Below are 57,671 nucleotides of genomic sequence, written 5' to 3' on the forward strand. Positions count from 1 at the left end.
TGATTTTTTACACAGCCAAAATCTTTCACGAACTCCTTCGTTTTAGGTAGGCTTATTCCTGTCGCGTCGCAAGCTGCAACTATATAACCTTTATGCGTTTTGCAATTCGTTACATTTTTGTAGTAGCTGTTTACTAATATTTCGTTTAATGATTCAAACACTTGCGGATTTAATTTCTCCCGCGCTAAGGAAAACGCTTGTTTCGTCACAGCTTTCTTTCCTAAATTCTTAAAATATCTATATAACTCGACCGCTAAGCTTTTGTTTAATAAGTTTATCATGGCTATAAGCAACCTCGGTAGGGTTAGTTGACGATTCCGAGTAAAAGCACTCGGTTTCATTCGCGCGATTTCCAGAATCTTTCTGGAATATATCCAAGCTTCTAATTCGCCTATGACTGTTATTCTTTCTTGCCCATGTCTTCTTGTCGTACTAAATTCTTTAATCTTTAGTCTTTTTTCTTAAATTGACAGCATTGTCCTATGGGTCGCTCTATTTCTTTGCTACGCAAAGAGCCAACGGTTTAACTCAATCTCACTCCCTAAGGGTCGTTCGATAATGCTCCGCTGCCTTATGACTAACTCGCTTCCTATGGGGCGCTCTATTTCTTTGCTACGCAAAGAGCCAACGGCAACGCTCCGCTGCCTTATGACTAACTCGCTTCCTATGGGGCGCTCTATTTCTTTGCTACGCAAAGAGCCAACGGCAACGCTCCGCTGCCTTATGACTAACTCGCTTCCTATGGGGCGCTCGTTATGTTCTTTTTAGTAAATGGGCGGTGATCGTTTGTCCGATTAAATTTAAAATCTGAACGCTCAAAAAACTGATCATCAGAATCTCTTTTTCCAAATCGAGAACTTGGAAAGAATTTCTCCACCAACGAAACACGATAAACGCGAAAAGCAAAATCACAAACAAAATCATTCTTGCGGAATACCAAAAAAGAAGATCTTCAGACAAAAGGTTCAATTTAGAATACAAGCCCAATTCCGGAATTTTACGAGCGGCGAGAAACAAACCGATCGCCCAAATCGTTTGTCCAAGTGTCGCTACCAGAAGAGAAACGGTAAGAGAATGAATCCCGAAGATATGAAAAGGACCGATCGCAATGATCCCCGTAAAGTAACCGAAAATCGTAATCGCCCAGCCGATCCAAAAAAACGTAAAACCTGTATAATAAAAAAGCTGTTGGGAATGAATGAGAATTTGCAAAAGATGTCTCATTCCGTCCCTCCAAGTTCTTAAATGAGGAATCCTGCCCGCTACGTCCGGACGCAAACTAATCGGAACGTGAGAAAGTTTGATTCCGCTTCGAAGCGCTTTCACAAGCATCTCGGAAGCGAATTCCATTCCGGTACTTTCGATCTCCCATTCTAGATATTTTTTCTTCAAAAAACAACGAAAACCGGAATTTGCGTCTTTGACACGGTTTCCTTTTTTTGAATATAATAAATTGATAATCCAGTTGATCACTGGTGTTCCCAAATAACGATGTAAAAAAGGCATCGCTCCCCGATGTATCGTCCCGTCCAATCGGGAACCGATCACGAACTCCGCGCCTTTTTCCATCTCCGCAAGAAGCGCGGGAGATTCCAAGAAATCGTAAGTATCGTCCGCGTCGGCAAATAATACGATTTCTCCGCCTGCGTTTATGATCCCGAAATTCAACGCGGCTCCGTATCCTCTTTCTTTACAATGAACGACCTTAGCGCCGAACTTCTTTGCGATCGATACGGATTTATCCTCGCTTCCGTTGTCGGACACGAGAATTTCCACGTTGTATTGTTTTAATTCTTTCTTGAGTCGAACGAGTTTTTCCAAAACGAGTGGAAGTGTTTTTTCCTCGTTCAAACAGGGAATTACGTAGGTGATGTTTTTTTTCTTCATGGTTTAAAATTCCGGAAATTATTTTTTACGGATGGTAATGACTCTCATTCCGTAAAACAACTGATCCTTTCGATCGAATGTTTTTTTCGTAAATAACGAATCCACTTCCTTTGAATTTAATTTCTCCCAAGAAGTTTCCAAAATCACGAGATATTTTCTCGCAGGATCGTGAATAAAAAGATCCGCCTCTTTTTTGGCGTAGATCTTGGGCGTCACACCCGTAATCTTTGCCGTCTTTAAAAAGTATTCCATATTATAGGTATGAGAAGAACAAAGAAGTGTGAACTCTTGAGGACGATCCTGAATCGTAGAGATGATGTACCGAGAACTTTCTCTCCACTGCTCCTTATACGGTTTATAGTAATGACGCGTAAAATAATAAAGCGACACAAGAGATATCAAAATCAGAATCGATTCGAGCCTTCTCCCCTTGTAAATCGGAAACAAGGAAAAACCGGTCGCGATCAAAAAATACAAGGCGGGCGCCGTAACCAAAAGATTTCTCGCGGTGATCAAAGGTTGAACGGAAGAAAGAATTCCGAGAACGACTGAGAATATGAGAAGGATGATTCCGAACAAAACGGCCGACTTTTTATGAGAGGGTTCTAGAACGACGAATTCCGTTTGACTCTTTTGAAAATAAAGGGAAACAAATCCGACGAGCAAAGCCAGAGAAGCCACGATTCCGGGGACGAACTTCTTTAGAATTCCGGAATGAAAGATCAGATCGAAAAATACGATAAACGCCGTGATTCCCGCTTCCGGAATCCAAGAAGCGATTCCTATCTTATCCGAATTGAATAACAGATAAAGCGCCGGAAGAAATAGAATTCCGAAGACGATACCGAAAACCAATTCCATTTTGGGAATTTTTTTTGTATAGATCCATTCTCCGATAAAAATCCCGAGAAAAACGGATGCGGACCAAATAAATCCGAAAAAATGAGTATAAGATGCTAATAAAGAAATTCCTAATAAACTCAAGTAGAAACGGAAATTCTTCTTTTCTCCGTTTTCGTAGACGAGTTTCAAAACGAACGCAAGCTGAATCGTACAAAACAAAACCAAAAGACTATAAGACCTGAGTTCCTGGGAATAATAGATAAGCCCCGTGGATAAACTTAAAAGAGCCGAGACGGAAACCTTGATTCTCCCGCCTAATGCGCGAGGTGAAAAGTAGTAAAACGCAAAAGGAACGAGTAACCCCGCGATCGCGCTGAACAACCTACCGACAAAAACGCTGGGTTGAAACCATTGGAACCAAAAATACAAAAGGGTTTGATACAACGGAGGATGAGGATCGTTTTTCATCCAATCCCAGAGATTACGTAAGGAAGTTTCCGAGGAAGCTCGAATCGAAAAGAGTTCGTCTTCCCAAGGACTTTGCAGATCCAAACGAAAAAGTCGAAAGAACGCGCCTAACGCAAATATAAATAGGAAAACTTTTAGATCCTTATTTCTTTTGATTTCCGTTAATAACGAGTTCCAACGACTCATAAATCACCAGATCCCCATGATTCTTCTATAAAGATCGGTTTCCAAAATTCCCTTCGGATCGTATTTCTTTTTCAAAGCAAAAAACTTCTCCAAATTCTTTTTAGGAAACGCGCGTTGTACGATTTCCGGTCTGAGTGTGCTGTCCTTTGCGAAGTAAAACCTTCCTCCGAACTTTAAGACGGTTTCGTCCAACTCTCCCGCGAGTTCCCAAAGTCTTTTTTTGTTTCCGGAAGTTACAGGAAAATCCATCGCCATCGAATAACCGTCCAACGCGTGTGTGAGTAAAAACGGATCCGGTTTATGTTTTTTGAATACAGCCAACCAGGTTACGATTCCCCGTTTCTGACAGATTTTTAGAATTTCAGAGAAAGCATCCACCGCATTTTCCTTGGGAATAAAACTCTGGTACTGAATCATGGAACCGGGTTTATACATAAACTTCCAATTCGGAACGTAATCCAGTAAAAACGCATATTCGGCGTGTCCTTGAAAATAAGGTTTGTTGTTCGTCAAATAACCGGAAATGAATTTCGCAAAGTTGACGAGCCTCATTCCTAAGTTATTAGCAAACGGAAGCATAAACAACCACATCCAAGACTTCGGAACGATTCCGAGAAATGTGCTCGGTAAATTCTGTTTTTCTAATTTACAATTTTCAGGGAAGTCGGGGTCTTCTCCTTTTTTCAAATGAACGGCCTTGTGAATCTGCCCCCTTCCGAGCGAACTTCCGGAAGCGAACGCATCCACCCAACCCACAAGATAATCCGAATTCTTATATTCCTTTTCGAAGTAATCGAACATATCCTGAAGATTTTCACTGACCACGGGCCAGACCTTCATCTTTCCCGCGTAGATCCGTTTCAATTGGATCGTTACGGTCAAAAAAGCTCCGAGCATTCCAAAACCCGAAATCGCCGCAAAAAAAAGTTCCTGATTTTTTTTACGGGAACAAACAAGAACCTTTCCGTCCGGAGTCATAAACGTAAATTCAAGAACGTGATCTCCGATCGGACCCACGGCAAAGTTATTCTTTCCGTGAATGTTCATAGAAAGCGCGCCGCCGAGCGTCGGAAACATCGTTCCGCTTACCACCGAAGGCCAGTAACCTTTTTCGATTCCGAATTCCCAGAGTTGTTTGATCGTGACTCCGGACTCCGCTTTGATGATTCCCGTTTTGGAATCGAATTCCAAAATTCGATTGTATTTGGAAATATCGATCACCGCGCCCTTTGTATTGGTGGCCGCGTCTCCGTAGCTGCAACCTCCGCCGCGAAAAGTCAGCTTCAATCCTTTCTCGTTCGCATAAGAAAAGATGTTTCTAAAGTCTTCTTCCTTTTCCGGAAATAGTACCGGTGAGATGGAATGATGATTCATTCCCCACGCTTCCACCTTGTTAGGCTCAGGAAGTTGAATTTCAATCGATGATTTTTTTGCCTTCGATTGTTTCGAAGTTTTTGCGGAAGACTTCTTTTTAGGAGAAGACTTGGTTGCGGTTGCCATAGTGTTTACCCTTTCAATCGTTTCCGGTTCATTCAAATAGAAAGACGTTTGAAGAGGAAAGACGGAATCGAACGGATTATCAAACCCACAAGTCCCCAACGCGCCGGAACATAGATACATTCTTTACCGGAATCCGCCGCCTTGACGATGATCGTCGCCGCTTCTTTTGCGGAGATGAGCCAGAAAACGCCTTTCATTCCTTGTGTCATCACCGTATCGATAAAACCCGGTTTTACCGTGAGAACTTGAACGCCTAACACGCCCAGACGATTTCGAAGCGCTTCGAGATAGGTGTTCATTCCCGCCTTGGAAGTATTGTAAACCGGATTGCCTCTTCTTCCTCGATCGCCCGCAATCGAAGAGATTCCGATAATCTTTCCGCTTTTTTGTTTTTGAAACAAACTCGCGGCGGGATTGAGCCACGCCACACAACCCAAAAGATTGGTGTTCAACATGGCGATATCTTTTTCAACGTCGAACTCGTCCGGTTTGATGTTGTACATAATTCCGGAAGCGTAATAAATCTCGTCCAGACCTTTCATGGATTTGACCGCTTTTTGAAAAAGGGAATCCGCCTGATCGAAGTTTGTCACGTCGTGTTTGATGATCAATGTTTTCGTTTTGTCAAACGGAGCCGCAATCGCCTTCAATTCCTTATCGCGACGAGCCACGAGAGTGACCGTATTTCCCTGCTCCAAAAGAAGAGTCGCTAATTCCTTTCCTATTCCGCTAGAGGCGCCGACGACGATGATTTTTTTTGCCATATGGATCCGTTCTACGGGAAGAAACGGAACTGACAAGTATGATTTAAAGGGAGAATGTTTCCGAAATTTGTTTCAATTCCATTTTGAAACTAGAAGAATTGAAAGAGTCCGAAAGCCATAATGTTTTAGTGGAAAGGCGACGGAGGACCTTCGAGTTTATTTTTGATAAAACAAAATGAATTTTTGGATCTACCGTAAAATGAAATGAAGGTTTTACTTCTCCGTTTTGCGACGCTCTACCAAGAAAAGTCCGTGTGCCGCTTTTGAAATTCTTCGAAACGAATCCAATGATTCGTATCCGGTTCTCGAATCTCCCCGGGGGTCCAATACTTTTTATAATCCATATCCGGATGTCCCGGAAGGAAATAACCGAGGTGATAGAATTTCATTCCCATTTCCTTCGCGTAAAGAATGGAACAAAGGATCGCAAAACTTCCCAAACTTCGATCCGTATAATCCGGATCATAAACGGAATAAACCGCGGAAAGAGAATCGGAGGCGCGGTCCAAGATCATAAAACCGAGAAGCTTCTCATCCAAAACGAGAGTCATCTCCAAAGAATTTTCGGGATACGCGAAAAGATTCCAACACATTCCTTCCAGAAGTTCCCGATCCGATTCTCCGATCACAAAACTTTCGTAACGAGATCTTTGATAACGCAGGTAAAGAATTTCTTTTTCAGCGGTCAAAGCGGGAAATCCGAATCGAACCGTAAGATCGGCGTTCTTTTTTAAAAGTCTCTTTCGATTTCTACTCGGAACAAAATCGTCCAAAGGAATCCGATAACTCAGACAATCACTGCAACCGTTACAAGAAGCCCGGTAGAGAACGTTTCCGGTTCTTCGAAAACCCGCGTCGAAAAAAAACTGCATGGCTTCCTTTGCGATCTCTTCCGGAAACGGAAAATATTGAATCCGACTCAAACGATCCGAGTAATACGAACAGCTCTTCTCCGGACTGATGGGAAGGGAATCCACGAGGTTTTGGAGTTTATGCCGAATCATCTTAGGAAACTTTGACGGATCGTACCGGACTCGTAAAGTTTTTTAGGGAAAACTCGACGAAAGAGACGACTGTTTTCAGTATGGTTTTTAATACGAATCACGTGTAAGGATCCAAAAACTTTCAGATGCACAAACTCTTTATGAACTTCGAAGTAAAAAAACGCGGCCTTCGAATCGCCTTATTTTTTACGATCGCCAGTCTGATTTGTTTTTGGATGGAAAATACAATCCTCCAATTCACTCTTCTCGGACTCGGACTCATTTCTTTCGTGTTCACTCTGGTACATCCGGAGGCATTTTATTCTTTTACCAATCGGCTTCTGGAGTGGACCTTAACCTTTCTAAGCGGGATCGCAAAAGGCGGCCTATTATTCTCCTATCTGATTTTTTGGAAACCGATTCGGCTTGGGATCGATCTCTTTCGGGGAGAAAAAAATTCTTGATCACCATCTTTTGCGACGGAGCGTCCAAGGGAAACCCGGGACCGTCCTCGATCGGAGTTGTGGCCTATATCTCCGAAAAGGAAGAATTCAAAATCTCCGAACGTATCGGAGAAACCACAAATAACGTAGCGGAATGGGCCTCGCTGAAAAAAGGTCTGGAAGAATGTATTCGAAGAAAGTTCGATTCCGTCCACGCTCACATGGACTCGGAACTCGTGGTCCGACAAGTCACCGGAAGGTATAAGGTAAAACATCCCAATCTTTTGGAGTATAAAAAGGAAGTGGACAAACTCGTTTCTTCCTTACAAAGTTTCCAGATCACTCATGTTCCCCGTGAAAAAAATTCGGTCGCAGATAAACTCGCAAACGAAGCCTTTCAGAAGTAAGGACTTTTCCGAAGGAAAACTCGATCCGGAAAATTTGACTTTTCGGAAAAACTCTAATCGGAATCGGTTCGAAAATACGTTTGTTCTTTTGCGGAGAATTTCGTTCTGCATCGTTTTGTTTTATACCTCGTTCGGTTGCGGCCGATCTCTGAAGGACAAACTGATCGTTCTTCAAAAAGAAGAAAAGTTCGAAGAGATGTTTTTGCTCTGTCTTTCCGAAAAGGAAACGGCGGACACGAAAGAACTCTGCGACCTCGCCGCGGAAAAAACGGCTACGGGAATCGATAAGATCCTATCCGAAAAAACGGAACTTCCTTTCAGTCAAATCACTGTGGATCCGGAATGGAAAAAGAAAATCGAGACCATTCTCCGGAACAACGAAACGTTTCGAAACCGATACGGAAATCTTTGGAAAAAAACGATACAAGATGACTAACGTGGATCCGGTCGTACTGATCGAAAAAATCCCCGAAGTTTTTCGGGAAGACATGATCCATATCACACAAACCGTTCTTAAAGAAGGCGGAGAATGTTATCTGATCGGAGGTTCCGTACGGGATCTTGTACTTTCGAAAGTTCCCGAAGAATTCGATCTGGCGACTTCTCTTTCACCCGAAAAAATTCTTTCCATCTTCAAAAGAACCGTTCCCACGGGTATCAAACACGGAACGGTAACCGTTCTGATCCAAGACCGCGCTTATGAAATCACTACTTTTCGGAAGGACGCGGACTACGTGGACGGAAGAAGACCCGAAACCGTGGAATTCGGAGTTTCGTTAGGCGAAGATCTCAAACGAAGAGATTTTACGATGAACGCTCTGGCCCTGGATCTGGAGACAAAACGTTTCATCGACGAACACTCGGGGCTTTCGGACATTCGGAACAAGATCATTCGAACGATCGGCGATCCGATTCAAAGATTTACCGAGGACGGTCTGAGACCGATCCGTGCGATTCGTTTTGTAAGCAGCCTGGGTTTTACCTTGGAACCGAACACCGCAAAGGCGATCGTCGCATGCAGAAACGTTACCGCAAAGGTTTCCAGAGAAAGAGTTCACGACGAGCTGAACAAAACTCTGAAAAGCAAAAACCCGACTCCGTCCTTAAAGTTATTTAAGGAATTTCAGATCTTGGAATTATTTACGAATCTCCAACTATATCCGACTGAAAACAGGATCGTGGAAGAAAAAATTCAAGAAGTTCCCGCGTTTCCTCCGAGTCTCAGGCTTTCTTTTTTACAAGCTTGGCTGTTCGGAAACTTTCCCAACGAAAACGTCGCAAAACAGTTTATGAAAGACCTCCGTTATTCCAATCAAAACACAAAGGATTCGGTTTTCTTCTCGACTATGTTGGTTATCCTATTGAATCGGAAACAAAACGCCGCTTTGACGACGGACTCTGAAATTCGAAGGATTCTTTTACATCCGGTTTGTGTACATGCGGGAAGGGAAAATCTCCGGATCGTAACGGAACATATTCTCAATCTTGCATATACGTACGAGCCGGTTCTCAGAGATGTTTTCGATTTTCGGAAAATTTTAGATCTGATCGAACGATCTCAGGCCCTTCTTGTTACCGAATTGGCTCTTAGGGGAGAAGACGTTCTCAAGGCTTGTCCAAATCTGCCCCCCAAGGAAATCGGGTCCGTTCTCGAAAAACTTCTGTCCCACGTCCTCGAAAACCCGGACGAAAATCGAAAAGATTCCCTGCTTCCGCTTCTTCCTAAACCCTGACCTTGTAAAGTCCTTCTAACTCCCTAACCACTAAATCCTCGGTACTCCAAGCGTGGGAACGCCTACATTGCAAGGGGGCTAGGGACGAGTGGATAGGAATTAGGAATCGCTGATTTAAATGCATCCTTTCTACAATAATGCTTAATTACTAGGCAAACATATTAATAAAAGTAATATTATGTCATTCTTATTTATTTAATAAGCATTCATTTTCTTATTTCCAATCGATATATGCCGCTTTTTTAACCAAATTTTAATTTTTAAGCGTTGGCATATATTTTGCATAATTTGGGCATAGGAGATTTAGGAAAATGATGAGAATAAAAACAATCACCCTCGTTGCTTCAGTTCTCTGCTGGTTCGCTTCTTCCCAGGTCTTTGCTCAGACCGGGAAAAAGCCGGCAGCGGACGCTTCCGTTGTGCCAGCGCCGGTTTCCCAAACGGCCGAGCAGGAAGATAAAAAATGGTATGATCAAGTTGAATTTTCCGGGTTCGCAGATGTGTATTACATGTACAATCTCAATCCTAAACAAGGGAGCGATGTGGACGCCACCCGCGCTTTCGAAACGAGTAATAAAAACTTTGCGGTGAACGCCGTAGCTCTTACGATCCAGAAAGCAGCCGAAAAAAGTTCCCCCTGGGGTTTCAGGATCGACATCCAAAACGGTCAAAACAATGCGTTTCAGGAAGCTCCTTATTCCCAAAGCAACAGCATCTATAATTACAATATGCTCAAACAAGGATACGTAAGTTTGTACTTCCCGGTTTTAAAAGGTATGACGTTGGACGTCGGTAAAATGGCGACACATATCGGTTATGAGGTTCTCGAATCGATGAGTAATCCGAACTACTCGATAGGCGCGATCTTCCAAAATACGATCCCCTTTATTCATACCGGCGCCCGTCTGACCACGCAGTTCACGGATAAATGGGCCGGAACCTTTTATATCTACAACAGCGGCGGTGGTACCGGTTATAACTCTCCCGCAACTACAACCACGGCTCCTTTGAACGTTATCACCGATCCGGCTTACAGCGGGAATGCGGCGGGAAAAAGTTATTTTGTGGAAGGTCAAACGGAAAGGAAAGCGATCGGAACACAGCTCAAAGGCCAGTTGATCGAAGACAAATTGTCGATCACTTGGAACACGTTGTATTCGGCCGATGGAGCCTACGCTCGTGTCGATCCGTCCAAAGCGGCTATGGCTACGGAACTGGCCAACTCTTCGGGAGATTCTAAGATCGGCTTATACAACGTTGCAAATCCGCAAAGAGCAAAATACAACAAGGACTACTGGTTCATGAATCACGCGATTCTTTCCATCACTCCTACCGATAAAATCACGATCGACTTGGATTACACTTGGAGTGAAAAAGCCGGCGGCGCGGTTACCAACGGAAGTTTAGATCAAAGAAAATACAATGTAGACGGAACCGGAGCCGAAGTTTTCAACAAAGACACTCTTTTCCTGGGTCTGAATAACAAACGAGATATCAAAACCACTTACAAAGCTTACGCTATCTTTGCGAAGTTTAAAATCAACGAAGCCTGGGGAGTAAACGTTCGCGCCGAGTATATAGACGACAAACACAACAACGGCGCATTGACTACTTTCAATCCTTTTATGGGTCCGAACGCTTACGTCGGTGAATTCAAAAAAACCTCGGATGTTGCAATCGCAGACGCGGTGGCTACGGCCCTTGCCGCGGATCCCACTTTCGGATCCTTTGGAGTTACCAAAGAACAAATTCTCGAAGCGATGAGCGACGATTATAAAAACTACGGTGGAACCAGAAACGCAGGTCAGTACAAAACCTTTACCGTTACACCCGTTTGGAATTTTACCGAAAACCTGTTAATCAAACTGGATCTTCGTAGAGACTGGGCGACCGGAAAACAATTCGTAAATCAAAGCGGTGAGAAATCGGATCACCAAAACGGTTTGACCCTAGGGGTGGTTGCGAAGTTCTGAGGGAAACGGATCCGCTCCTCAAACTAGGAAGCTTTCCTAAACTTAAAGTGAAGGCTTCCTAAGGGAATACAATCCAGGGCGCTCTTTTGCAAAAGGCGCCTTTTTTTAAGAGAGAAAGACATTGTGAGACCTGAGTGAATTTTTTACAAAGAACAAAAAATACGGAAATCAAAGGCCCCACGTTTCATATCGGCTCGAAAGATTCCGGACAAACCTTCAATAGAAATTAAAAACCGTAGGTTAACCAACCGTCTTTCCGAACGACAACTTCTATATATCTACGATCTCGCCGCTCGGGAAAATTAGAATATTCGAAAATACGAAAGGAGTTCGTTCGATCCCTCGAACCCACTCCCATTTTTATTTCTTCTTGGACTTCTTAGCGGCCCCGGAAGACTTTCCTTTTTTCGGTTTTACCGAAGACTTTTCGGTTTCCGTTTCTGCTACTTTAGAAGAATCTAATTCCTCGTTTTCATATTCCTCCAAAGGATATTGATCCAAATAAGAGTAAGGCTCGAAAGCGGGCTCTTTTTGTTTTTTATGAAGGTTATACTTTCTTTCTCCGACAAGAATCAAATATAAGGACGGAAGAACCGTTAGAACGAGTAAAAGCGCGGAGAACAATCCTCCCACGATTACGGTTGCAAGCGGTCTCTGAACATCGGAACCGACACCCGAGGCAAGGGTCGCGGGGATGAGCCCTAAAAGCGCCAAAAGCATCGTCATGAGCATCGGTCTGAGCTGAATCACCGCGGCTTTTTTCACCGCTTCTCTTACGCTGATTTCGTCGTCTTCGTGTAATAAGTGATTGGTTCTTGATACGAAAAGAACTCCCGCCATCGTCGCGATTCCGAAAAGGGAAATAAATCCTACTCCGCCCGAAACGTTGAAATAATAACCGCGCATCAAAAGCGCGTAAATCCCTCCAACGAGAGACAAAGGAATACAGGCAAGAGCCACATAGACATACTTTAGGTTTTTATAAAGTAGATATAAAGCGCCGAAGATAATCGCGATCGTCAAAGGGATCACCATCGCCAAACGTGTCCCTACTCTCGCAAGATTTTCGTATTGCCCGCCGTAACGTATTTCGTAACCTTCCGGCAATTTCACTTTTTCCTGGACCTTTTTTCTAAGCTCGGCTACGAACCCGCCCTGATCCCTTCCTCGGATATTGGTTCGAACGGTTACGGTCCTTCTTCCTTCCTGACGAAAGATCATCGTAGGCCCGTCTTCCAAAGTGACCTTCGCCAGCTCCGACAAAGGAATTCTTTCTCCTTTGGGAGAAATGATCGGCATGTTTTCGATCGCTCTTTGAGACGTTCGATAGTCTTTAGAGAATCGAACCACGATCCCGAATCGAGCCGGAGTTTTCGGAGGGATGTCGGAAGGACCTTCGTAGAGAGTGTCGATTCTCTGCATCCCGATCGCGGCTTCCACCATCTGTTGAATGTCGCTAACGTTGATTCCAAAACGCGCAGCAGCTTCTCGATCGATTCGAACGGTAAGCTGCGGACTGTCCGCTTCTTGCTCGATTCCGTATTCGCTGGCCCCTTTCATTTCTTTTACGATTTCAAGAATTTCGTTCCCGATCTGTCTCATAACCTTGAGATCGTTCCCGGATACGAACACGGCCAAGTCAGCGATCGTTCCCATGATCGCTTCGGATAAGTTATCCATGATCGGTTGAGAAAAACTCACTCGGGCTCCGGGGAGTCCCGCTTCAAGATCGTTTCGCATTCTAAGCAATAATTCCGTCTTGGTGATTTTTTCCTTCCAGTCGTCGTAGTCTTTCAAACCTACGAGAACTTCCAAGCGGTTCGGAGGAAGCGGATCCGTCCCGTCGTCGTTTCTTCCCAACTGGGAAAGTACGACGTTGACCTGTTCGTTTTTATAGATGAGTTGTCTGATTCTCGGAATAAATTTTTTAGACTCGGGTAATGAAATTCCCACGGGAAAGAAAATTCTTAGGTTAAAACCGCCCTCGTCCATCTCGGGTAAGAATTCCGTTCCCAAGGACAAACCGCCTACTACCAACAAACTTCCCACGACGGAAAAACAAATCGTTACAACTCTTTTCGATCTTTCTACGAGCCACTCGATAAGCCTTTCGTATTTTCTTTCCAACCATTCGTAAAACGGATTATGCCATTCGATCGGACCCGGATTGGCCGACTCGAAATAGTTGCGGTAGATGTAGGACATCATCACCGGAATTGCGGTCATCGAAAAGATGAGCGCCCCTATAATCGCAAAGGAAATCGTAAACGCCATCGGCTTGAAAAGTCTTCCCTCGATTCTTTCAAAGGAAAAGATCGGAAGATAGGCAAGCACGATGATGAGAATGGAAAAAATGATTTCAGTCCCCACTTCGGACGCGGAGTCCACGGTAAAACGGATGATTCCTTTTTTCTTATCGATCGCAGAAGCGTCTCTATAACGACGCATAACGTTCTCCACCATCACAACCGCTCCGTCCACGATGATCCCGAAGTCGATGGCGCCTAATGACAGTAAGCTGGCCGGAATTCCGGTGATATTCATCAATAAAAATGCGAACAACATCGCGAAAGGAATCGTCGCAACGACCACCATAGAAGCCTTGACGCTTCCTATAAAAAAAATCAAAACCAAACTGACAACGACCACACCTTCCACAAGTGTCTTACCGATCGTTCTAAGCGTATAGTTTACGAGATCGGTTCTATCGTACGTCGTTCTGATCCGAACGCCGTCCGGAAGATAATTCTCGTTGATCTCTTTTACCTTGGCCCCAATTCGTTCTCCCATGATGTTCGGATCTCCCCAACGTCGGATCGCAACCAAACCTTGTACGGAAGAATCCACGTCGATCAAACCTTCTTGATCGTTTTGGATCGTATAACCGAGAACCCCGCTCGGAATCGGGTGGGAAATTTCCACACTTCCCAAATCTCTAATGAAAACCGGAACTCCGTTTACCGTTTTGACTACGATATTTTCGATATGTTTCGGATCTCGGATCGCCCCCAGGGATCGGATCGGAAAACCCTGTTCTCCTTGTAAGAGTAAATTACCGCCGGTGTTGAGATTGTTTCGTTGGATCGCCTCGATTACGTCGTTGATCGTAAGTTTATATCGAATCAACTTATCCGGGGTAGTCACTACGTGATATTGTTTGGGCAATCCTCCAAAAGTTACGACATCGGCAATTCCGGGAATCCCGAGCATCTTGGGCATGATGACCCAGTCCTGGATCGTTCTGAGCTCCATCGAAGTGTGATTGGCTTTTGACTCGACGATGTATCTGTAAATTTCTCCCACGGGAGAACTCATCGGTCCGAGAGTCGGTTGTATTTCTGCGGGAATATCCGCGTCTCGAACTCTTTCCAAAAGACGGGTCCGCGCAAAGTAATCGTCCGTCCCGTCCTCGAACACGAATTGAAATACGACAAGACCGTTGATCGTTCTGGATCGTCTGACCGCAACCTTAGGAATTGCGTTCAACACCCTTTCGATGGGAATCGTAACCCGCTCTTCCACTTCCACGGCGGCCTTGCCGGGAAACTTTGCGATCAATCTTACTTGGGTATCGGCAATATCGGAATATGCTTCTTTTCTAATATCAATCCAAGCCCAAATTCCGAATACGACGGTCGCGGCCGATGCGATCAAAGTTGCAAGACGAAAACGAAGTACACCTTCGAGTATAGTACGAATCATGATTCAATTCCTCAATGTAGGTCGATTAAGATCGGGATTGATTTAAAGCAGGCGCTTAGTGCGAATCGAATTCACACTTGATTTTAGCTCGGAGAATTTGTTAGGAAAGATTGCGACTTGGAACCGAAACCTCGTACTCGTTCGGAATACAAAGATCGGAGAAGAGAATCACTCGAATTCAAACGACCCAAAAGCAAAATACACACAAACCGCCCGCAATCAACGTCAAACAGGATCCAATTACGTATAAATGTATCCTCGCCAAAAAGACATTGCAAAGGCAAAATTCCCGAAAACTTTTTGGTCGTCTATCATTCAAAGTATCCGATTGATTGCTTAAGAAAGATGGGAAACCCTAACAAGACGGCAAGCATTTTTTTAAAACGCCGGAAGATACTCCGTAGACGGCGCTTCGAATGTTTTTTCCAAAAATTATCCGACCGCAGGAGCCACACTATAGTTCAAGCGCGGTCCAGCTCTTGGAATCCAAGGGCTGGACTGGATTCGCCCAGATTTTCTTATACCGAACCCACGTTAAATAAAACCGACTCAACTCTTTTTGGGTTTCTTCATTTTGGTCGTCCCTTTTTTCCCGTTCTTCTCATTTCGAGACGCAGCGGGTTCCTCTGGGTCGTACTCAATCAAAGAATCAGTTTCCGTTCCGTACGTTTCGCTCGAACCTTTGGATGTATCGGAGGAAACCCCGCTTTGTTTGTTTTTTTCACCCATTACCAAAATATAAAAACTTAGCATCACGGTTAACACTAAGAGTAACGCGGAGGCAAGCCCCCACCATCACGGTAGCGAGAGGTCTTTGTACATCCGAACCGACTCCGGACGCCATCGTCGCAGGGATGAGTCCGAGTAATGCGAGTAACATCGTCATCAAACGAGGTCGAAGCTGAGTGACCGCCGAAGCAATGGCAGCCTCTCTTACGGTTACCCGATAATCCTCGTCCCGAAGGTGATTCGCTTTGGAAACGAATAAAATTCCGGCCATGGTCGCGATCCCGAATCAGGAAATAAAACCCACACCCGCCGAGACGTTGAAGTAATATCCCCTTGCGAGTAACGCGTAAATTCCTCCTAAAAGAGAAAGAGGAATACAAGAAAGTGCAACGATCACAGACTTCAGATCTCGATAGAGCATAAACAGAAGCCCGAAGATAATTCCGATCGTAACCGGAATCACGATCGCGAGTTGTTTGCCGACCCTTGCGAGGTTTTCATACTGACCGCCGTATTTGATTTCAAACCCTTCCGGAATTCGAACTTCCTTCTTTAGAGCCGGTCTCAAAACTTTGATAGAACTTGAGATAAGCTGGAATTGAGAAACAATCTACCAGTTTTGAGACCGGCTCTTACTCTCTGTTGAAGCTCGGCTACGAAACCGCCTTGATCTCGCCCTCGGACGTTCAATCGAACGGTAAGGGTTCGTTTACCGTCCTGTCTAAAGATCATCGTGGGAGAATCTTCTTGAGTGATATCCGCCAATTCGGACAGAGGAATTCTTTCTCCCTTAGGTGAGATAATTGGAATATTCGCAATTTCTCTTGCAGATTGACGATAGTCTTTTGAAAAACGAACCGCGATCCCGAAGAGTGCGCGCTCCTTGGGAGGATTGTCCATCGGTCCTTCATACAAATAACCGATGGGTTCCATCCCTACCGCGGCTTCGATTAGATTTTGAATGTCTTTGATATTGATTCCGTAACGAGCGGCCACCGCTCTTTTAATACGAATTACAAGTTGAGGCGCGGGACCTTCTTGTTCGATTCCGTACTCGCTCGCGCCTTTCATGTCGGCGACGATATCTAAAATTTGTTGTGAGATTTGCCTCATCACTTTCAGATCCTGACCGGAAACGAAAACCGCCAAGTCCGCGATCGTTCCCATGATCGCCTCGGAAAGATTATCCATAATCGGTTGCGAGAAGCTGACCTTTACGCCGGGTAATCCGGCTTCCAATTCGTTTCTCATACGAATCAGAAGTTGTTCTTTGGTGATCTTCTCATTCCAATTTTTGTAGTCTTTCAAACCTACATAAACTTCCAATCGGTTCGGAGGAAGAGGATCGGTTCCGTCGTCGTTTCTTCCATATTGAGAAAGAATCATACTCACCTGTTCGTTCTTATAGATGAGAGCGCGAACCTTAGGAACGAATTTTTTTGCTTCGGGAAGGGAAATCCCAACGGGAAAGTAAAGCCTGAGAGTGAACCCCCCTTCATCCAAGGAAGGTAAGAATTCGGTTCCGAGAGACATCGCACCTACGATCAAAAGTCCGGTCACACCGGTAAACGCGATCGTCACGACTCGCTTTGATCTTGCAACGAGATAGTGAACGACCTTTTCATACGATCTTTCCATCCATTCGTAAACGGGGTTATGCCATTCGATCGGTCCCGGATTTTTGGATTCAAAATATCTTCTGTAGAAAAAAGACATGAGCACCGGCACGACCGTCATCGTAAAGAGAAGCGCTCCGAAAATTGCAAACGAAAGAGTAAAGGCCATCGGTTTGAAAAGTCGCCCTTCGATTCTTTCAAAAGAAAAAATCGGAAGATAGGCCAAGATGATGATCAAAATCGCGAATAAAACTTCGGTTCCCACTTCGGTCGCGCAGTCGTATGTAAATCGAACGATTCCTTTTTGTTTATCCGCCGGCGAAGCGTTCTTGTATCTTCGCATGATATTCTCGACCATCACGACGGCGCTATCCACTACGATCCCGAAGTCCACCGCTCCGAGTGACAAAAGACTCGCGGAAATGCCGGAAGAATTCATCATCGTAAACGAGAATAAAAGCGCGAACGGAATCGTCGCGACTACGACGATGGAAGCTCGTAAACTTCCGATAAAGAAAATCACGACTAAGCTGACTACGGCGATCCCTTCCAAGAGAGTGGTTCCTACCGTTCTCAGAGTGTATTTTACCAAGTCGCCCCGATCGTATGTGTTTCTGAGTCGGGTTCCTTCCGGCATATAACGATCGTTGATCTCGGCTACTTTTGCGCGGACCCTTTCCCCGAAGGCGTTCGGCTCCACCCAACGTCTCATAGCGACTAATCCTTGTACGGCGGAGTCCACATCGATCAGACCTTCCTGATCGTTTTGAACCGTATAACCCAGAACCCCGCTCGGGATCGGATGCGAAATTTCAACGCTACCGATATCTCTCACGAAAACCGGAACCCCGTTGACTACCTTGATTACGATATCCTCTATGTCCTCCGGAGTACGAATCGAACCCAGAGATCGGATCGGTAAAGACTGTTCCCCTTGTAAGAGAAAGTTTCCACCTGTGTTCAAGTTGTTGTCTTGAATCGCTTCGATTAAATCGGAAACGGTTACGCTGTATCGAATTAACTTTTCCGGCGAGGTCACCACGTGAAATTGTTTCGGCAAACCCCCGAAAGTAACCACGTCCGCGATTCCGGAAACCTGAAGCAGTTTGGGAATTACGATCCAATCTTGGATGGTTCTCAGTTCCATCGGAGTATGATTGCCTGTGGAAGATTCAACGACATATCGATAGACTTCTCCGACAGGCGAACTCATGGGCGCGAGAGTGGGAGTCACCTCTTCCGGAATGACTGCGTCCCTGACTTTTTCCATCAGACGCATCCGCGCGAAATAATCATCCGTACCTTCTTCAAACACGAATTGAAACACGACCAGACCGTTGATCGTTCTGGATCTTCTTACGATTAAGTTCGGAGTGGAATGGAGAACTCTTTCGATCGGCATTGTCACCCTTTCTTCCACTTCCAGAGTGGCCTTACCCGGAAACTTTGCTACGATACGAACCTGAGTATCGGCGATATCCGAATAGGCCTCCTTACGAATGTCGAACCAGGACCAAACCCCGATCATCAAAGAAACGACCGCTGCGGCTAACGTAAAATATCTGTATCGTAACGCGGATTCAATGATTAAGTTCAATATTTTCATGAAGTTTATCTCGTATCGAACAAGTAACCCAACTGTATCAGTAGCTGAGGATTTTTATAATCTCCTTTGCCAACTCCTGCGCCGACTTGAAGGAAAAAATTTCCGAGTAAAAAGTCGTACGTTAAACCGACGTATTGTTGATTCAAATGAACTTTCTGCCTGTCTCGGCTTTCGTGTTCTAGATAAAGCGCCAAGTCGGGACTCTGTTCGGTAACGTAAGAACGTATGAGTAAATCCTCATACGTCGGATCTCTGTGCCGGTATCCAGGAAACGAAGAACCGGACGGATACGAATTTTGACCGCCTCGACCGATTTCCGGTTGAAACGGATCTACTTCAAATCTTCCGAATACAAGAGAAACGCTATGTGCGATTACGGGGGTTTTCCAAAAACTATAACCGATATCGACCTGTCCCCCCCACCAATGCGGATTCCATTTCCCGCCGGAAACTCGGACAACCACGTCCTTGTAGTAATAACCTAGATTGAGATTGATACTTCCCGGAGATCCGATGCTCGCGCCGTAAACGAGAAAGTTTGTGGACTTAGGAAGAGGTTTTCCTTTGAGAATATCTTGGTTCTCCTCGTCTTTTCCAAATCGGGTTTTGCCTTCCGTATCCGGACTCCAGTCCGGCGCCTTTGTTTCTTCGTTCTTACCGTTTGTTTTGTCGGAATCCTGCGCGACTTGTTCGTCCTTTGCATTCGTACTTTTTTGATAGGAATCCTGAGCGAACGCGGCCGAAACATAAGAAAAACAGAATATACTAATCAGAGCGACTCTGATGAAACGATTCATTCTCATTAGAAACCGAAACTCAAGCCTTTCAAAAGAATCGAACCTTGAACGACCACTCTGTCGCCCTTAGTCAACCCTTCGATAACGTTTACACGATCCATTGAGGAAATACCCAACGTCACTTCGCGCCTGGTAAACTCATGCGGAGATTCTTCCACAAAAACGTAGTTCTGCCCTTCGACGGTAACGATCGAATTGAACGGAACCACAACCGTATCTCCCTCCGTATCTTCCGGAAATTTAACGTTCGCAAACATCCCCGGTTTCAATTTGTATCCGGTATTGTTGATGAGAATCCGAACCTTAACGGTTCTTGTCATCGGGTCTACGTTATCGCCTAACGCTTCCGCGGTGCCGCTCCATTCTTCGCTTGGAAAGGAAGAAAAACGAACCTTAACGCGTTTTCCTTTTTTCAATTTGGAAAGTTGGGATTCGGGAACGTCGCTGATAATCCAAGCGCTCTGCGCTCCCGATTTACCTAGAAACGCGGGATTGAGTCCCACGGCTCTGAGTTTACCTTCGTATTCCGCGAGTTCCGCTTCGTCGTTGTTCTGTTGTGTATCGGCTTCGACCAGGTCCTTTTCGGTCGCGACCCTGTGTTTGAACATATCCTTGATCCGCTCGTGATTTTTAACGGAGCGGTTTAGGCTGTTTCGAGAATGAACGTAACCGACATAGAGATCGTTGAGTTCCGCGGATTCAAAAAGAATGATTCTTTCCCCGCCGCTCACGGAAGGAGAAGTCGAGGCGATCAATCTCGCCGGAGCGTCCACGTTGATGAACTCTCCGTCCTTTCCGATCTCTTTGATTTTGATGATCTCAAGACCGGGACTGTTCTCTTTGAACTCGATTTTTTCTCCGTTGTCGGAAATGATCGGTTTGCTTGGAGGAAGTTTCGTTTTTTTATCGCCTCGGTTGGATAGGCTTAAAATCGCGAAGGAAACGATGGCGATGATTGCGGCCGATCCCGTGATCAAAATGGTTTTTTTACTAAAATGTATCTTCATGTCAATATCCTCACTTATCTTCCGTCGTTGGTGCGGAGAGTTTCGGAATGAGAACTCCCTGCCCCACGGAAAAATTAACTCCTTCGATTGCGTCCATCCGATCGGTCTGTAGTTTTAGCATTTCCACAACGCTGGAACGATAGGTTTCAAAAAAATCCGTAAATTCCAAAATCGTAATATAACGTTTTTCGTAACTGAGAATCATATCCTTGGAAAGATCGGTGTATTCTTTCGTATACGTATTTCTGAATTTTTTATAGAGTTCGTCTTTGATCTTAGCGGTTTGGATGGAAACCGCCACCTCGTTTTCGACTTCCAAAAGAGTGTTTTTCAACTCCTGCTTTTTGGACAGAATCGCTTTTTCGGACGCTTTGATGTTTCCCTGATTTCTATCAAAGATAGGAATGTTCAACTGAGCGGTGATCCCCCAATAGTTCTGGAAGGCCGTTCCCCCTCTGTTGTACATCGGACCGAAGGCGAGATCCGGAATCGCGTTCGCGTGTTGCAATTCCAAGTTCGCTTCCTCAAAACGAAGGGCTTGGATCGCTTTTTTGAGATCCGGTCTTTTATTACGAGCCAGTTCCAGCAAGTCGTCTCGTTTTAATCTTCCCGGTTCGAGAAGATCCAGTTGAGTTTCTACGAGCATCGGAACGATTTTTATATCCGAACTTCGAAAGGAATCGTCGTTTAACAAAACTCGGAGGTCCGCTTCTCTTTCCAAAATTCGAATATTCAATTCTTCTCTTTCTTTTTTAAGAAAGAAATACAATGCCTTCAAACGAAGCACTTCGGCTTGCAAAATCGCCCTTCGTTTGTATCCCATTTCCGCCGATGTAACGGTTCGGCCTAACGCTTCCAAACTCTGATCGTAAAAAGAGATCGCTTGTCTGTAGTAGTAAATCGCATAGAATAATTTTCTAAGTTTACTTACGAGTTCCCGAGCGAGATCGTAAAACTCCTGCTCTCCCATTCTCGCGTTCAGTTCGGCCACTCGAACTCTTTTACCGATTTTTCCGCCTAACAAGAAAAGCTGCTGGATCTGAACCACGGTTTGTCCCGAACGAGAAAAGTCGAAGTAACGTTGAGTCGGTTCCGCAAAAATACTCTGGTCGATAAAAATGTTCGGATTGGCGTAGAGTCCCGCTTGTTCGATCCCCGCCTTGCGCGCATCGATGTTAAAACGAGACGCGAGCAAGAGTAAATTGTTTCTCCAGAGTTTCTCTTCCGCAGTCTTGAGATCCAAAGTTCTCTCTATATCCGGAGAAACTTCGGGAACCTCGCGTAGAATCGGATTTGTCGATTGTGTCGGGGATTCCGGGATACCGAGTCCGGGAACCTGATACGAAGAGGAATCTTTGGATTCCTCCGACAAGATCGGATGAATCCAAAGAAGAAGTAATAGCGTGAAAATCTTTCTCATAAGTTTTCCAAGTTTGTATGTTTGCGTATCAAAATGTAAGATTCTCCGGGATCGTTTTCTTTGTCTTTCGCTTCGGATTAGTGCTTTGCACCAAAACGACAAAATCTAAACCTAAGCGTTTCAAAAGCCGAGTTTAGAAAGATGTATCAAACGATCGGTGGAGGTAAGTTTAAGAGCAGTGAAGATAATAAATAGCTGAAGTGTGTTTTAGGTGCATTGAACTTTCCGAAAAAGAAATGATTTTCCGTTTTAGAAAGTTCGAAAAAACCGGAGAATACGAGATCTAAAAAATCGTAACGTCCTCTTGGACAAACGGCGAGATCTCTGGTTTCGATGCCGGATTGAATTTCGGAACGCGTTTTAGAATGTGATTGACTGTGAATCCTTTTCGCAAAAGCGGAGTGAACTTCATCACCTCGAAGGTCTAAAAATGCGAGATCAAAGGTTCCATCTTCCTCACACGGTAATACGACCACCGCCGTCAGAACCAGAATCAGCAATCGATGGATCCAATGGACCTTCATTCAATCCACGATTCTAAGGCAGGATAAGGCTTACAAATGTTTTTCGTTTTTTAATGCTTAAAAAAACGGCATCCATACTATTTTTTGGGTTTTCATTCGATCAAGGAGCCACGTGCTCCACGCGAACCACCGTTCCATTTCGCATTAAAACACGGATTTCCAAATCCGGTTTTGCACCCGGTTTGTGTCTGCTGATCGGTCTCGTATAAATAAACGCCTCGATGCTATTGGTTCTAAACTGAATTTGATCCGGATTTCCTAAGAACTCTTTCACAAAGATCCTATTTTGTCCCTGCAATGTATCCTTGATCTCGGACCGAAGCCTAAGGCTCTTTTCGATCTCCGGATCCAGAAGGGCCGGTTGTGGTTCCGAGATCGTTCGGTTCTCTTCCGTTTGCGTTTGAGAATTCGTTTCCGTTTTGTCGGAACCGAGCATTTGTTTGAGAACCAACTTTTCGCATTTTTCCCGATCGCCGAAGGTTTCCATACAATCGGAGTAGATCTGTTTTGCGGAACCTTTGGGCGGCGGAGTTGTAACACAGGAAACGAGAATTCCCGATCCGCAAACGAGAACCAATTTGAAAAGACAAAACCTCAGTGTTTCCGTCTCCGACTCGTTTTTCTTTCCGTCCCACCGCCGGAACTGGTCGTAACCGTTACGGCCGATCCGTTGGAACGAGATCGATTGGAAGTTCCGCCAGTAAGTTCTTGAAATCCTCCGGTCACTTCCCGACCCACTTTTTTATATTCCCGTTTTTCTTCGGGTGGTTTGGAATTTTCCGATACTTCCACGCGAAATAGAAAGTTTACGACTTCGTTTTTTAGGTTCTCGATCGCAACGTCGAACATTCTAAAACCTTGAAGTTTGTATTCCACGAGAGGGTTTCTTTCGCTGTAACCTACGGTCCAGATTCCTTCTCTCAGATGATCCATGGAATAGAGATGTTCCTTCCAACGATGATCTAAGATATCTAGGAAAATATTTCTTTCGAGAAGTTTCCAAATATCCTTACCGATACTTGTCGCTCTGCCTTCGTATCTTTGTTTTGCGGCCGCATGGATCGTATCAAACAGGGCCAATTGCGGATTTTTTGTTTTCTTAAAATCTTCTTCTTTAATTTTAACGCCTAGGTCTAAAGTTTCCAACCATTCGTTGAGAGCTTCCAAATTCCAAGCGGAAGGATTGTTTCCTTCGCAGAAGGAAACGATTTGATTTTCCACGGCCTCTTCGATAAAACCGCCGATCAGAGGAGCAATATCCTCGTTTTCAAGGACCTCGTTTCTCATTTTGTAGATTACGATTCTTTGACGGTTCATCACGTCGTCGTATTCCAGAAGGTGTTTCCGGATATCGAAGTTATGACCTTCCACCCTTTTCTGCGCTCTGGCGATCGCGTTACTCACCATCTTACTTTCGATCTCTTGACCTTCGGGCATGTTGGCCCATTTCATGAGACCCGAAATCCGATCCGAACCGAAGATCCGCATCAGATCGTCTTGAAGAGATAAATAAAAACGGCTGGAACCCGGATCTCCCTGACGACCCGAACGGCCCCGAAGCTGGTTGTCGATCCGTCTCGCTTCGTGCCTTTCCGTTCCAAGAATATGAAGACCACCGGCAGCGATCACGTCTTCGTGATTCTTTTTCCAAATTTTTATGGACTGAAGAATTTCATTCGCCCTTTTTTGTTTCGCTCCGGAATCCATTTTCTGAGCCACGGATTCCGCGTTTTCCAATTCTTGTTTTAAAATCGATTTCTTAAACTCCCTGATAAGATCGTCTTCGTCTTTCCAGGTTTCCAAGTTCTCTTTATAAGGTTGCGCACCGCCGAGAACGATATCGGTTCCCCTTCCCGCCATGTTGGTCGCGATCGTGACCGCACCCGGTTTCCCTGCGTTAGCGACAATCTCCGCTTCTTTTTCGTGGAACTTAGCGTTCAAGACGCTATGTTGGATCCCCGCGGAGGCGAGCATCTTAGAAAGAACTTCGGATTTTTCGATGGAGATCGTTCCTACGAGAACCGGTTGTTTTTTGGATTGGAGATCCCGAATTTCGGCGAGGATCGCGTCGAACTTTTCCTTTTCGGTCCTGTAAACGCGGTCCGGAAAATCTTTTCTCTGAACCGTCACGTTTGGCGGAATTACGATGACGTCTAGATTGTAGATTTTCTTAAATTCCTCCGCCTCTGTGTCCGCGGTTCCGGTCATACCCGCAAGTTTATCGTACATTCTGAAATAATTTTGGAAAGTGATGGAAGCGAGGGTCTGAGATTCTTTCGCGATCGTCACACTTTCCTTGGCTTCAAGAGCTTGGTGAAGTCCGTCCGAATATCTTCTACCTTCCATCGGACGACCCGTAAATTCGTCGATGATCACAACTTCGCCGTTTCGAACGATGTAATCCACATCCTGCTGAAATATTTTATGCGCCTTCAGAGCTTGGTGAACGTGATGCACCAGATCCACGTTTTCGGGGGCGTAGAGGTTATCAATCCCCAGGATCTCTTCCACGTGAGAAACTCCTCTTTCGGAAAGAAGCACGTTACGCGCCTTTTCGTCCACCTCGAAGTCTTCCGTTGCGATCAATTTGGGAATGATCTTATTGATACGAACGTATTTGTCGGTCGCCTCGTCCGAAGAACCGGAAATGATCAGAGGGGTTCTCGCTTCGTCGATCAAAATCGAATCCACCTCGTCCACGATCGCAAAAAAATGCGACCTCTGAACCTTATGATCCCTGTGAGAAACCATGTTGTCTCTCAGATAATCAAAACCGAATTCATTGTTGGTTCCGTACGTGATGTCCGCCCCATAAGCGGCCTTTCTTTGTTCGTGATCCATATCGTGTTGAATCACTCCTACGGAAATTCCGAGAAAGTCGTAGATCGGCCTCATCCAGTTCGCGTCCCGTTTTGCGAGATAATCGTTTACGGTAACGACGTGAACTCCCTTTCCCGCAAGTGCGTTCAGATAAACGGCGAGAGTCGAAGTCAGGGTTTTTCCTTCTCCGGTTTTCATCTCCGCGATATTACCGCCGTGGAGGGCGATCCCTCCCATCATCTGAACGTCGAAGTGCCTCATTCCCATCGTACGAAGGGAAACCTCTCTCACAGTGGCAAACGCTTCGGGAAGAATGGAGTCCAAGGATTCTCCCTGAACGATCCTCTCTCGAAATCCAACCGTTTGAGAAGAAAGCTGGGAATCGTTCATCCCTTTCATTCTTTCTTCCAAAGAATTGATCTGTACGACGATTGGGATGAGTTTTTTTAAGTCTCGTTCGAATTTACTTCCGAGAATCACCCGGAGAATGTTTTGAATCATATTCATTTTTCCGTATATTCTATCATTTGAATCATTTCTTTTAAGATCATCAAGTCGAAATTCCATTCATGTCCGAGGTTCGAAAAGGTCGTATTTCCGAACCTTCGCGGCTCCCGAACTTCGACAAGTTCCATCATTTGTTTCCGGCCTCGGCGTTTTGCGGAGTGAGAACGGACCGATAGGTTGCAGAGCCCGGTGTAAGATCGAGAATTTTTCCGAAAATTCTACGTCCAACGTTCTCCATTTGAGACCTCAAAACCTCCGTTTCCGGTCCGGGAATCCAACCGGCGGAACGGATAAAATCCGAGTGTATCGTCCGCCAGACCTTGAGCATCGGAGCCGTAACTTCCAGATGACACTGAATTCCGAAAAGTCGATCCTGAAAGGAAAACATTTGATTGGGATACATCTCGCTCGTCAAAAGATGTTCGGCTCCTTGTGGGATCGAAAACACGTCTTCGTGCAGATGAAACGCGGGAAAGGAAGCCGCTCCGTCGAATGGGAAATGAAAAGGTTCCCGAACCTGAACGTCGTAAAAACCTACCTCGGGGCCTTTCTCGCCTCGTTTGACTTCCCCGCCAAGCGCCTTGGAAATGATTTGCGAACCAAGACAAACTCCGATCACCTTACGATTGGGCATCGATGCCGCATAACGCACCAAGTTGAGCCAAGGTTCGAAAAAACGAGAAAGTGTAGGATCTTCGACGGACTGGGGTCCGCCCAAAAGAACGATCAGATCAAAAACCAAATGTGCATCCGGTAGCGGTTGCACTTTCGGATCGTACGCGTTGTGATAGGTGATTCTATAATTTCTTTCCTTTAAGGAATCGAGTAAAATTCCGGGCCCTTCACAATCCTTAAATCGAACGATCAAACTTCTCATGAAGATCCGGCCATCCTTTTGAAAAAAAGAACCTTCTGATCCACGCTCAACCTTTGCGGATTGGACTCCTCGCTGATCGGTCCGATAAAATTATAATAGAGCAACAAAGGTTTCGTTTTAAAAAGAAGCGTCTCGGGAGTCCCCGTGACGATAGAATCCGTTCTACTCACTCGAAACGGTTTTTTCATCAGAAGTGTAGGAACTTGAATTCCGTATTTCCGAATTTCCTCTTTTACCAAGGGAACCGCCTTGGTCAATAACTCGTCTTCCGACATCGTTTCCGGTTCGTCAAAGAAAAGCGCCGGATCCACCGCCATATAGAATTGAATCTTCGGGTCTTTTTGCAATTCCTGATAGAGATAGTTGAGCGCCGGAATTTCTTTGATACAAGGAATACAATTCGGTCCGTATACGTTTAAAACCAACCGAGACGCAGACATCTCGGAAAGTCGAACCGGCTTTCCGTCCAGGGTCATTCCTTGAAATTCCTGAATTCCCAGATTGGGTTGTTCCGACAACGCACAATGGATTTCCAGTAGGCTTACAATGAGGCAAAGAAAAATTCGGTTCATTCAAGTTACACACAGCTTCCGGTAGTAGAAAGAGGAAAAATAATACGGAAATGGGGTTCCGAATTCATGGATAATACCAAAAGAAAGCCTGACAGATGGAAATTCAAGGAATAAAAACGAAAGGGCCTTTCCGCCGAATCGAGACCTTTTACTGAAAATCGGATGGGAACGGTCCCGATCAAAAACCAGGCACACAACATAAAAATAAATCGGTCGGAACTACGACAATCCTCGTGAAAAGATCGTTCCCACAACACGATCCGTAAATGAGTATGATTCTTGGACGTAAGACAGTTCGAAGTGTGATTCTTGATTCTACGGAGTCAAGATGACCGGTTCCGTTTTGCTTTATTTTTCCGGAGGAAGTACAGTGTAACTCAGATTGATTTTTGTTTTTTCTCCGCCTTCAAAAAGAGAGGAGTTAAATTTGAATTCCACTTCCGCCGGAAAAATCGAGTTCGTATAAGGAAACGAACCGAGGCGATTTTCTTTTTTCAGTTTGTCCTTGATGATCGAACCCAGATATTGAAACGAACCCACCCAATCCTCTCCCATTTCAAAACCTTCCATCCTTTCTACGGTTCCGGAAAAACTCATCGTCGCATAATAAGAATCCCGGATCGCTCTGGACTCGGAAGGAGTTAATTTTCGATTGAATCGAATTAGGAAACCCGGAGTTTCCCGAGCGTGAAAGTAGAGATAGTTTGCGAACTTTTCCCAGGTATCGGGTTTTCTGTGGTTCGGAATTTCCACTTTGTAGTGATGATTTTTTTCGACGGGTTCTAGACATTCTCCGGCTCGATTGAAATGATCGCAAAGAGTAATCGTCTCGATTTCGAGCCGGGTCTGCGCGCAGGTTCCGAATAAGGATAAGCAGATTCCGGAAACGCAGAAAAGTAGTTTAGGTTTTATGAATGTTTTGAACATAGGATTCTCTCAGACTTGTAAAAAAATAAACCGCTTCGGGAGTTTTAAAAAACGGAGGAGCCGTTTCCCGAAAGACCATCTTTTGTTTTTGATAGTTATAAACCGTTTCGGCATAAACGCCGTTAAAAAGATAAATCCTGTGAAAGTCGTCTCGGACGCTCGAAATTATCACGGAGTGATTGCAAAGATATCCCGGAAAAATACGAACCCCGTCGTCCTTTTCGATTGCGAAGTTTTGGATCGAAAGACATTCTTTCTGGATGGAAGGAAGTTCTTCCCTATGAATTCTTCTTTTAAAGGAAAGAATTTTCGTATTTCTTCCCGGAAATCGATTCCAGAGATCCGCGTCCGGATCCTTCCAAGTAGGCATAAAATTACTTTCATACAAGGTCGCTGAGAACTTTTTTTCGGTTTTGGTTTTGATGGAATAAAACATTTCTGCGTCTTCGAAGGCGACTACGATAAAAAAGGAAGCGCCGGTAGGTTTGGTAAGTTTTTCTTTTTCGGGAGGTTTTTTTTTGGGGGAATTCATCGGATGAAAAGATCGCTTATTTACTCTGGATCGTCACGATCGTTTTTCCCCCCATATATGGGGGATAAAAAATCAGTTTCCAGGGTTTCGTTTCGAATCGAAATAATCCAGAATTATTTTATTCAACCATCTTCCGTCCGGAATTTCAGGAGTTGGGTCCGTTAAAAATCCGACATGCCCTCCTTTGGGACTGAGAATCGTACGAATATGAGGAAGTTTGTTCCATTCTATTTTTTCCCAATCAAAAGGAGGAACCACCGGATCGTCTTCGGAATGAATTACGATTCCGGGATGACGGATATCGGGAATGTATCGAATGCTCGAACAATCTTGATAGTACTGAGTCGCGTCCTTGTAACCGAAAAAAGGAGCCGTGACACGGTCGTCGAACTCAAAAAAAGTCTTGGTTTGAAACGCGTTCTTTTCCAGTGGAGGCGGAAGTTGTATGATTTTGTTTTTGATCTTTTTGCGAAATCCGGATAGGAACCGATCTCTGTAAAATTTTCCTTCGCTCGAATCGATATGCTCGCAACCTTTAAACAGATCCAAGGGAGGGTTTGTGGAAGAAAAGGCTTCCACTTTGTGATTTCTTCCTTCTCCGAAATATTTTAAAACCAAACTCGCCGAAAGGGAAAATCCGGAGAGAAAAATTCTGTGGGAAAGTTTTTTCCAAACGAAGTCGATCACGTCTTGAACGTCCTTCGTCTGACCGATGTTATACGTTCCTTTCGAAAATCCCTGACCTCGACCGCAGTTTCTGAGATTCATCCGAATACATCCGTATCCTCGAAGAAGTGCGTTCTGCGCCAGTGTAACAAGATACGAGCTGTCCGAAGTTCCTTCCATACCGTGAATCATCACGATATAAATTCCGTTCCAGACCGGAGCGGAAGACGAATATAAGGAAAGAGGCGGATTGTGTTCCAACCAAAGAGCGTCCCCCGATCCGTCGGAAAGTTGCAGAAGAACGTCTTCGAAGTAATACGAACTTCTGAGACGATTTTCGGGAGGAAATAGCGTATTATAAACGGTCTGAAGGTGTTTGCCCTGAAAGAATCGTTTCGGTTTGAAGGGTTCTGAACTCATGCGAAGTACGCCTAACGTGAATATTAGAGTTCTTTAAAGAATCCGTCCCAGTCTTCCAGTTGTTCTTTGTTCAAGTGAGGGGATTTTTTTGCGAACTTATGGAGCCTTCTTAAAAAATCCACACCTCGTTTTACGATCGCCGGGTCGTCCGGGTGCATATCGGAAAGATAAAAATTTACAAACTCGTCGAGTTCAAAAGAACCGATGTCCTTCAAAAGAACTTCTTCCCGGGTTTCTTCGTCTTCTCCTTCCAAAAAAAGAAGAGAAGAGAACTCCAGGAAAAGTTCGCTTAAGTTTTGATCCTCTTGCGGATTTCTACCTTTTTGTCCCGAAGAGACTAAAAATTCTTTTAAGAATTCTTCTAAGGAAACCGTCTTAGACAAGAAAGTCGTCCCCGATCAGTTAACGTCGATTTTTGAAGCGAGTTTGTCTACGATTCCGTACTTCAACGCCTCTTCCGCGTCCATGTAATAGTCGCGATCCGTGTCCTCTTCCAATTTGGAAACCGGATGTCCGCAGGCGTCCGCGAGAATTTGATTTAACTTTGCTTTTGTTTTGAGAATTTCTTCCGCATGAATTTTCAGATCCGTTGCGGGCGCGACGATTTGTCCGCCGATGCTCGGTTGGTGAATCATCACCTTTCCGTTCGGCCAAATGGAACGTTCTCCTTTTTTACCGGCTGCGAGAAGGACCGAACCCATGGACGCCGCCATTCCCATACAAACCGTATGGACCGGAGATGAAATCATCTTGATCGTATCAAAAACGGTCATACCCGAAGTTACGACACCGCCGGGACTATTGATAAAAAACGTAATCGGTTTTCCCGGATCTTTCATTTCCAGGTAGAGGAGTTTTCCGACCAAGTCCTTGGAAGATTCGTCGGTGACCGGACCCCAGAGAAAAATCTTTCTGTGGTCGAGGAAATTTTTGGAAATTTTACTTCCTGTGAGTTCTTCGAATACTTCCGCGATTTTTTCTGTTTCTGGCATTCCTGAACCTTTCCTTTATTCGTTGTTCAGGTCCAGTTTCTTCTTCCTCATTTTTATGAAAACTCCAATACAAATAAAACTAGAGAAGATTGTGTAGAAAATCCGAATAAAATGGATGGGTGGAACCGGAAATTGTTTTCCCGGACGAAACGCATTCAATCTGGATGCAAGAACCGGTTTGACTTCGGATGTATTTTCGGTTTCTCTAAATTTAACGATATGAGCGTTTTCACTCAAAAGGTAAAATCTCCTCGCCTCCCTTTCCAGAGCTGCTTGGTCGTTCTTTAGGATTTTTTGTTTCTCTTCCAACTGTCTGTTTTCATAGGAAAGTCTTTCCACATCCAACTGTAAGGACGCGAGCGATTCTTCCAGTTGGGAACGTACAACGATCCCGGATTCTCCCAGGACTACAAAATAAAAGAGTCCCGCGAGAAAACAAGAGAACCAAAAGACTTTAGTCGAAAGAGAAATCATAAATTGATGGCGTTTCTTAAATTCCTTTTTTGTTTTTTGAATCTTTAGAATTTCAAATCACTCTAACTTTAAATAGGATTCTACGCGAAATTTCCGACACGATGCGCTCGTTAGAAAACGCATCGTTTTTCTTTGCAAAAAGAATTCTTATAAATTATAAAAAGTTTCCCTGCCTTTGTAGATCGCGGACTTTCCGAGTTCTTCTTCGATTCTGAGAAGTTCGTTGTACTTCGCGATCCGATCCGTTCTGGAAAGAGATCCCGTTTTGATCTGGCCCGCGTTAGTCGCAACCGCGATGTGAGAGATCGTAACGTCTTCGGTTTCCCCGCTTCTATGACTTACAACGTTCGTGTATTTCGCTTTTTTTGCCATTTCGATCGAAGCTAAAGTTTCCGAAAGAGAGCCGATTTGATTTACTTTGATCAAAATCGAATTTCCCACTCCGGAAGAGATTCCTTTGGAGAGTTTCTCGATGTTCGTCACAAAAAGATCGTCTCCCACGAGCTGAACTTTCTTTCCTAATTTTTCGGAAAGAAGTTTCCAACCGTCCCAGTCGTTTTCATCCAGCCCGTCCTCAATCGTGATGATCGGATACTTGGAAACCAAGTTCGCATAATAATCCACGAGTTCCGCGCTTGAGAATTCCTTATTATTTTCGGCACCGAGTACGTATTTCTTTTTGCTTTTGTCATAAAACTCGGAAGAAGCGGCGTCCAAACCCAATAAAACGTCTTTTTCGGGTTTATAACCCGCCTTTTCGATCGCTTCGAGGATAACTTCGATCGCTTCCACGTTGCTCGTAAGGTCCGGGGCAAAACCGCCTTCGTCTCCGACCGCCGTGTTCAATTTTTTTCCTTTGAGGACGGATTTCAAAGAATGGAATACTTCCGCTCCCATTCGAAGCCCCTCGCGGAAATTTTTCGCTCCGACCGGAAGAATCATAAATTCTTGAAAGTCCACGTTGTTGTCCGCGTGCGCCCCGCCGTTGATGATGTTCATCATCGGAACCGGAAGTTCTCGGGCGAAGTTTCCGCCGATATAACGGTAAAGAGGAAGTTTAGAATGAGCAGCAGCAGCCTTTGCCACCGCGAGTGACGTTCCGAGGATTGCGTTGGCCCCGAGTTTGCCTTTGTTCTTCGTACCGTCCGCGTCAAGCATCCGTTGATCGATTCTGTTTTGATCCAGCCCGTCTTCCCCTTGGAGCGCCTCTTGGATTTTTACGTTTACGTGTTCGACCGCTTTGAGAACGCCTTTTCCTAAGTAACGATGTTTGTCACCGTCTCTGAGTTCCACGGCCTCGTATTCTCCGGTCGATGCGCCGGAAGGAACGGCGGCCCTGCCAAAGGAACCGTCGACGAGGGTTACGTCCACTTCTACGGTCGGATTTCCACGGGAGTCGATGATTTCCCGAGCCTGTATTTTTTGAATTTGAGAGTTATGAGACATTTTACTTCCTAAGATTCTCTAGGTTTGATACGTGGATTATGAAACGGCCCGTATCCAAGAAATCAAGCGGGAAACGAAAAATGAATTCCCTGGCCCACCGATTCCCGATCGGAAACATTGAATTTCTAAAATCTAGGAACTCCTAGTCCGCTTGTTCGAATCGCGGAAGTTCCCGCACTTCAAAGGACGAGCGCTTAGGATTCGTAAGTTAACTGTTAGTTGTGGGAGGAGCGTAAACTCGAGCCTATTCCGAAAATCTAGGAACTCCTAGTTTTAGTCGCCGCTCGAAAACGCCGTCGATTTCCAGATCAAGAATCGAATCAAGTAAAAAAAGACGTTTCTTCGAAATTGAAGCGAGAAGCAATTGACATCTCACTTTCCACTGATTTCGTGGTATTTTGAAGTTTCTTTCCAATCTATTCAGGGAATCCGAATGAACCAAAATTCTGAATTTGACATCGTAACTCTTATCGAATTAGCAAAACGCAACAAATATGAAAAAGCTGTTGCCGGGTTTCATACCTTGGATCGAATCGAAAGGCTCGAATTGCCCAAAAAAATCAAAGCTAGAAAATTAGCGGTTCAAGCAATGTTCGCACTTGCCAGCGAAGAAGTTCAATACCAATATTTCACAAAAGAAGAAAGAATCAAACTCGATCAAGAGGCGAATCTCAGTAACGAATCCTACTCAAAATTCAACGGACTTTTCGAAGCTCCACAAGCCCCGATCGCGGAAGAGGATACGGAAGAAGACTTCATTCCGGAAGAAGCGCCTCGCCCGATTCTTGACGGAGATGAAGAGGAAGACTCTCTCGACGAAGAGGATGACGAGGACGATGATGATGACGACGATGAGGATGAAGAAGAAGATGACCTCGAAGACGATGAGGATGAAGAAGAGAGCGAAGATTCCGAAAAGGAAAAGGATTAGAGGTTCCTTAAAACTATCTACCGCCTTGTTTCCAATCCAAACGGCACATTAAATTTAGAGGAAACCCAATCGGGTTTCCTTTTTCATTCCCGCTTTAACCCTATTTCCGAAGGAGAAAGAATCGCCGAACAGATTCCGATTCCACAATCCGGAAGAGAAACGATTCTGATCTTCGGCTTCGGCCTAGGTTATCACGTAGAATCCTATCTTCAAAAAGCGACCGAACCCGTAAATTTACTCATACTCGAACCCATTGTCGCATTAAAACCGATCGCGAAAAAATTTTCCGAGAGAATCTCAAAATCATACGAAACGAAAGGACATCGTGTCGGAATCATTTTCGGTCTGGATGAATTTCTATCCAAACCGCTTTCTTCCTGGCTTTCCGAAAAAACGAACAAGGTCTCCCCTTTTTTACACCCGGTTTATTCCAGGAAGTTTTCCGATCTTACGTTGAACTTTTTGGATTCTCTCAAACAAAACTCGCAAAACGAAGCGGCAAAGGATTATTTTCAAAAAATCTGGACCCGTAACTACGTTCGAAATCTTACGAGTATATTCAAAAACATTAATTCTTATCGGATTCTTTCGGGAACGAAGGAACATTTTTTCAAAGATCAAACTCTTCTTTTTACCGGGGCAAGCCCTTCTCTCGAAGAGGAAACGGATTGGATTCTTAAAAACAGAAACCGATTTCATCTGCTCGTTTCCGACACTTCCTTAGGTTGGATTTTAAATTTCGGAATCGTACCCGACGCGGTTTTAAGTTTGGACTCGTCCAGAGGAACTATATTCCATTTTCGGAATATTCTTCCCGAATACGTTCCGATCCTTACCTGGTTCGGCGGTTCAACTTATCTTTTCGATCTCCCGAACCCGAAATGGATTTATTTTTCCACCTATCCTTTGGATCAAATTCTCAGGTCCCTTTTTTTTCCAAAGGCTCCGATCCTGGAAAATCCCTCCTTGAACATGGCCGGAATCGCCCTATCCTTCGCCAAACATCTACAATACGATCGACTGATTTTAAAAGGTGTGGATTTCCGAAGAAGCGGAGGTCAAACGCATTGTAGATCGAGCGGTTACGAGGTTTATGATCGATCCTTCCTTTCCAGAAAGGAAAGTCTGTTCAAGACCCGATTTCAAAAATCGAAGTCCTGGGAAAAAAGATTCTCCGTTTTAGAAATCTTAAAAAAACAATCCCCGGAACTTTTCAGGCCCGATCCGTTGTCTAATTCTCCGGCAAGGGCGATAACCAAAAAACTCGGAGAGGGTTTGATCTGGGAAGACCCGAAAAAGATCCAGTTGGAAAAGTGGATTCGATTCTGCATCGCACATCCGGATTTGGATCTAAAGAATCACTTTTCTCCTCGGATTTTGCACATCCCTTCGGTAATTGAACTTTAATTTCTAAGGTGTAATTCTCAAAGAAATCGTTATATCCTCTTGACATTTCCACGGAAACGGAAGCAATTCTCTTTCTGAAGATACTTTGGATCCAGGATTATGAATAAAGGTTATATCATTTGTGTCGATGATGAAATATCGGTGCTGGAAACGATCCAGCAGCAACTTCGAAATGAATTCGGAGAAAGCCACGAAATCGAAATCGCAGGGAGCGCCGAGGAAGGACTCGCGTTGATGGAAGAAATTCAAAATTCCGGATACGTGATCGAAGTTGTGATCGCGGATCAAGTGATGCCCGGCATGAAAGGTTCCCAGTTTTTAGAGGAAGTTCACAAAAAACTTCCGGACTCGATCAAGATCATGCTCACGGGTCAGGCGGGACTCGACTCGGCGATTCACGCGATCAACTACGGCGGTTTAAGTCGTTACGTGGAAAAACCTTGGAACATCGAAGAACTGACCGGAGATATACGCTTTTTGATAGAAAAATTCCGCCAAAATTTAGAGAACCAACATTTAATCAATGAACTCAGTAGAAAGATCCAAGAGCTGGAAGAACAAAATCAAAAATTCCAGCAAGAAACCTGAACAAACATCCCACAATTGCGTGAAATACATTCTTTTTTTTGCATATACAATCCTTTTTGTTTTTGCGGAAGCTCCCGTCTTTTCCGTACCCGGTCAAACGAAACCCGCTAAATTTTCCGAAGAACAACTCTTAAAGAAAAAAGACGTACTTCTTCAGGTTTTAAAATTCGGGACCACAAAAGAAAGGGCGATGGCCCTTCGAGAACTCCAAGACTTTCCCCCCGAACATTCCGGAGCTTTGATCGATCAACTCGGAAAAATTTTGGATAAGGACCCGGATTGGATGATGAGGGTCTATACAATTCGGGCCGTCGCCGAATTAAAACTGATTCAATACGGAGAATCCATTCTCAAACTTTTAAAAAGCGACCAGCCCGATATCCAAAAAGAATCCATCTACGCGACCAAAAAGTTAAAACTCGAAAAGGCCGCTCCGATTCTTTTTGAAATCCTAAAATCCCAGGACTTTACCAAAAATTCCAATCTTACCGTCGGACTTTTGGATACTCTGGGAGAATTCCCTCCACAGGAAGAGGCGTCCTCTTTTTTACTCGCGAGGCTGAACGAAAACTTCAATGATCCCGAAATCAGAGCGCAAATCGCTCTGTTCTTCGGAAAAAGCAAAGACAAAAAAGCGGAAGGCGCGTTACTCGAAATCTATAAGGACTCCAAAGAACCGGTTACTCTCAGAAGTTTTTCCGTAAGCGCTCTGGGTAAGATGAAATCCTTTTCCTCGATGTCTACGATCAAGGAAGAATTGGAAAAAATTCGGAATCTCAAAAATAAAGAGGAAGTTAAAAACTTTCAACCCCTAAAAATCCATTCCGTCACGGCTCTTGTTTCCATGGGCGACAAGGATATATTAGAAGAATTGTATGCGTATGCGAGAGACGACGATCCGATCGTGAGACTGAGAGCGATCAAACATCTTACCGATACGGGGGATATGTCCGTTCTTGAAATCTTAGAATACAAGGCTCAACGCGATCCGAGCGAAAAGGTCAAAAAGGCCGCAAAGACGGCGATCGAAAAATTAAAAAAAGGAGAATCCGGAAACGAGTTGGACGACAAAATACCCGGTTCGCCTAAGTTCAAGTCCGGAAACAAAGAAAGGCCGATTCGTTCGGGTGATCCTTCTCCGTTACCCGGAACCTCGCCCGATTCAGGAACGTCCCCACCTTCCGGCGGAGGAGGATCTTCCTCTCCGGGAAACGGCGGCGGCAGATCCGAGTCCGAGGATTTAGAGGACTGATTTCTTGTTACGTTTTTTGAACATTCAAAAAATGTTATGGATTGTTTTTTTTATTTTTGAAATTCCGATTCGATCCTTTTCCGCTCAGGAAGTTCACAGGGCAGCCGCGACGTATCGGAGTTCTATTTCTTTTTCGGAACCTCGAATTTCCGACATTAAAGAATCCTTATCCTCCCAATCTCCCGATTTTCCGAATTCGTTTAAACTTTTTTTTCAAGAACTCAAAGGAAACTACGCGATTTTTTACGACTGGAACGGCGAAACGGTATATTATAAATATAGAATTAACAAATTCGACAAGTCCAGACTTAGGCAAGTTCGTAAACTCGCGGAAGGCGGCGCCTACGAAGTGCGCGGAAACTGGGAAGGTTTGATCGTGTTTCAAGTTTCCACCGTTCCACTTTTTAAAAAAGCTTCCGAAATCAGTCTCGATGAAAAAAAGGAAAGATTTTCGATTCCCGTTTTTGATCTGGTTGAATTCAGGGAACTGACTCTGGATGAAATTATTTATTAAGAAAATTTTAAAACGAACTTTCGAAAGAAAGAATCTCTACGTTTCTTCGATCCTACTTTATTTTTTACTTCATTTCTCCTTCAAACAACTGTATGCCTTAGATCCTCTGGATCCGAATCTTTTTTATCAAACCCCGAACACACCTTTTGTTTTGAATCTTATCAAGATTCGTTTTCCGGAAAAGTGCGAAGTAAGACGCCTGGGAACGGGAAGTCATTGGAAGGTGGTTCCAAGAGAAGGAAGAGCTTGGATGATGATTCTCCGAGAATGGGAGGGGACTCCTTCCGACGAAGAATCTCTCAAATCCTTTTTGAAAAATTTATTTCCGGACTCTAAGAACTTAACTCTTCCGCAGTTCCAAGGTTTAAAAACGATCGGAGCTGAAAGAAAAGAAATCGTTTCCGGAACCCCACTCACCGTACGTTATTTTCTTTTGGAAAAAAATGGGCGGATCGTCTCGATCTATTTCGCTTTCGATTCCGAAAACAAAACCGTTTCCCTTTTTTTTCAAGATCCAAATCGGTTTCTCATCCCCTCGGATTCTTTTTAATCCTTTTCAAGAAATTCACTTGAAGAACGAGACTTCCTGAAAATATTGGAAACACTCCGGGCCTATAGCTCAGTTGGTTAGAGCGGCAGACTCATAATCTGCGGGTCGAAGGTTCAAGTCCTTCTGGGCCCAACGGAGTAAACTTCCTCCAAACAAGATTCAACTCACAAATCAAACAAAGTTCCCAGAAGACTTGAAGCTTTTTCGTGAGAGCATTTGCAGCGATCCTTAGAGAGCGTCGCAAATGCGACTCGAGCCATGGAAGGCGAGAGCATGAAAAAGACGCCGTGGAGCTTAGTCGAGCACGATGCGAGACTGCGTAACGGCAAGTCCTTCTGGGCCCAACGGAGTAAACTTCCTCCAAACAAGATTCAACTCACAAATCAAACAAAGTTCCCAGAAGACTTGAAGCTTTTTCGTGAGAGCATTTGCAGCGATCCTTAGAGAGCGTCGTAAATGCGACTCGAGCCATGATATCGAGCGATCCATGGAGAGCGAGATAGCCAAAAGTCGCGAAGCGAAAGCGTTGGCTTTCAGCGAAGCTGAAATAGCTCGCGACCCAACGTTGCGACAGCAGGCAGCAACGTTTTGAGTTTCCCGAGCGACCGTAGAAACGAGACGCTGAGTTGTTCGCTTGAACTAAAGTGTTGCTCTCGATGGATCGCAACCTATAATCGCTTTCGCATTCGTTATACCGAACTCACGTTAATTTAAATCATACACAAAGACTGTATCCCCGTCCTTTCCTCTGAGCCACATGGCTGTACGAGGCGTCTCCTACAATTCTGTCTAACAAAAAACATACGAATTCTACAATTCAAAAAGGACTTCGCTCAGGCGGTTTTTTTATCATATTTTAAAATAATTTTCATATTATATTATTGTAATTCATTTCCCTTTCCAAAATTCAAACCATCGACTATAAAACGGAACCTTGAAAAGCTGAAAAAAAATATCGCTCCTATCACCAGTCCATCCGCTAAACTATCCTTACGACCGCAACGATTCGGTTTTAATACGAACTTCAAAACATCTGTCAAACCAATATTCATTTCTTCTAATTTAAAGCATTTGATTATAATAAGTTATAAGATCTTTTTTATAATTATAATTTAGGAAAAGTGTCGCCGCCTAAAATCGATTTTCGTATTGAAATTCTAAATTTAAATCCGATTGTGATCCTATGAAAAAACAAAGTATGTTCATATTTACCGCAACGATTGGTTGCATCTTCCTTTTGGCATCCGGGTGCAAACAAGATCCCGTGGACTATAATAACAAAATTATGGAAGTCTTAAACGGTTCTACGGACGACCTAGACACCTTGAACGCGGCCATGGAAAAAGAAGATTATACGACTGCGGAAAATGTAAGAAAAGCGTGGGAAGGAAAACTGAATCAGTCTTCCGATAAATTAAAAGGACTCAGCGACTTTAAAGGCGATTCTAACTTTAAAAATGCAAGCGTTCAAGCGATCGAAACTTATAAAAACATAGTGAGCAAAGACTACAAACGTTTGATCGAACTTCGTAGTATGGGAGCCAAAGCGGATCAGAATGAAGTAAACGATATCCTAAATCGAATCAATCAAGATTTCGAAAAAGCGGCTACGTCTTTAAACGTTGCTTCCGAAAAGTTTTCGAAAGAATACGCTCAATAGTCCTTTCCAGGTTTTTTCCTAAAAACAAAAACCGGCAAATTTATTGATAGCGGCGCTCTCTATCGGTGCCGCTATTTTAAAAACGAGTTCCCGTTCTTTACAATGAAATCCATATTGATTCTATTCTCATTCTTCCCGATGCTTATTTACACGGATTGTAGAAAGTTAGATCGCTCAACAAGAAATGATCTGGCAGAAAAAAAATAGAATTCACGGAAGATTGCAATGTCCGTTCCTTATGGTAGCGGACAAAATAAAAATCCATTCGAGTCGATAAACGTTGTTAGCGTCAAAACCGGATTCGCCCAAACTTTTTCTACGAATTCACGTTATTTACACTTGTCTTAAAGGCGAATTCCGATTTCCTTTAGATCCGTATGGAATCCAATCTTTTGAACTCCCGTTTGCTAAAAAAAATCGATCGAAGCCGACCGGACCTATCCAAAATCAAAACTTATTTGAACGAAGGCGCCGACGTAAATTGTCGAAGCGGCCAAATAGGTGCCCCATGGAGCGGAGTTTCTTGTTCTTCGGTCGATGAATTTGGATCTAAATTGTTTTGAAGAAGGTATTGGATGACGGGAACGTTGTCGTTTAGAGCTGCGTAATGAAGCAAAGAGGCTCCGGTATTGGTTGTGTCTTGAAGGTTCGCTCCGTATTTTTGCAGAAGTTGCAATATTTCTAATCCTTCCTTTCTGCCCATGGGATTTTAAAAACGGGAGTAAACCCTTTCGTGTTTTTTGCGTGGATATCGGCCCCGTGTTCTACAAGTAAATCGATGATTTCTAATCCTTCATTGGCAACGTGAAGTGGAGTGTTTCTTCAATTGTCTCTACCGTCGCACGAGAACTGCGTGAAGAACGCCAAAGTTTTGCTCCCCGCGGGTTGCAAAGTGAATCTTCAAAATGCGAAAGGACGTACCGTTTTACACGAAGCGTTTAAAGGAATCGATGAAATTTTAGAATCCGCCGATTCCAAAGAATATTGGGTCGTAAAAAATCTTTACAATCGGTTTTTAACGATTTTGTTAAACGAAGTCTTTACGGATGTTTTTCCACAGGAATCCGATGATGATTGGTATATTTTCGGCTCGGAACACGATCAAGATCCTTTTTTGATCTACCCATCTTGAAAAAAACGGAAATTGACTTCAGATTGACAAGTATGATTCTTGCGAAAGTATATAATAAAAATTGAATGGATAGGATATATTAAGAATTGAAAGATTCGTATCAACTCGGCGCAGTGATCGCAGAACGAGAACTTTTAATCGAAATTGGAAATCAGAAACACGAGGTTCGCATCAAAATCGGTAAACCGGAAATTCATCCCGAACCGGACATAGGCTGGTATTGCCCACTGCAAATCCTCGGAATCGGCCCCGAAAAAGTTCACGCTTCCCTTGGATTCGATTCTTTAGATTCCATTCAAATGGGATTGAAAATGATCGGCGGGCTTCTCGTCCTTTACTTGCAAAAATTATATCCGACGGATTTGACCTGGCTCAATTCGGAGTATCTCGGCTTCCCTGTTATAGAAACTCCGGAGAATATTGCAAAAGTAGAAACGGATCTCGATTCCAAAAACATAAAGTTCAAATTCAATGGAAACACAAAACGGTAAATTCCGAAAATTGGATTTGAATGAAGAATTAAATCGACGGAACCGCTCTTACAACGGAACGTTAAAATCTTGTGAAAACACAAAACAAAAAACTCGACTTTTCAAAGAATCAATTGATCCGGCCTTCGCTTAACAAAATCGATGCGTGAGCGGCTCGGAAAGCGCGTAAGCGTCCCGTAGGGACGAGCGCAAATGCGCGAGCTTGGAGAAGACGCGACCCTGCGATTTTAAAAAATAAAATCTCGCAGGGGCACGCCCGAACGTTTTCATAAAAACAGACTTTGCATACAATAGTATTTTATAATTTTTGAATCTATTTTTTAAAAGAAAATATTTTCCGGAGTATAAAATTTTTTTTCCGATTTATTGTTTTTCTTTCAAATTTCAACTCGTTTGAACCGAAAGCTTTTCAGAAATAATTCGCTTAAAAGACTAAAAAATCGTTTAAATCCAGGTTGGCACAAAAGTTTTCACCGACAATTCTGGCCGTAGTATGGCTGGACTTCTAGAAAAAAAAACCACATCTCGTAAAAGAAGAGGTAAAAGCGGACTTAACGTTGCGGCTGACGACATTTTTATTTTTCCGATCCCAAATCAGACGTATAAGTTTTTGGAAAAAGTTTGGTCCTCCTTTGTAAATAAAATTGTCGCCTTAACTTTTACAAACAACCAACCCATGTTCAACTATGCGGTCTTTGAAGCGATCCAAGACAAAAATCTTAAAATCGTCGCTTCCGCGACTCATTTTAAAATGAAAGAGATCGCAACCCGAATCGGACTTAAGGACATTCAGGAATTTATTAACAGAACGCTTCCCGTTTCGATTCAGGATCAGGACAATCTTTCCGCCAACTTTATCCGAGAAGCGATCATCTCGGTGGAAACCAAAAAACGTCCCGAAGTGGTTTTCAGCAGTCTCAAGGACGATAAAATTCACCCGAATTTAAGACATCTTCTTTCCGGAACCATGAACTACGCCGCGGGAATTCCTCTCTTCGTGAAAGGAAATCCGATCGGTATGATCTGGGGAATTCGAAGAGATAGAATGAGCGACGAACAAAGGGAGGAAGTCCGGGAACAATTGAGCTCCTTTTACGACGTAGTGGACTTCGTAGTCGCCAGAGAGATGGACAACAAAGCGGACCCTTACATCGCAAAAAAGAATATAGAAAAAGCGGATCTTCACTCCTATGCAAAACATCTCTACTACACAAGAACGGGCGGACAACAACATCCCGTCACTTCGATCATATTCGATTGTCATACTTACAATTGTTCCTATCGTCTGGATGCGAGTTATATCATTCCGTCTAACAACGGTTTTTCGGTCAGTTTAAAACGATTCGAGCCGGAAAAAACGAACGGAGGCGGTAAAATTCTTCTTTTGATCCCCGGTTTTTTCTGTAGGAGATCGGTAATGGACAAGGTCGCCAGAGAGATGGCCCTCAAATACGGTTACCGAGTTTTTTCCATGGACATGCGGGGTCGCTCCAGACAGACCCTTCCTTACAACGGGATCAAAGAAGGTTGGACGATCGACGACTTCATCCAAGAGGACTTTCCGGCCGTCTTAAACTGGATTCGGGAAAGTTTCCCCAAGGAAAAAATCGTAGTGATGGGCCACAGTATGGGAGGAATGATTCCTCGTTACTACGTATCCGCTTACGAAACTTTTATCGCGAAATATCCGCAGAACAAGGTTTCGCTTCCCGATCCCAAAGAAGTGATTTCCGGAATCATCTCCGTGACTTCGCCTAACTTCGTTTCGGTGGGAACCAATATTCCGGGAATGAACGCTCTCAAAACGGGACTCAGCCTGCTTCCCGCAAAATCGATTTCCGATTTTATATTCGATCTTACCACATTCTCTCTTCAATCCACTCTTCCGACCGTGGACCTCAATAAATTCTTTAAGTTCTTATTGGGACTTCATTCTTCTTTGAGAACGGTTTCTTTCGAACTCAGCACAAAAGTCGTCAACCTCAGGGACTTTGTCGGCTACAGACAAATCTCTCCTCCGGAATGGTATTTTTTGATCGAGGATATTTTTTGCGAGGAATCGACGAAGGTCATTCTGCAATTCATCCGCTCCCAATTGAGTAAGGATCACGCGTTTTTCTCTTTCGACGGTTCGATCAATTACACGGAACTGCAAAGAAACTTCCAACTTCCGATTTATTCCGTTTTGGGCACGTTGGATAAAATCGTTCCGGTCGATTCGGTGGAAGAAGAATTAAGGTCGCTCCCTTCTCCCAACAATCAAATTGTAAAATTCGATCAGGGACATTTGGGAATTCTATTTCACATGCCTACGGTTCGGGAAATGTGCGCGGGCTTTCACGATTGGATTCAGAAACTGGACTGATTTCCTCGGGAAAGCATTTGACACCATAGGTTTGCAGGGATAGCCTCCAAGGGAATGGATCTTGTAGAAGCAAAAATTTCCGATATTTCTCTAACGAACGTAGGATTCGCCGTCTTTCTAAAAACGAAGGACGATTCCGATTCCAGAGTGGTTCCGATTTTTATCGGACCCTTGGAAACCCATTCCATCACTTCCGTTTTGGACGGAACCAAACCTCCCAGACCGATGACTCACGACTTGATGACCGTACTACTCGGAACTTTAAACGTGAGCATCCTGAAAATTTCGATCGAAGAAATCATAGACAATACCTTTTACGCGAAAATCACTCTTCGTAAGGACGAAGACGTAATCGTTCTGGACGCAAGACCCAGCGATTCCATCGCACTTGCACTGCGTGCAAACGCCCCGATTTATCTCGCCAAAAAAGTGATCGAAGAAGCCGGAATCGAAATGAAAGACGAGGAAATTCCGGGAGAGTCCATCGCGAGAGAAAAAATTTCCCAACTTCCGAAAACTCAATTGGAAATCCTGCAAGAATCCTTAAACAATGCGCTGAGAACCGAAGATTACGAAACAGCCGCCAGAATCCGAGACCAGATCAAAAAGTTAATAGAGAATTCTTAATTTTCCAGATACAATTTTAAAAAAGAGACGACTTAGAGTCGGTGTAAGTTCTACAATCATCGATCGAACTCAATGGGTAGATCGAAAGGAGAAGCAGATTGGAAAGGTTATTGATGGATATTCTAAACGCGGGAATCGCCCTGTTTCAAAACGGAGAGGAAAAAATCAAACAGTCCTTGGTTGAATTGGATAAGATCTACCAAGAACTGAGAGAAAAAGGAGAAGTGAATCAAAGTATAAAGGCCAATCAGGTTCGAGAACTTCTCAATAAAACGGTTCAGGATGCGACCGAAATTCTTTCCAAAGGTGAGGAGAGCAGCCAACAAGCGTTCGCTAAACTTCAGGAAAATTTTATTCGTCTTTCCGCCGAAATCGAATCGTCCATTCCGGAACCGTTCAAAGCGGCGGCGAAAAACACATTCGAAGAACTGAAACACCTCTTAAGTAAAAAACAATAACTCCCGTTTTTCGAAAATGTTAGGACAAGGCGGGTGGCTTGAAAGACTGTTGTTTTCAGGCCATTCTACCTCGCATGAATAAAATCTCTTTTGTACTTTTTTTTACCGTATTTATCGATATGATGGGATTTTCCGTAATCTTTCCCATCTTCCCGGAAACACTCAAGATCTTTCTCTCTCAATCCGGAGACCCGGTCCTGGATAAGTTTACCGATTTTACAAGGATTTTGATAGAAGCTTCAGGGGGAGATTGGTATTTGTTCGTCGCTCTTTTCGGTGGAATCGTCGCCAGTCTCTATTCCCTTTTACAATTCGCATTCGCGCCTATCTGGGGAAGAATTTCAGATCGTGTGGGCCGAAAGCCGGTGCTGGTTCTTACGAGTTTCGGAAGTTTTTTCGGTTATGCGGTTTGGTTATTTTCCGGAAGTTTTTCTCTATTCGTTCTTTCCAGAGTCATTACGGGAATGATGGGAGGAAACATCTCCGTAGCCTCCGCAGCGATGGCGGATATTACCAGCGAAAAAGATCGCGCGAAGGGAATGGGACTCATCGGAGCGGGTGTGGGTTTGGGATTTATCGCGGGTCCACCGACGGGGGGATTGTTTGCGAAAGTGGACCTGAGCTTTTTAGAACTCGCGTTTCCGGATATTACGTTTACCGTTTTTCCTGCGTCGGCCTTGGCCGCTGCCACGATCGCTTTGGTCAATCTACTTATGATCGCTTTTTGGTTTCGGGAAACCCTGAATTTAGAAGATCGAGCCTCGTCGGAAACGAAAAAGATACATCCGATCATCGGAGTTTTCACTTCCAAAAATAAGGAAGTCGTAATGTATTCTCTGCTTTATTTTGTCTTCGTTTTCGCATTTTCGGGTTTTGAGTTTTCGATCAATTTTTATCTGAGTCAATTTTTGAACTATAGTCCGGTTGCGATCGGTTTTACTTTCGTTTATATCGGGATGATCATCGTTCTGATTCAGGGCGGGGTTTTTCGAAAACTTTCCGGCAAGGTTAAGGAAACGAGACTGATTCGAGCCGGAGGACTTTTTTTGCTCCTAGGTTTTTCACTTCTTTACTTCGTTTCCAATTCCTATCAGCTTTTTATCGCTCTTACGTTCCTGGCCGGCGGAAGCGCTTTACTTCACCCCGCCCTGTCCACGTTAGTCTCTCTTGTATCCGGCAAGGAAACACAAGGAACCAATCTGGGAATGTTTCGAAGCCTCGCTTCCTTGGGAAGAGGACTTGCCCCATTCGTATTCTGTTTGATCTATTTCAGCAGAGGTCCGGCGATTTCGTTTTTGACTTCGGGGATTATTTGTTTTCTATTTTTGCTTTTTATTTGGAAATTGAAACAACCGGGACGCGTTCATTCGTAAATAACGTGAGTTCGGTATAGCGAAAGCGATTTAGGTTGCGATCCATCGAGAGCAACACTTTAGTTTAATTCCGAAGGAATTGTATCAGTATGTTGCGAACGCACCTGAGTTTCTTATTCGCCCAAGATTTCAACCGTCGAACTCACGTTAAATTATTTTTATAAAATCGTCTTCAAAGCGACGGCCAATCTTTCAAAGTGAAGAATCTCGTCGAGTTTACTTCCGTTTTCCAATCGGAGTAAAAACGTATCCCGAACTCCGCCGGAATCCGTAACCGCCTTGAAAGAAAGAATATCGATCCCGTAGAGAAACAAAAGTTGTGAAATTTCAAAGATGATCCCGGGTCTGTCCTTCATTCTCAAATCCATCACGGTGCAGTCGCTTCCTTGAGAATTGAATAAGAACAATTCGATCGGATATCTTTCCTTATTTTTGAGGTATTCCGCTTTTTCCGGAAACTTTTCGAGGTAGCTCAGAACGGAAACACCTTGAAAGAACATTTCCTTCAAATCGGTCTGAATGACCTGAAGCATCTCTTCGGTCATCGGAAGATTTTCCAAATTCCTAACGATGAATATATCGCTGATATAACCGTCTTGAGAGGTTTCGGCCACGGCTTCTTCGATCGTCCAACCTCTTACAAAAAGCGCCGCCGTTACTCTATAGATGATTCCAATTTCGTTATTGGAAATATTCACTTTCAACGCATAGGAACCGTCTCTCGGAATACAGGAAATATGAACGGAAGATTCTGTGGGCGTTTGGATCATAACGGTTTCCTTAAATACATTCTGTTTATTTCTAATACACTCTTCACAAAAAACGAATCTTTATGGAAGAGATATCAATTAGAATGCAAAAAACGTGCCGCTCTTCAAAGCGCGAACTTCACACCCAAGTTCGCCGAATAAATCTTGTCGGAAACCATACCTTCCACCAAAATCTTAAAGGCGAGAAGATTGATTTCCACGCCTCCCAAAAGATAATTAAAACTGTCCTTCGCCTTTGCGTCTCCGTGACTCCGAATCACTAAGTTTCCCGCAGCCGTTGCGGATTGTCCTTTTAAAAAATCATAAGGTAAACCGGCCGCCGCCGCTTCTAGGGTCAGAGCCACCGGACCGCTTACCGCAAGTTGTATATTGGAATTTCCCGAATTTTGGCTCATCCCGGCTCCGGCAAAGATCGTAAGAAAATAAAATAAACGAACTCCGGTGCGAATATCGATCGGTAAGGATTCGGATTTAGATCTGTAACCCAAGGCAAAGTCTGCATCCCATCGCCCGGTTGCAGGACCGAAAGATATCTTTGGAATCGAAGTCGGTGAGTAGCCCAGATCCATCTCTTCGGTCTTACGATGAAATCCGAGTCCCAAACTGAGACCGGTAAAACCGAAAAAGTCCAAACGTGTATAACGTTCTTTGATCAATTGAAAACGAACCGTAGCGCCAAAGGAATTATAGTTACCCGAAAATTTATACTGTTCCGACTGGTCGTTCAGACCTTTCAAATCTCCCTGATCCAATTTTCCTTGAAAACCGTGGACATAAAGATTGATTCTATGAAGAAAGGACCTTCCTTCCCTGTCATTTTCATTCTCTTTTTCTTTCTGATCGGCAGGTCCGTTTCCGGTCAACCAACCCAAATTGAAACCTGCCATCAAAGTAGGCGCCAGGGACGCTCCTCCATTCGGCAAATTGGGGAGCGTAATTCCCCCATATTGGATTTGGATGTCTTCATTTTTAACACCCGCTGCGGATACCCCGGCGCCGATCTGAAATCGATTGATCGTTCCGGTGCCCATCATGGAAGAATTGATCGTAGTAAGCAAAGCCGCGTCCCCCATCGAGTCGACGACTTCGTTTAGATATTTAGTCCGAATTTCGTTTTCCAACCCGTTGAACTGGGAAGAAATATTGCTCGGAATCATCGCACAAGCAGCCCCCGTACACTCGACTTGCGCCAGCAGAGGATTAGCCGGAACGAGTCCGGCAAAAGAAAGTATCAAAATAGGAAAAATTTTTCCTACACTAAAGTTGTGGTAGGTAGACATCATTACCCCGTTTTCATTGGACGGAAATCGTTGGAAATTTCTTTCAGAGCCCTAGACTTCTGCCTATGATCTCTTTCATAATTTCCGTCGTTCCCGCGTAAATTGTCTGGATTCTCGCGTCCAGATACGCTCTGGCGATCGGATACTCCATCATATAACCGTAACCGCCGAAGAACTGCAAACATTCATCCGTATGACGTTTTTGCATTTCGGTGGAATACCACTTTGCCATCGAAGCTTCCGCAGTATTCGATCTTCCGGCCATCGTTTCCAGAGTAATCTTATCGACAAAAAGACGACACATCTCCAGCTCCGTCGCCATTTCAGCCATCTTAAATTTGATGCTCTGAAAGGTTCCGATTTTCTTTCCGAAGGCCTGTCTTTCCTTAATGTATTGAAGGGTAATTCTTTGTACGAGTGCGGTCGCTTCCACGGCTGCGATGGAAAGTACCAATCGCTCCGTAGCCAACTTTTGCATCAGATATCGAAATCCTTGGCCTTGTTTTCCGATCAGGTTTTCCTTAGGAACGATCACGTCGTTGTAATACAATTCCGAAGTATCCTGAGCTTTCAGACCGATTTTTTCTAATCTTCTACCTCTTTCAAAACCCTTCATTCCCTCTTCTACCATAAGGAGAGACATCGTGCCGTTGTCATGTTTAACAGCCGTGATGATTAAATTTGCCAACTGTCCGTTGGAAATGAAGGTTTTTTGTCCGTTTACGACGTAATGATCGCTTTTTTCAATCGCGGAAGTTCTGATATTTTTCAAATCGGAACCGGCTCCCGGCTCCGTCATCGCAACGGCAAGAATACTGTCTCCGCTCGCGCAACCCGGCAGCCAACGTTTCTTTTGCTCCTCGTTTGCGTAAGTCGAAATATAGGGTGCAATTACGTCGTTGTGTAAGGAAATGAAAAATCCGCTGTTCCCTACTCTCGAAGACTCTTCTATTATGATTACATTATATAGAAAATCTGCGTCCGCCCCACCGTACTCCACCGGAATATTCGGACAAAGTAAACCGTTGGCTCCGGCTTTTTTCCAAACTTCTTTAGGAACAATCCCGACTTTTTCCCAGGATTCGTGATTCGGAGCGACTTCCGTCTCAAAAAATTTTCTAGCCATAACACGGAACGTCTCGTGTTCTTCCGTGAATTGAAGGATTCTATCCATTCATTATTTCTCCCTACGTCTACGAATAGACCGTGTTCATTCTCATGTAAACGCCGGGATTCTTCTTTACGTAATCGATCAGATCATTCTGCTGAATGGAATACAACTCTGTATCGACTTCTGCTTTAAACGTATAATTCGATACGAAGCTTTTGGAGATATTGTATATCTCTCCAACGAAGTCCCCATCCGTTAGTTCGGCTAACAAATTACCGTCCTGATAGACGTTCACTTTTCCATTGCGAATGATGTAGGCATCTCCGTAAAATTCTTTTTCTTTCACGAGTATTGAACCTGCGTTCACTTTATGCAAAGTCATGATCAACTCTAACTGAGTGATTTGATGACTGGTCAATCCTCGAAAGTGTCTGGATTCCGCCAATGCCTTCCACGAATTCGAATCTCGGATTTCATTCAACCTCGTTAGGTTGTTTTTAAGATCCGAATTCCGTATAAATTGTAAGAACTTATTTTTTTCGATCGTAAGTGCGAGCACGTCCGTTTCCGCATAAACGTCGGCCGCTCTCGGGAGATCCAATACGAGAGAGGCTTCTCCAAAATACTCGTAAGTTCCGTAACGTTTGATCGGTCCTTGACCCGATTCGTCCTGATTAAGTCCTTCGAACTTCACGTTTCCGGATGCGATGATATAAAACTTATCTCCGGGAGTTCCTTTACGGATGATCTGATCTCCGCGTTTGTATCTTTCTTCATTTACGATGAGTAAAAATTCCTTGGCCTTTTCGATCGGAAATCCGTGAAAAATATCAATCTGAGTCAATACGTCCAAAAGGTTGTAGGCTTCGATATGTTTAGGAGGTGTGATCTCCGGATAGAGTGTGTTCTCAATTCCGAATTTTGCAAGTTTGAGTTTGGTTCCCTCGGGCATATCCTTTCTTGCGATATGATATACCGTAATCTTTCCCTGAACGTCTTCCGGCAGAGATGCAAGATAACTGATTCGAGTATGCAGTGGAGGAATTCCGGCCTCGTGATAAATGATTCTTCTTTCCCAAGGAAACTCTTTGAAAAATTTCCATCTGGATTCGGGAAGAATTCCCTGCGCGTACATTTTATCGTGAATTTCAGGCTCGTTCAAATGATCCGACGTATAAATAAAAGACTGGTCTTGAAAGAAAAACTCGAAACCCACCGAAGGAATCGAATGCAACGCATAATGAAAACTGAATTCTCCTCCGTTGATCATAGTCGCCTTTCCGATGATGATCGGCTGGAAATGAAAAAGTTCCTGCAATTCCTTTTTGGGAATTTTCGTCAGCGCGGAGTATTTTCTTAAAAAACTGTCCATCACCGTTTCGGTCGCGTGAATCGTGATTTTGTTTTCTTCCAAAATTTTTTGAAACGTACCCGCGTCGTGATCGGCGTGACAGTGCGTTAAAATGACGTTATTGATGAGTTTCGGGTTTACGTTCGACTGACGCAACCACTCCGTGGAATTTACCGGAGGATCCACCATGATTCCCTGGTGATTCAGCCAGATGATAAATCCGGAAGTGTTGTCTTCCGGATCGAATCCGTGCGAAGGTCCGAGGCACGTAATCCCGATGATCGGCGCTTGAAACGGTTCGGTCGGCCTTTCCCCGATATCATACTTGATGTTGAATCCGACTTCTCCCGGAACCTCGATCTTTCTTTCTCCGTCCTGAATGAGAAAGTCTCCGTTTTCCAGTTTAAGAATAATTACATTTCCGTAATATACTTTGTTGGCCGCGTCGAATACCTTGAAGTCCACGACGTCGTCGAGTCCTTTGTATCCGCGGAAGTAAGCCATCTCCGCTTTCATATCCGGAAATCCGAAGGATTCTTCCCCGTTGAGATACTCGCTCTTGAGACTGATATTGTCGGGTCCCATTAAGGATTCTTTGAGTACGGTAATAAGCTGGGTTCTTTGTTCTTCCGTACAAACGATGAATGTTTTTTTCTGTCTTAAAAAGAAGTTATAATAGATCGGGAATTCCAATTCCGCCGTGCTAATCCCCTTTTCCACATGAAAGAATTTATTGGGTAAAATAAAGACCAACGGGGACTTTTTCTCCAACCCCATCGTGTCTTTGATCGTTTCCGGCGGAGAGCCGATTTGAAGATATCCCTCGGAGGTATCTATGAGATAACCTCCTCTAGGCAATTCCGTATAACCTTTGTATGTTTCTTTCAGCATAGTACGTAATGGAAGAAAAAGAATTATTTATGTCTTTCGATAAAATTCTTAATTTGGGCTTTCGGAAGAGCTCCGATTACTTTATCCACGAGTTGTCCGTCTTTGTAAAGCAACAATGTCGGAATGGAGGAAATTCCCAAACTTTGCGCCGTGTCTTGGTTATCGTCTACATTCAGTTTTTTGATTTTTACCGTACCGTTCAATTCTCCGGAAAGTTCTTCGAGAACCGGGGCTACCATTCTACAAGGGCCGCACCACTCCGCCCAACAATCGATGAGAACCAATCCTCCGGATGTCTCACTCTTAAAATTTGAATCGTTGATTTCTGCTAATGCCATCTTTGATTCAGTCTCCTTTTTTCCTATAATATATATCAGACTCGTCGGGTCTATTTTTTCTTTTTCTTTTTCTCCTTCTCCGCTTCTATTGATTCGACTTTATCTTTGAGGGATTCGATCAATGTTTTTGTTTTTTCCAAATCCTCCGTTTCTTCACCGGTGGTCTGGAGAATTTTGCGGTTTACTTCGAGCAAGGAGATGGATTTTTTCAGATCCCCCACGTCCTGGGTGGAAAGATCGAATTTAGCGCGGTATTCCTGTGCGGCGTAGTTAGACAGTTCGAGAATCAAATTAAAATGTTCCTGTCGAATGTAATAGTGCGGATTTTCCAAATCCCTTTCTTTTTCAAAAGCCCGAAAATCGAAAATGTTTTTACATAGAACGGCGATCTTAAAATGAATTTCCGGAAAACTCCATTTCCATTTGCTGTTGGTTCCAAAAGCGTCTATCGTTTTGTGAGTCACCTGGCGAATCGCTTTGATAAAATTCAATCTCTGAACGGGAATGAATTCCGGAATTTTCACGAGGAGATCCTTATTTTCCGCCAAACCTCCTTCGAAATCGGCTCCTACCACTTTCTCCATTACGGAAATTGCATTGTATATCTCCTTCCTTCCCGTATTTAAGTAGGTATCGCTTTTGATATCTAAAATCGCGACGCTCAAATCATTTACCAAAAGACAGGTATTGATCGTCTTAATCGCGTTTACGGACAACGCAATCTGGTAGTAAGGTTCGACCCTCGGATCCTTTCTCAACTGAGACTTAAAGAGATTACTCTCCTTTTTAAGGTCTTCCAAATAAACCTTGAAGTCCGTCAACTTCTCCGCAAAGTCCTGTTTTTGCTCTTTGGTTAGTGCCATCTAAAACGGTTTTTTCCCAACTGATATACTTAGAATATCGGTAATTTTCATTTTAAAAAGGACGGAACCGACCGGAATCGTCCCTTTTTTGGTGAAATTTCATTCCTAAAATTTATGTCCTCCTAAGAAACAATTCGGGATGAATTGTCGGAACTCAAAAGAAGATATTTCCATAAAGAGGAGTTTTGCCATCCATTACCTTAAGGGGAACCTTTTTCCGATAAAGACAAACGATCCTTGGATCCTCGTGTTCGGCCTTCGCCGCATTACTTACTATTTGACAGATAAAAGCGAAGGGAAAGTCTAACGAAGGGACGTCGTCCAATTTGTAGAATTTTTTAATGTGCAAATCGGACTTTTAAGTCGGCTTAAAGTCGTATAAACTTTTTTCGTGTGCGGCTTTCGCACCTAAACACCGGTTGAGGTATTTTTTATGTTTGCACCACTTGCAGTTTTCGGATCACTCGGATGGACTGAAATTCTTCTCATTTTATTCATCGCTCTCCTTCTCTTCGGAGGAAAGAGACTTCCTTCTCTGGCAAAAGATTTGGGAGACGGAATCAGGTCGTTTCGTAAATCCTTAACGGGAGAATCGGACGACTCTTCCCAACAAATCGGCCAGGATCAAGAGCCGTCCGAATCGAAAACGAAAGCTTCCAAATCCAAAAAATCCAAATCCGTTTGACGAAACCCGTTCGCGGAATGGCCGTAAAGAAAAAGCTACAACCCCCTCTCCCTCCGGAAGCGTCCAAAGAATCCGTATCGAGAGATCGGGAAAAGTATATGACGCTCGGGGACCATCTGGAAGAACTCCGGACGGTTCTCATACGTTCCCTGCTCGTGGTCGCAGTGATCATGGGAATCTCCTTGTTTTTCGGTGAAGAGATTCACAAGATTCTGGCACAACCTTATAAGAATGTTTTGGGTCCGCAGGCGACCTTCTATCAGATCAAACTGATGGCTCCGTTTATGATCTATTTGAAGAGTTCTTTTATGATCTCGATTCTTTTAGGTCTTCCTTTTGTTCTTTTTTTTCTCTGGGGTTTTGTTTCCCCGGCTCTCGATCCCCGAACGGATCGTTACGGTAAATTTCTCATTCTTTTCAGTACGCTTCTTTTCTGGTTCGGGGTTTGGCTTTGTTGGACCGAGGCTTTCGAAAATCTTTTAAGAATCTTTCTCGTCAACTTTCGTCCTCCGGATATCGAATCCAAACTTCCGATCGACGAATATTACGAAATTTTTTTTAACATCCATTTGATTTTCGGTTTATCTTTTCAGCTTCCTATTGTACTCATTCTTCTTGGCAGTTTGGGAATCGTCCGTTCTTCTTTTCTGCTTTCGAAATGGAGAGAAGCGATCATCGTTCTTGCGATTGCGGCCGCCGTTCTTTCTCCGGGACCGGATTTGATTTCAATGTTGTTCCTATTCGTTCCATTGACGATTTTGTTCGCGGTCTCGATCGTTCTGATGAAAGTGATAGAGAGAGAATAACTTGTTCATAAAAATTCCTTCTAAATTCAAATTATCAATCGCCGTTTTCGTTCTGAGCTTTTTATTCTTTCTCGTTTACACGGTTACGGACGATATCATTCTCAAATCACCCTTAGGACAACAAAAGGCGATTTCACTTTCCATCCGGCTCGCGCTTTCGATTTCCTTTTCCACCCTGCTCGCGTCTCTTGTGTTCTATTCAGTAAAGCTCATATACTCTTCGATGCGTTCTCTGGTTACTCTCGTTCAGGACTGGGGAAACGACGTCTACGAGGAAACCCCAGTTGCGGAAAGAGACGACGAGATCGGTGAGTTAGTCCGGGCCTTTCGTCTGAAATTCTTTCAACAAAAAGAATCGGAAGGCAATCCTTCCGAAGAAACGTTAGGCGAAAGATCCAAAGAGATCGCCGACTCGATTCAAAGAGCTTTTTATAGAATCCAATTGCCTAAGATTCGAAACTTGGACGTTTCACTCTTTCCAAGAATGAGTGGAAACTCTAACTGCGATTATGTGAGCGTCATCCCGAGCACGGACGGTTGTGTGGGAATTTTGGCCGGATTTTCAAGTCCCGGCGTTTTAGAATCCGCGTTCAAAGCGAGGCTGGAAGGAATTTTTTCCTTAGCCAACGAAACCGGCACAATTCCCGGAGAAGAACTAGTCTTTAAAATCGGTAAAATTCTTTCCAAAATGCCGGTTCCGTTTTTAAACCTTTCCATCTTTTATCTCAAAACCAAAACCGGGGAACTCGGTTCCGTTCACTTCCAAGAACTTCCCGCATTCGTTTACAAAAACGAAAAATTAAACGTTTTGGAAAAAACGAAAGTCCGTTTCTTCGATTACAAAACGATCGATTTAGACGTGAAAAAAATCTTTCTGAAAATGGGAGAATATTGGATCCTAATTTCGGATCGAACCTTAGCTAGCGTCGCTTCTTCCGAATTCACAAAACAACTGCAAAACGATTTAGCGGGTAAGAATTTCCAAAATTCCAGGGACCTGATTTTAGACTGCGGAAGAATCTTGGAAAAAAAATACGGAAAAAATATTTTGGAAACGACCGCTCTTCTTGCCGTTACGAGAAAACAGTAAAACCGCGCCGCGATCCGGAGAGAGCCATAACGTCCCAAATACATTCATGATTTATAATGCATTTTGCAATTAAATGATTTTCTAAAACAAATCGAATCCTAAGTCGACTATCTCCCGTTTTACGATTCGTTTAACGACCGATCTTTTATATCAATAACGGGAAATAAATTCTTACCGAAGCGAAACCAAGTCGCCCAAGAGCGAACAACTTTATAAATTCCAGCTTTGATAAAGGATCGGGCCGAACGCGGTTACAATCAACGTTAGGAACAACACGACGATCGGAACGATCAACCTTTCGTATTTGGCGAAAAAATCGGTGGGATGTAAGTCGGATTCCTTTTCCAAATGTTCTCTCACGACGTGTTTGGTCAAAAGATGATTTAAGGCGACCGGAGGAGTTAAATATCCCAACTCGAAGGAAACCAGAGCGGCCATCCAGAAGTTCAACGGATGAATCCCGTTCGCCTTTGCGATCGGAGAAAGCGTCACGGAAACGAAAATCTCGGCGCCGTACGGATCCATAAGCATACCGATAATGACGAGAGCGATCGTTAACACGAACATCGCCGACAGAGGAGATCCCAACTTTGTAGGAAATAGATTTATAATATTCGAACGTTCGAATACTCCTCCCATACAAGCGGAAAGCCCCATCAGAATCAAAAGAGCTCCTAAATGAGATCCCGTATCGTAAGAAGTTTTGGAGATCCTGACCGCTTCTCTCGTTACGGACTGTTCTTTCCGATTTTGTCCGTGTTCCCAGTAAATCAAAACGAGCAGAACAATCGGTAGTATATAAGGAGCCGTGTGTTCGTCGAAACGAGTTCCAAGCCCGAGTACAACCATTAGAACGATCCCAACGGAAATCAGAATGTAAAAACTGAAAGGTTTAAAAGCGGACCAGGTGGATTGAAGCGCGTTTTTTTCCGGTTGGATCTTCCAGGAATTTTTCCGGAGAAACCAACTTACGAGTAAAAAGATCGTACTGGAAACCGCAAAAACCCTCCATCCCCAATGGAAAAGTTCGTCCGTAGTCACATCCAGATTTAAGGAAGCGACGATCACGACTAAAAGACAAGGAGGTAGGACCACTCCCAAACTTCCGCTCATTGCGGTTGCGGCTAACGCTCTTTGTTGCGAGGCGCCGGCCCTTCTAAGTTCCACGAATACGATGGCCCCGAGTGCGAGAACTACGATCCCCGAAGCTCCGCTATAGGCTTTTTCGCTCCGTGGGGTTGAACCGGGAACAGTATGAACTTCCGATTGAAAAACCTAACGCCTAGTTCCTAATCCCTAACCCCTTGAAACGCCAGCAATGAACTTTTTGCGGAACCAATGCGAAAGCGATTGAAGCGGGATCAACAAATTGAAGTCGGGAAAGAATTTCGTTTTTCGATCGATCCGTCAATTTGTTGATCAGAGCATTATGTTGCGACCGCAGGCAGCAACATTGAGTTCAAGCGCGGTTCTGCCATTGACTTGACAATGGCAGAATTCGCCCAAACTTTAAACCGCCTAACACGCGTTAAAGTACGGAATCTTTGAAACGAGCAGAAGTTCGATTCGCCGATCCGGATCGGATTCTGTCGATTAAATCGAGTGTTGCCGATTCCGGTTCGACGCCGAGTTCCTTCTTCAGAGATTTTTTGAATTCTTCATACTTACGAAGCGCTTCGTTTTTACGATCCAATTGAAGAAGCGCCTCAAAGTGAAATCTCCAAGCTCTTTCATCCAAATCGTCCATACAAATCCAACTTGCGGAATCTTCCAATAGCTCTTCCATTTCCCTTTTTTCCAAATCCTTATCGCACAAAAACCGAAAGATTCCGATCAAACTTTTTCGCACGTATTCTCTTCGAATTTCGGATTCCGGAAAATACAAATCGAATTCGAAAAAATCGCCGCGGTAGAAAACCCTTGCAAATCGAAATTCCTGAATCGCAAGGTCCGTTTCTCCTTTGCGCAACGCCCTTGCCCCTTCTTCATAGTGTTTTTCAAAAAGTTGAAAATCCGTTCGTACCAAATCCTGTCGAAAAAATAATCGGTCTTCCAAAAAAACAAGAGCTTCCGGATTCCCGATAATTTTTCTCAAACGAAAACAAAGAGCGTGTAAACTATTGAGTGCGTTCTTCTCCGTCATTCCCGGCCAAAGAAGTTCCAGCAACTCTTCTCTATGAATTCCTTTTTCAAAACGAATGAGAAGGATTTTTACGAGTTTTAACATTTTCCTTTTACTGGAAATTTCCGTCTGAGGTATTCGCACCCCTCCTCTTTCCAATTCCAAACCGCCGAGTGTGCGGATAAAAATTCGATC

Annotated in this window: 53 protein-coding genes, 1 tRNA gene and 2 pseudogenes (1 of these 56 running past the window's edge); 22 read left to right on the forward strand and 34 right to left on the reverse strand. The window is 44.0% G+C overall.

The window, feature by feature from the left end:
* From LEP1GSC060_RS07505 to LEP1GSC060_RS07530, 6 genes are all read right to left on the reverse strand, one after another.
* On the reverse strand, positions 1-341 hold a 341-nt coding region (locus LEP1GSC060_RS07505; protein ID WP_080634530.1), incomplete at its 3' end, for a hypothetical protein.
* A 412-nt stretch (positions 342-753) separates the two neighbouring features.
* The gene (locus LEP1GSC060_RS07510; RefSeq protein ID WP_003000544.1) at positions 754-1,887 is read right to left on the reverse strand and encodes a glycosyltransferase family 2 protein; all 1,134 of its coding nucleotides are present in this window, start codon (positions 1,885-1,887) and stop codon (positions 754-756) included.
* Between the two features lie 18 nt (positions 1,888-1,905).
* Positions 1,906-3,384 (reverse strand): glycosyltransferase family 39 protein, encoded by a 1,479-nt coding sequence (locus LEP1GSC060_RS07515; RefSeq protein WP_003000478.1) that lies wholly within the window; start codon positions 3,382-3,384, stop codon positions 1,906-1,908.
* 3 nt (positions 3,385-3,387) lie between these two features.
* Positions 3,388-4,884 (reverse strand): FAD-binding oxidoreductase, encoded by a 1,497-nt coding sequence (locus LEP1GSC060_RS07520; protein ID WP_003000530.1) that lies wholly within the window; start codon positions 4,882-4,884, stop codon positions 3,388-3,390.
* A 32-nt stretch (positions 4,885-4,916) separates the two neighbouring features.
* Entirely contained in the window at positions 4,917-5,648 is a 732-nt protein-coding gene (locus LEP1GSC060_RS07525; protein WP_003000487.1) for an SDR family NAD(P)-dependent oxidoreductase, read from the reverse strand.
* A gap of 236 nt (positions 5,649-5,884) precedes the next feature.
* A complete protein-coding gene (locus tag LEP1GSC060_RS07530) occupies positions 5,885-6,652 on the reverse strand; it encodes an arginyltransferase (protein WP_003000507.1) in 768 nt (255 codons plus the stop codon).
* Positions 6,653-6,777: 125 nt separating this feature from the next.
* Here LEP1GSC060_RS07530 and LEP1GSC060_RS07535 point away from each other — a divergent pair, with 125 nt between their 5' ends.
* The 5 genes from LEP1GSC060_RS07535 (at position 6,778) to LEP1GSC060_RS07555 (ending at position 11,187) form a co-directional block, all read left to right on the forward strand.
* On the forward strand, positions 6,778-7,095 hold the full coding sequence (locus tag LEP1GSC060_RS07535) for a hypothetical protein (protein WP_003000568.1): 318 nt from the start codon (positions 6,778-6,780) through the stop codon (positions 7,093-7,095).
* Positions 7,092-7,481, forward strand: coding sequence for a ribonuclease HI family protein (locus tag LEP1GSC060_RS07540; RefSeq protein ID WP_003000397.1), 390 nt, complete (start codon positions 7,092-7,094; stop codon positions 7,479-7,481). The genes LEP1GSC060_RS07535 and LEP1GSC060_RS07540 overlap by 4 nt, the downstream gene beginning before the upstream one ends.
* Before the next feature lie 88 nt (positions 7,482-7,569).
* The gene (locus tag LEP1GSC060_RS07545) at positions 7,570-7,917 is read left to right on the forward strand and encodes a hypothetical protein (RefSeq protein ID WP_036095797.1); all 348 of its coding nucleotides are present in this window, start codon (positions 7,570-7,572) and stop codon (positions 7,915-7,917) included.
* Complete coding sequence (locus LEP1GSC060_RS07550; protein WP_003000505.1) at positions 7,910-9,214, forward strand: CCA tRNA nucleotidyltransferase; 1,305 nt, start codon at positions 7,910-7,912, stop codon at positions 9,212-9,214. Before LEP1GSC060_RS07545 ends, LEP1GSC060_RS07550 begins: the two co-directional genes overlap by 8 nt.
* A 314-nt stretch (positions 9,215-9,528) precedes the next feature.
* The gene (locus tag LEP1GSC060_RS07555) at positions 9,529-11,187 is read left to right on the forward strand and encodes an outer membrane beta-barrel protein (protein WP_003000481.1); all 1,659 of its coding nucleotides are present in this window, start codon (positions 9,529-9,531) and stop codon (positions 11,185-11,187) included.
* A gap of 360 nt (positions 11,188-11,547) precedes the next feature.
* Here the strand turns inward: LEP1GSC060_RS07555 and LEP1GSC060_RS07560 are convergent, their stop codons facing one another.
* The 18 genes and pseudogenes from LEP1GSC060_RS07560 to eno form a co-directional block, all read right to left on the reverse strand.
* Positions 11,548-14,889 carry an efflux RND transporter permease subunit gene (locus LEP1GSC060_RS07560; RefSeq protein WP_003000551.1) on the reverse strand — a complete coding sequence of 1,114 codons (3,342 nt, stop codon included), beginning with the start codon at positions 14,887-14,889 and terminating at the stop codon, positions 11,548-11,550.
* A 716-nt stretch (positions 14,890-15,605) separates the two neighbouring features.
* A pseudogene (locus tag LEP1GSC060_RS07570) lies at positions 15,606-18,840 on the reverse strand (efflux RND transporter permease subunit); the annotation flags it as partial.
* A gap of 5 nt (positions 18,841-18,845) precedes the next feature.
* Positions 18,846-19,643, reverse strand: coding sequence for a hypothetical protein (locus tag LEP1GSC060_RS07575; RefSeq protein WP_003000357.1), 798 nt, complete (start codon positions 19,641-19,643; stop codon positions 18,846-18,848).
* Positions 19,643-20,644, reverse strand: a complete 1,002-nt coding sequence (locus LEP1GSC060_RS07580) for an efflux RND transporter periplasmic adaptor subunit (protein WP_003000524.1) — start codon at positions 20,642-20,644, stop codon at positions 19,643-19,645. Before LEP1GSC060_RS07580 ends, LEP1GSC060_RS07575 begins: the two co-directional genes overlap by 1 nt.
* A 10-nt stretch (positions 20,645-20,654) precedes the next feature.
* Positions 20,655-22,064, reverse strand: a complete 1,410-nt coding sequence (locus LEP1GSC060_RS07585) for a TolC family protein (RefSeq protein WP_003000527.1) — start codon at positions 22,062-22,064, stop codon at positions 20,655-20,657.
* 146 nt (positions 22,065-22,210) lie between these two features.
* Positions 22,211-22,588 carry a hypothetical protein gene (locus tag LEP1GSC060_RS07590; RefSeq protein WP_036095757.1) on the reverse strand — a complete coding sequence of 126 codons (378 nt, stop codon included), beginning with the start codon at positions 22,586-22,588 and terminating at the stop codon, positions 22,211-22,213.
* 100 nt (positions 22,589-22,688) lie between these two features.
* Positions 22,689-23,165, reverse strand: coding sequence for a hypothetical protein (locus tag LEP1GSC060_RS07595; RefSeq protein ID WP_003000575.1), 477 nt, complete (start codon positions 23,163-23,165; stop codon positions 22,689-22,691).
* Positions 23,166-23,182: 17 nt separating this feature from the next.
* Positions 23,183-25,909 carry a preprotein translocase subunit SecA gene (secA, locus tag LEP1GSC060_RS07600; RefSeq protein WP_003000565.1) on the reverse strand — a complete coding sequence of 909 codons (2,727 nt, stop codon included), beginning with the start codon at positions 25,907-25,909 and terminating at the stop codon, positions 23,183-23,185.
* Between the two features lie 2 nt (positions 25,910-25,911).
* Positions 25,912-26,046, reverse strand: a complete 135-nt coding sequence (locus LEP1GSC060_RS20735; RefSeq protein ID WP_268914471.1) for a hypothetical protein — start codon at positions 26,044-26,046, stop codon at positions 25,912-25,914.
* Entirely contained in the window at positions 26,043-26,792 is a 750-nt protein-coding gene (locus tag LEP1GSC060_RS07605; protein WP_003000421.1) for a type 1 glutamine amidotransferase, read from the reverse strand. The genes LEP1GSC060_RS20735 and LEP1GSC060_RS07605 overlap by 4 nt, the downstream gene beginning before the upstream one ends.
* Entirely contained in the window at positions 26,789-27,364 is a 576-nt protein-coding gene (locus LEP1GSC060_RS07610) for a redoxin domain-containing protein (RefSeq protein ID WP_036095759.1), read from the reverse strand. The genes LEP1GSC060_RS07605 and LEP1GSC060_RS07610 overlap by 4 nt, the downstream gene beginning before the upstream one ends.
* A 348-nt stretch (positions 27,365-27,712) precedes the next feature.
* Positions 27,713-28,291: a complement regulator-acquiring protein LcpA gene (lcpA, locus tag LEP1GSC060_RS07620; RefSeq protein ID WP_003000445.1), complete on the reverse strand. Its 579-nt coding sequence runs from the start codon at positions 28,289-28,291 to the stop codon at positions 27,713-27,715.
* The gene (locus tag LEP1GSC060_RS07625) at positions 28,266-28,823 is read right to left on the reverse strand and encodes a DUF4416 family protein (RefSeq protein ID WP_003000380.1); all 558 of its coding nucleotides are present in this window, start codon (positions 28,821-28,823) and stop codon (positions 28,266-28,268) included. Before LEP1GSC060_RS07625 ends, lcpA begins: the two co-directional genes overlap by 26 nt.
* Before the next feature lie 72 nt (positions 28,824-28,895).
* Entirely contained in the window at positions 28,896-29,909 is a 1,014-nt protein-coding gene (locus LEP1GSC060_RS07630; protein WP_003000439.1) for a YheT family hydrolase, read from the reverse strand.
* 23 nt (positions 29,910-29,932) lie between these two features.
* Positions 29,933-30,292, reverse strand: coding sequence for a hypothetical protein (locus tag LEP1GSC060_RS07635; RefSeq protein WP_003000341.1), 360 nt, complete (start codon positions 30,290-30,292; stop codon positions 29,933-29,935).
* A 15-nt stretch (positions 30,293-30,307) separates the two neighbouring features.
* Positions 30,308-30,901 carry an ATP-dependent Clp protease proteolytic subunit gene (locus LEP1GSC060_RS07640; RefSeq protein ID WP_003000409.1) on the reverse strand — a complete coding sequence of 198 codons (594 nt, stop codon included), beginning with the start codon at positions 30,899-30,901 and terminating at the stop codon, positions 30,308-30,310.
* Positions 30,902-30,916: 15 nt separating this feature from the next.
* Positions 30,917-31,375, reverse strand: a complete 459-nt coding sequence (locus LEP1GSC060_RS07645; RefSeq protein WP_003000433.1) for a septum formation initiator family protein — start codon at positions 31,373-31,375, stop codon at positions 30,917-30,919.
* Between the two features lie 147 nt (positions 31,376-31,522).
* On the reverse strand, positions 31,523-32,821 hold the full coding sequence (eno, locus tag LEP1GSC060_RS07650; protein WP_003000469.1) for a phosphopyruvate hydratase: 1,299 nt from the start codon (positions 32,819-32,821) through the stop codon (positions 31,523-31,525).
* A gap of 364 nt (positions 32,822-33,185) precedes the next feature.
* Here eno and LEP1GSC060_RS07655 point away from each other — a divergent pair, with 364 nt between their 5' ends.
* The 8 genes from LEP1GSC060_RS07655 to LEP1GSC060_RS07690 all read left to right on the forward strand — a co-directional run bounded on the left by LEP1GSC060_RS07655 (position 33,186) and on the right by LEP1GSC060_RS07690 (position 39,723).
* Positions 33,186-33,752 carry a hypothetical protein gene (locus LEP1GSC060_RS07655; RefSeq protein ID WP_036095764.1) on the forward strand — a complete coding sequence of 189 codons (567 nt, stop codon included), beginning with the start codon at positions 33,186-33,188 and terminating at the stop codon, positions 33,750-33,752.
* A 165-nt stretch (positions 33,753-33,917) separates the two neighbouring features.
* Positions 33,918-35,159 carry a 6-hydroxymethylpterin diphosphokinase MptE-like protein gene (locus LEP1GSC060_RS07660; protein ID WP_036095766.1) on the forward strand — a complete coding sequence of 414 codons (1,242 nt, stop codon included), beginning with the start codon at positions 33,918-33,920 and terminating at the stop codon, positions 35,157-35,159.
* A gap of 99 nt (positions 35,160-35,258) precedes the next feature.
* Positions 35,259-35,747 (forward strand): response regulator, encoded by a 489-nt coding sequence (locus LEP1GSC060_RS07665; protein ID WP_036095769.1) that lies wholly within the window; start codon positions 35,259-35,261, stop codon positions 35,745-35,747.
* Positions 35,683-36,999 carry a HEAT repeat domain-containing protein gene (locus LEP1GSC060_RS07670; RefSeq protein ID WP_080634531.1) on the forward strand — a complete coding sequence of 439 codons (1,317 nt, stop codon included), beginning with the start codon at positions 35,683-35,685 and terminating at the stop codon, positions 36,997-36,999. The genes LEP1GSC060_RS07665 and LEP1GSC060_RS07670 overlap by 65 nt, the downstream gene beginning before the upstream one ends.
* 4 nt (positions 37,000-37,003) lie before the next feature.
* Positions 37,004-37,513: an LIC_11959 family protein gene (locus tag LEP1GSC060_RS07675; RefSeq protein ID WP_003000436.1), complete on the forward strand. Its 510-nt coding sequence runs from the start codon at positions 37,004-37,006 to the stop codon at positions 37,511-37,513.
* Positions 37,497-38,063 (forward strand): hypothetical protein, encoded by a 567-nt coding sequence (locus LEP1GSC060_RS07680; RefSeq protein ID WP_003000368.1) that lies wholly within the window; start codon positions 37,497-37,499, stop codon positions 38,061-38,063. Before LEP1GSC060_RS07675 ends, LEP1GSC060_RS07680 begins: the two co-directional genes overlap by 17 nt.
* Positions 38,064-38,121: 58 nt before the next feature.
* Positions 38,122-38,195, forward strand: a tRNA-Ile gene (locus tag LEP1GSC060_RS07685).
* 1,051 nt (positions 38,196-39,246) lie between these two features.
* Positions 39,247-39,723 carry an LIC11966 family lipoprotein gene (locus tag LEP1GSC060_RS07690; protein ID WP_036095772.1) on the forward strand — a complete coding sequence of 159 codons (477 nt, stop codon included), beginning with the start codon at positions 39,247-39,249 and terminating at the stop codon, positions 39,721-39,723.
* A 454-nt stretch (positions 39,724-40,177) separates the two neighbouring features.
* Here the strand turns inward: LEP1GSC060_RS07690 and LEP1GSC060_RS20535 are convergent, their stop codons facing one another.
* Together LEP1GSC060_RS20535 and LEP1GSC060_RS20540 are read right to left on the reverse strand one after the other, a co-directional pair.
* Positions 40,178-40,426, reverse strand: coding sequence for an ankyrin repeat domain-containing protein (locus LEP1GSC060_RS20535; protein ID WP_036095775.1), 249 nt, complete (start codon positions 40,424-40,426; stop codon positions 40,178-40,180).
* Positions 40,405-40,506, reverse strand: a complete 102-nt coding sequence (locus tag LEP1GSC060_RS20540; protein WP_338041955.1) for a hypothetical protein — start codon at positions 40,504-40,506, stop codon at positions 40,405-40,407. Before LEP1GSC060_RS20540 ends, LEP1GSC060_RS20535 begins: the two co-directional genes overlap by 22 nt.
* Before the next feature lie 70 nt (positions 40,507-40,576).
* On the opposite strand from LEP1GSC060_RS20540, the gene LEP1GSC060_RS20285 reads away from it, so the two are divergent.
* From LEP1GSC060_RS20285 to LEP1GSC060_RS07725, 6 genes are all read left to right on the forward strand, one after another.
* Positions 40,577-40,855, forward strand: coding sequence for a hypothetical protein (locus tag LEP1GSC060_RS20285; protein WP_003000518.1), 279 nt, complete (start codon positions 40,577-40,579; stop codon positions 40,853-40,855).
* A gap of 86 nt (positions 40,856-40,941) precedes the next feature.
* Positions 40,942-41,346: a DUF6968 family protein gene (locus tag LEP1GSC060_RS07705; protein WP_003000472.1), complete on the forward strand. Its 405-nt coding sequence runs from the start codon at positions 40,942-40,944 to the stop codon at positions 41,344-41,346.
* 493 nt (positions 41,347-41,839) lie between these two features.
* Positions 41,840-43,711 carry an alpha/beta hydrolase gene (locus LEP1GSC060_RS07710; RefSeq protein ID WP_003000457.1) on the forward strand — a complete coding sequence of 624 codons (1,872 nt, stop codon included), beginning with the start codon at positions 41,840-41,842 and terminating at the stop codon, positions 43,709-43,711.
* A gap of 54 nt (positions 43,712-43,765) precedes the next feature.
* Entirely contained in the window at positions 43,766-44,338 is a 573-nt protein-coding gene (locus LEP1GSC060_RS07715; protein ID WP_003000489.1) for a bifunctional nuclease family protein, read from the forward strand.
* Between the two features lie 98 nt (positions 44,339-44,436).
* Positions 44,437-44,796 carry a phasin-related domain-containing protein gene (locus tag LEP1GSC060_RS07720; protein WP_155119647.1) on the forward strand — a complete coding sequence of 120 codons (360 nt, stop codon included), beginning with the start codon at positions 44,437-44,439 and terminating at the stop codon, positions 44,794-44,796.
* Between the two features lie 74 nt (positions 44,797-44,870).
* Positions 44,871-46,169, forward strand: coding sequence for an MFS transporter (locus tag LEP1GSC060_RS07725; RefSeq protein WP_003000345.1), 1,299 nt, complete (start codon positions 44,871-44,873; stop codon positions 46,167-46,169).
* 158 nt (positions 46,170-46,327) lie between these two features.
* Here LEP1GSC060_RS07725 and LEP1GSC060_RS07730 read toward each other — a convergent pair whose 3' ends face one another.
* From LEP1GSC060_RS07730 to LEP1GSC060_RS07755, 6 genes are all read right to left on the reverse strand, one after another.
* Positions 46,328-46,939, reverse strand: coding sequence for a hypothetical protein (locus LEP1GSC060_RS07730; protein ID WP_003000556.1), 612 nt, complete (start codon positions 46,937-46,939; stop codon positions 46,328-46,330).
* A 104-nt stretch (positions 46,940-47,043) separates the two neighbouring features.
* Positions 47,044-48,219, reverse strand: a complete 1,176-nt coding sequence (locus tag LEP1GSC060_RS07735) for an Lsa36 family surface (lipo)protein (protein ID WP_036095777.1) — start codon at positions 48,217-48,219, stop codon at positions 47,044-47,046.
* A gap of 43 nt (positions 48,220-48,262) precedes the next feature.
* Positions 48,263-49,393, reverse strand: coding sequence for an acyl-CoA dehydrogenase family protein (locus LEP1GSC060_RS07740; RefSeq protein WP_003000348.1), 1,131 nt, complete (start codon positions 49,391-49,393; stop codon positions 48,263-48,265).
* A 19-nt stretch (positions 49,394-49,412) separates the two neighbouring features.
* Positions 49,413-51,572: a cAMP/cGMP-dependent 3',5'-cyclic-AMP/GMP phosphodiesterase gene (locus LEP1GSC060_RS07745; RefSeq protein WP_003000442.1), complete on the reverse strand. Its 2,160-nt coding sequence runs from the start codon at positions 51,570-51,572 to the stop codon at positions 49,413-49,415.
* Between the two features lie 23 nt (positions 51,573-51,595).
* Positions 51,596-51,910: a thioredoxin gene (trxA, locus tag LEP1GSC060_RS07750; protein ID WP_003000400.1), complete on the reverse strand. Its 315-nt coding sequence runs from the start codon at positions 51,908-51,910 to the stop codon at positions 51,596-51,598.
* Positions 51,911-51,960: 50 nt separating this feature from the next.
* The gene (locus LEP1GSC060_RS07755) at positions 51,961-52,773 is read right to left on the reverse strand and encodes a hypothetical protein (RefSeq protein WP_003000346.1); all 813 of its coding nucleotides are present in this window, start codon (positions 52,771-52,773) and stop codon (positions 51,961-51,963) included.
* A gap of 433 nt (positions 52,774-53,206) precedes the next feature.
* Here LEP1GSC060_RS07755 and LEP1GSC060_RS07760 point away from each other — a divergent pair, with 433 nt between their 5' ends.
* Genes LEP1GSC060_RS07760 through rktP form a run of 3 tightly spaced genes read left to right on the forward strand, consistent with a single transcriptional unit; the run spans position 53,207 to position 55,354 of the window.
* Positions 53,207-53,458 (forward strand): Sec-independent protein translocase subunit TatA/TatB, encoded by a 252-nt coding sequence (locus tag LEP1GSC060_RS07760; RefSeq protein ID WP_003000387.1) that lies wholly within the window; start codon positions 53,207-53,209, stop codon positions 53,456-53,458.
* Positions 53,455-54,264 carry a twin-arginine translocase subunit TatC gene (gene tatC / locus LEP1GSC060_RS07765; RefSeq protein WP_155119649.1) on the forward strand — a complete coding sequence of 270 codons (810 nt, stop codon included), beginning with the start codon at positions 53,455-53,457 and terminating at the stop codon, positions 54,262-54,264. The genes LEP1GSC060_RS07760 and tatC overlap by 4 nt, the downstream gene beginning before the upstream one ends.
* A 1-nt stretch (position 54,265) precedes the next feature.
* Positions 54,266-55,354 (forward strand): Arg-Lys translocation region protein phosphatase RktP, encoded by a 1,089-nt coding sequence (rktP, locus tag LEP1GSC060_RS07770; protein WP_003000512.1) that lies wholly within the window; start codon positions 54,266-54,268, stop codon positions 55,352-55,354.
* Positions 55,355-55,564: 210 nt separating this feature from the next.
* Here the strand turns inward: rktP and LEP1GSC060_RS07775 are convergent.
* Positions 55,565-56,575, reverse strand: a pseudogene (locus tag LEP1GSC060_RS07775) (TRAP transporter large permease subunit); the annotation flags it as partial.
* A gap of 307 nt (positions 56,576-56,882) precedes the next feature.
* Positions 56,883-57,671: the end of a BTAD domain-containing putative transcriptional regulator gene (locus tag LEP1GSC060_RS07780; RefSeq protein WP_036095806.1), read on the reverse strand. 837 nt of this gene lie beyond the right edge of the window; 789 of the gene's 1,626 nt are visible here — the last part of the coding sequence; the start codon falls outside the window, past its right edge — the gene reads right to left on this strand; the stop codon is at positions 56,883-56,885.

This window comes from Leptospira weilii serovar Ranarum str. ICFT, from assembly GCF_000332415.1.
GTDB classification, from domain to species: Bacteria; Spirochaetota; Leptospiria; order Leptospirales; family Leptospiraceae; genus Leptospira; species Leptospira weilii_A.

What these genes read in the sequence shown, in the direction of transcription:
- LEP1GSC060_RS07680 (WP_003000368.1), top strand. Translation starts at nt 37,497, where the DNA reads ATGAAATTATTTATTAAGAAAATTTTAAAACGAACTTTCGAAAGAAAG.
- LEP1GSC060_RS07735 (WP_036095777.1), bottom strand. Translation starts at nt 48,219, where the DNA reads ATGTCTACCTACCACAACTTTAGTGTAGGAAAAATTTTTCCTATTTTG.
- LEP1GSC060_RS07575 (WP_003000357.1), bottom strand. Translation starts at nt 19,643, where the DNA reads ATGAGAATGAATCGTTTCATCAGAGTCGCTCTGATTAGTATATTCTGT.
- LEP1GSC060_RS07690 (WP_036095772.1), top strand. Translation starts at nt 39,247, where the DNA reads ATGAAAAAACAAAGTATGTTCATATTTACCGCAACGATTGGTTGCATC.
- LEP1GSC060_RS07625 (WP_003000380.1), bottom strand. Translation starts at nt 28,823, where the DNA reads ATGAATTCCCCCAAAAAAAAACCTCCCGAAAAAGAAAAACTTACCAAA.
- LEP1GSC060_RS07515 (WP_003000478.1), bottom strand. Translation starts at nt 3,384, where the DNA reads ATGAGTCGTTGGAACTCGTTATTAACGGAAATCAAAAGAAATAAGGAT.
- LEP1GSC060_RS07745 (WP_003000442.1), bottom strand. Translation starts at nt 51,572, where the DNA reads ATGCTGAAAGAAACATACAAAGGTTATACGGAATTGCCTAGAGGAGGT.
- LEP1GSC060_RS07555 (WP_003000481.1), top strand. Translation starts at nt 9,529, where the DNA reads ATGAGAATAAAAACAATCACCCTCGTTGCTTCAGTTCTCTGCTGGTTC.
- LEP1GSC060_RS07645 (WP_003000433.1), bottom strand. Translation starts at nt 31,375, where the DNA reads ATGATTTCTCTTTCGACTAAAGTCTTTTGGTTCTCTTGTTTTCTCGCG.
- lcpA (WP_003000445.1), bottom strand. Translation starts at nt 28,291, where the DNA reads ATGTTCAAAACATTCATAAAACCTAAACTACTTTTCTGCGTTTCCGGA.
- LEP1GSC060_RS07520 (WP_003000530.1), bottom strand. Translation starts at nt 4,884, where the DNA reads ATGGCAACCGCAACCAAGTCTTCTCCTAAAAAGAAGTCTTCCGCAAAA.
- LEP1GSC060_RS07535 (WP_003000568.1), top strand. Translation starts at nt 6,778, where the DNA reads ATGCACAAACTCTTTATGAACTTCGAAGTAAAAAAACGCGGCCTTCGA.
- LEP1GSC060_RS07710 (WP_003000457.1), top strand. Translation starts at nt 41,840, where the DNA reads ATGGCTGGACTTCTAGAAAAAAAAACCACATCTCGTAAAAGAAGAGGT.
- LEP1GSC060_RS07665 (WP_036095769.1), top strand. Translation starts at nt 35,259, where the DNA reads ATGAATAAAGGTTATATCATTTGTGTCGATGATGAAATATCGGTGCTG.
- LEP1GSC060_RS07760 (WP_003000387.1), top strand. Translation starts at nt 53,207, where the DNA reads ATGTTTGCACCACTTGCAGTTTTCGGATCACTCGGATGGACTGAAATT.
- LEP1GSC060_RS07550 (WP_003000505.1), top strand. Translation starts at nt 7,910, where the DNA reads ATGACTAACGTGGATCCGGTCGTACTGATCGAAAAAATCCCCGAAGTT.
- LEP1GSC060_RS07630 (WP_003000439.1), bottom strand. Translation starts at nt 29,909, where the DNA reads ATGAGTTCAGAACCCTTCAAACCGAAACGATTCTTTCAGGGCAAACAC.
- LEP1GSC060_RS07585 (WP_003000527.1), bottom strand. Translation starts at nt 22,064, where the DNA reads ATGAGAAAGATTTTCACGCTATTACTTCTTCTTTGGATTCATCCGATC.
- LEP1GSC060_RS07610 (WP_036095759.1), bottom strand. Translation starts at nt 27,364, where the DNA reads ATGAACCGAATTTTTCTTTGCCTCATTGTAAGCCTACTGGAAATCCAT.
- LEP1GSC060_RS07590 (WP_036095757.1), bottom strand. Translation starts at nt 22,588, where the DNA reads ATGAAGGTCCATTGGATCCATCGATTGCTGATTCTGGTTCTGACGGCG.
- LEP1GSC060_RS07530 (WP_003000507.1), bottom strand. Translation starts at nt 6,652, where the DNA reads ATGATTCGGCATAAACTCCAAAACCTCGTGGATTCCCTTCCCATCAGT.
- LEP1GSC060_RS07525 (WP_003000487.1), bottom strand. Translation starts at nt 5,648, where the DNA reads ATGGCAAAAAAAATCATCGTCGTCGGCGCCTCTAGCGGAATAGGAAAG.
- trxA (WP_003000400.1), bottom strand. Translation starts at nt 51,910, where the DNA reads ATGGCATTAGCAGAAATCAACGATTCAAATTTTAAGAGTGAGACATCC.
- eno (WP_003000469.1), bottom strand. Translation starts at nt 32,821, where the DNA reads ATGTCTCATAACTCTCAAATTCAAAAAATACAGGCTCGGGAAATCATC.
- LEP1GSC060_RS07580 (WP_003000524.1), bottom strand. Translation starts at nt 20,644, where the DNA reads ATGAAGATACATTTTAGTAAAAAAACCATTTTGATCACGGGATCGGCC.
- secA (WP_003000565.1), bottom strand. Translation starts at nt 25,909, where the DNA reads ATGATTCAAAACATTCTCCGGGTGATTCTCGGAAGTAAATTCGAACGA.
- LEP1GSC060_RS07740 (WP_003000348.1), bottom strand. Translation starts at nt 49,393, where the DNA reads ATGGATAGAATCCTTCAATTCACGGAAGAACACGAGACGTTCCGTGTT.
- LEP1GSC060_RS07510 (WP_003000544.1), bottom strand. Translation starts at nt 1,887, where the DNA reads ATGAAGAAAAAAAACATCACCTACGTAATTCCCTGTTTGAACGAGGAA.
- LEP1GSC060_RS07730 (WP_003000556.1), bottom strand. Translation starts at nt 46,939, where the DNA reads ATGATCCAAACGCCCACAGAATCTTCCGTTCATATTTCCTGTATTCCG.
- LEP1GSC060_RS07560 (WP_003000551.1), bottom strand. Translation starts at nt 14,889, where the DNA reads ATGATTCGTACTATACTCGAAGGTGTACTTCGTTTTCGTCTTGCAACT.
- LEP1GSC060_RS07715 (WP_003000489.1), top strand. Translation starts at nt 43,766, where the DNA reads ATGGATCTTGTAGAAGCAAAAATTTCCGATATTTCTCTAACGAACGTA.
- LEP1GSC060_RS07725 (WP_003000345.1), top strand. Translation starts at nt 44,871, where the DNA reads ATGAATAAAATCTCTTTTGTACTTTTTTTTACCGTATTTATCGATATG.
- LEP1GSC060_RS07605 (WP_003000421.1), bottom strand. Translation starts at nt 26,792, where the DNA reads ATGAGAAGTTTGATCGTTCGATTTAAGGATTGTGAAGGGCCCGGAATT.
- LEP1GSC060_RS20535 (WP_036095775.1), bottom strand. Translation starts at nt 40,426, where the DNA reads ATGGGCAGAAAGGAAGGATTAGAAATATTGCAACTTCTGCAAAAATAC.
- LEP1GSC060_RS07755 (WP_003000346.1), bottom strand. Translation starts at nt 52,773, where the DNA reads ATGGCACTAACCAAAGAGCAAAAACAGGACTTTGCGGAGAAGTTGACG.
- LEP1GSC060_RS07670 (WP_080634531.1), top strand. Translation starts at nt 35,683, where the DNA reads ATGAACTCAGTAGAAAGATCCAAGAGCTGGAAGAACAAAATCAAAAAT.
- LEP1GSC060_RS20735 (WP_268914471.1), bottom strand. Translation starts at nt 26,046, where the DNA reads ATGATGGAACTTGTCGAAGTTCGGGAGCCGCGAAGGTTCGGAAATACG.
- LEP1GSC060_RS07640 (WP_003000409.1), bottom strand. Translation starts at nt 30,901, where the DNA reads ATGCCAGAAACAGAAAAAATCGCGGAAGTATTCGAAGAACTCACAGGA.